The following is a 56,002-nucleotide window of genomic DNA, read 5'->3' on the forward strand; positions in this document are numbered from 1 at the left end:
GGCTTAGGCTGAACGCTACCAAGAATTGGACGCCCCGATCCTCGCTCTCCCTCGAACTTGAGCTCGCGCTCAGAGCATGGGTCAATCGATCTGAGGCGTCCGGGACGAATTTTGCAACATACAAGGGTCAGCGGGCCTCCAACCCCGCCGTGCAACTTTTACCAGCCACGGCATAAACGCCAACACCCCCCATGTAACTCCGGACATGGGAAAACCGTTTCCCCCGAAACGGCAAGCCACGGCGCCATCACGCGTCTGGCATGCAATTCGCTGAAGGCATTCCCACAGAGAACCGGATTCGCCGCCGTCGCACGGTGCGGCGGGCAACCGGAAATGGGGAGCGGTGCCGTGCATTCCCCTTTTTCCGTCCCGCCGCAGCGCGTCGCGCTCGCGCCTGCCTCGCGCCGTATCCTTGCGCCCGCGCCGAATCCGGTCATGCCTTCCAAGCCAACATCAGGAGCTGAAATGACCGCTGCGAAAGACGCCAGCCTGCAAGGCAAGACCTTTCTAGTGACCGGAGGAGGGCGCGGGCTGGGCGCCGCGATCTGCCAGAACCTGTCGGCGGCCGGCGCGAACCTGGTGGTCGCCGATGTCGACGAAGGGCTGGCCCGCACCTGCGCCGAACAGCTCGACGCCAGCGGCGAGCGGGCCTATTCGCTGTCCTTCGACGTCGCCGAGCCGGTCGCGGTGCGCTCTGCCTTCGAGCAGGTGCGCGAACGCAGCGGCCGGCTCGACGGCATCGTCAACAACGCCGCCATCGACATCACGCTGCCGGTCGACGAGGTCGAGACCGAACGCTGGCACCGCGTGCTGATGGTCAATCTGTACGGCCCGTATCTGATGTCGCATGCCGTGGTGCCGATGCTCAAGGCGCAGGGCGGCGGCCATATCGTCAATATCGCGTCCACCGCGTCCAAACGCGCCTGGCCGAATGCCTCGGCCTACCACGCCACCAAATGGGGTCTGCTGGGCTTCTCGCACGCGCTGCACGCGGAACTGCGGCCGCACGGCATCAAGGTCTCGGCCATCGTCGCCGGCGGCATGCGTACCCCCTTCCTGCTCGACCGCTTCGCCGATATCGACCAGTCCACCCTGCAGGACCCGGCCAATGTCGCGCGCGCGGTGCGCTTCGTGCTGACCCAGCCCGAAGAGACCGTGATCCCCGAGGTCATGGTGCTGCCGATGAAGGAAACATCGTGGCCGTGATCGACGACCCCGGCGCCGGCGCGGTGGCGGGCGCCGCCGGTCCGGCTGCGGCAGGCAGTGGATTCCCCGGCGCGGTCTTGCTGGACAAGGACGGCACGGTGCTGCAGGACGTGCCGTACAACGTCGACCCCGACAGGATGCGGCTCGCGCCCGGCGCCGCGCGGGCGCTGCGGCGGCTCGGCCGGCTTGGCGTGCCGTTGGTGGTGGTGTCGAACCAGCCCGGCCTCGCGCTCGGCCGCTTCGAACCCGAGGCGCTTGCGCCGATGCGCCAGCGCCTGGGCGAACTGTTCGCGACCCACGGCGCCAGGCTGTCGGGCTTCTTCTTCTGTCCGCATCATCCGGAAGGCGTGGTGCCGCGCTTCACGCGCACCTGCCTGTGCCGCAAGCCGTTGCCGGGACTGCTGCGCCATGCCGCGGCGCTGCTGCGCTTTGACTTGCGCCGCTCCTGGATGATCGGCGACATCCTCGACGACATCGAGGCGGGCCAGCGCGCCGGCTGCCACACCATCCTGGTCGATTGCGGCAACGAGACCGAATGGGTGCGCGGCCCGTACCGCACGCCCGAGCATGTCGTCGCCGATCTGGACCAGGCCGCCCGCATCGTGGTCCGCCACCTGGGCGGCACGGTGCGGCACGCCGAACGTTGCCGGGTGGAGGCCTCATGACGATGACGGCATGGCGCGACGCCAAACGCATCCTGTGCGTGCGGCTGGACAATATGGGCGATGTGTTGATGACCACGCCCGCGATGCAGGCGCTGAAGGACAGCGACCCGTCCCGTCATCTGACCTTGCTGACCTCGAGCGGCGCCGCGGCGCTGGCCAGCCACCTGCCGATGATCGATACGCTGCTGACCTGGGATGCGCCCTGGGTGAAAGGCAACGGCACCGGCAACCGCACCGCCAGCAGCGTGCTGCCGTGGGCCCAGCGGCTGCAGGCCGCGCGCTTCGACGCGGCGGTGATCTTCACCGTCTACAGCCAGAACCCGTTGCCGGCCGCGCTGCTCTGCACGATGGCCGGCATTCCGCTGCGGCTCGCGCATTGCCGCGAGAACCCGTACGAACTGCTCAGCGACTGGGTGCCGGAGACCGAACCGCAAGCGCAGGTCCGTCACGAGACCCAACGCCAGCTCGATCTGGTCGCCACGGTCGGCGCGGTGCCGGCGGACTCGCGGCTGCGCTTCCGCGTGCAGCCGCACGATCGGCGCGCGGTGCAGCGGCTGCTGCAACGCTGGCAGGGGGAGGGCGAGGGCCAGGGTGAGGGAGCACGTGCCGCGCCCCCTCGCTGCGTGGTGATGCACCCCGGCGCCACCGCCGAGTCGCGCCGCTGGCCGGCGCCGCGCTTTGCCGAGGTCGCGCGCACGCTGGCCGAACAGGATGGCGCGCTGGTGCTGCTGACCGGGGGCGTCGGCGAGCAGCCGCTGGTCAACAGCGTACGCAGCGCCGCGGACCACCCGCACGTGGTCGGCATCGCTGGCGAGCTGACGCTGGGCCAGATGGGCGCGCTGATCGAGCATGCCGATCTGCTGATCTCGAACAACAGCGGGCCGGTGCATTTGTCGGCTGCGCTCGGCACGCCGGTGGTCGATCTCTACGCGCTGACCAATCCGCAGCACACGCCGTGGCAGGTGCCGCACCGCACGCTGTATGCCGACGTGCCGTGCCGCTATTGCTACAAGAGCGTCTGCCCGCAGCAGCACCACCGTTGCCTGACCGATGTCGACGTGGCGCAGGTCGTCGCCGCGGCGCGCGAACTGCTGGCCGGCGTGCCGGCTGTCGAGGATGCGCTGCCGCCGCTGATTGTGCCGGCCCCCGTCATGCCCCCGTTGCCGCCGGTGCGCGCCAGTGGCGCGGTGCTGGCCACCTGAATCCGACAGAAGGAATCGCGCTGAGGAGCCGCCATGTACACGCTTGGAATCAACGCCGCCTATCACGACACCTCCGCCTGCCTGGTGCGAGACGGCGAGGTCATTGCCGCGGCGGAAGACGAACGGTTCACGCACATCAAGCACGGCAAGCGGCCGGTGCCTTTCACGGCCTGGGAGCTGCCCTACCATGCGATCGACTACTGCCTGAAGGAGGCCGGCATCACGCTGGCCGACATCGACCATGTCGCCTATTCCTTCGATCCGGCGGTGATGCTGGGCGAGCGGCGCGACGACGAAACGGTGACGCTGCCGCTCGAGCCGTCGCGCCATGCGAAGCCGGGCGTGGCCGATTCCCCGTGGGATCCGCTGTTCCTGTCCTATGTCGTCAACGCGCCGCGGCAGCTGATTTCGGGCGTGCCGCACCATCTGCAGAAGCGCTTCGCCACCGTGCGCAGCAGTGCCGAGGCGCCGTACCGCTGGCACTACGTCGAGCACCATATGGCGCACGAGGCCAGCGCCTTCCTGGCAGCGCCGTTCGATCGCTGCGCGGTGCTGACGATGGACGGCCGCGGCGAGCGTGCGACCACCAGCTATGGCGTGTTCGACGGGCGCGACTACCGTCGCATCAAGCAGATCGATCTGCCCGATTCGCTGGGGCTGCTCTATGAACGCGTGACGCGGCACCTTGGCTTCCTGCATTCGTCGGACGAGTACAAGGTGATGGCGCTGGCCTCGTATGGCGAGCCGACCCGTGCGGACGTGTTCCGCGCGATGGTGCACGGCGACCGCGAGGGCGGCTACCGCATCGACCAGGTCGATCTGGAAGCGGTGCTGGGGCCGCCGCGCGTGCGGGGCAGCGAATTCACGCGCGAGCATTTCAATATCGCCCGCTCGCTGCAGCTGGTGCTGGAGGAGACCGTGCTGGGGATGACGGCGTGGCTCGCCGCCGAAACCGGCGAGCGCAAGCTGGCGATGGCCGGTGGCGTCGCGCTCAATTGCGTGATGAACGCGCGGGTGCGCGACCAGGGCGCCTTCGACGAAGTGTGGGTGCAGCCGGCCGCCGGCGATGCCGGCACCGCGCTCGGCGCGGCGCTGTGGATCGACTGGCAGCAGCGCGGCAAGCCGGCGCGCCGCTGGGCGATGGAGCACGCCTATTACGGCCCGGCCTTCGACGAGCAGGAGATCGCTGCCTTCCTGGACCAGGCCAAGCTGCCGTACCGCAGGCTGGACGACGTCGCGGGCGAGACCGCCGAGCTGCTCGCGCAGAACAAGATCATCGGCTGGTTCCAGGGCCGCATGGAGTTCGGCCCGCGTGCGCTGGGCGGCCGCTCGATCCTGGCCTCCCCGATCGATCCGTCGATGCAGCAGAAGCTGAACCTGATCAAGGACCGCGAAGACTTCCGGCCGGTGGCACCCGTGGTGATGGAGGAGCGCGCCGCCGAATGGTTTACCGCGGCCTGTCCCGGCAACTGGCGCGCGCCGTTCATGCTGTTCGTCTTCAACGTCAAGTCGGGACGCGAGGATCGCATTCCGGCGGTCTGCCACGTCGATGGCACCGCCCGCGTGCAGACCGTGCGGCGGGAGCAGAACCCTGCCTACTACGACGTGCTGGCGGCATTCGAGCAGCGCACCGGCGTGCCGATCCTGGTCAATACCTCGTTCAACACGCGGGGCGAGCCGATCGTCTGCACACCGCGCGATGCGGTCGAATGCTTCTGGACCTCGCCGCTCGATGCGCTGGTGATCGGTCCGTTCCTGCTGGAAAAGCCTGTGCGGGAGGGCGCCCATGCCGCTGCATGACCCCGCGGACGAAGCGATCGGCAACGACGAGACCGCGAACATCGAGCCGCTGGTCTCGGTCGTGATCCCGACCTACCGCCGCCCGGACCTGCTGCACCGCTGCCTGCGCGCGATCGGGGTGCAGCAGTTCGGCGCCGGCACGTTCGAGGTGATCGTCGCCGATGACGGTTGCCAGCCCGAGGTCGAGCGTCTGGTCAGCGAGCTCGCGGGCGTGTGGCCGCGCTGCACGCTGCGCTATCTGGCGGTGCCGGACACGCAAGGGCCGGCCGCCGCGCGCAATGCCGGCTGGCGCATCGCCCGTGCGTCGGTGATCGCGTTCACCGACGACGACACCATCCCCGATCCCGGCTGGCTGCGCGAAGGCTGCCGCGCCCTGTCGACCTCGCCGCAATGCTGCGCGATGACGGGCAAGGTGGTGGTGCCGCTGCCGGCGCGCCCGACCGACCATCAGCGCGATACCGGTGGCCTTGCCACCGCGGAATTCGTCACCGCCAACTGCTTCGTCCGCAAGGAGGCGCTGCTGAAGGTCGGCGGCTTCGACGAACGCTTTACGCGCGCCTGGCGCGAGGATTCCGATCTGCAGTTCCGCCTGCTGCAGCAGGTCGGTCCGATCGGCAACGCACCCGGCGCGATGGTGGTGCATCCGGTGCGGCCGGCGCCGTGGGGCAGCAGCATCGCTGCGCAATCCAAGGTGTTCTTCGACGCGCTGCTGTACAAGAAGCATCCCCGCTGGTATCGCGAGCGCATCCGCCCGATTCCGCCGTGGCACTACTACGTGTCGATGCTCGGCTTGCTGGTGGCGTTGATCGCCGCGCTGGCCGGTCATGCGCCGCTCGCATGGACCGGCTTCGGCGTCTGGCTTGCGCTGACGGCCTGGTTCTGCATCCGCCGGCTGCGCGGCGCCGCGCTGACACCTTCGCATGTCGCCGAGATGATCGCGACTTCGATTCTGATTCCCCCGCTTTCCCTGTACTGGCGCCTGCGCGGCGCCCTTGCCTTCAAGGTTGGTTTCCTATGATCAGATTCGCGGAGCGTCCGCGCCGGATCGCCGTATTCCGAGCGCTGCAACTGGGTGACATGCTGTGCGCGGTGCCGGCCTTGCGCGCACTGCGCAAGGCCGAGCCCGATGCAACCATCACCCTGATCGGCCTGCCGTGGGCCGCCTCGTTCGTCGAGCGCTTCTCGCATCTGGTCGACGATCTGATGGTGTTTCCAGGGGCGCCGGGGATGCCGGAGCAGCCGATCCGCGCGGAGGAGACCGAAGCCTTCTACCGGCAGGCGCGCGAGCGCCAGTTCGATCTGGCGATCCAGCTGCATGGCAGCGGGCTGGTGACCAACGCGATCGTGCGGCAATTGGGCGCCCGCCAGATGGCCGGATTTCGGCCGGTGCCGGCGGCGCCGACCGCGGGCCGCTCCGAACGCAAATGGATGCCCGGCGCGCTGTCGTACGGTGCGCGTCCGCTCAACGAGCTGTTGATCGACTGGCCGGGCGGCAACGAGATCGAGCGGCTGCTGGCGCTGACCAGCCGGCTCGGCTATCCGTCCGATGGCACCCAGCTCGAATTTCCGCTGCGGCCCGCGGACAACGCGGCGTGGCAGCGGCTGGCGCTGATGTACGACCTGATGCCCGGCAATTTCATCTGCATCCATCCCGGTGCGCGCATGCATTCGCGCCGCTGGCCGGTCGAGCGTTTCGCCGCGGTGGCGGAGCAACTGCGCCAGCACTGGAAGATCGTGGTGACCGGTACTCCGGACGAGGCCGATCTGGCGGCGCAGTTGTGCGGCGCGCTCGGCTCGCCGGTGATCAACCTGTGCGGCAAGACCGATCTTGGCGCGATGGCCGCGGTCGTGAAGCACGCGCGGCTGCTGTTGTGCAACGACACCGGCGCCTCGCATATCGCCGCGGCGATGCGCACGCCCAGCGTGGTGGTCTCGTGCGGCAGCGACAGCGCGCGCTGGGCGCCGCTGGATACCACGCGCCATCGCGTGCTGGCCGACTATCCGGCGTGCCGTCCGTGCATGCATCAGGATTGCCCGGTGGGCCATCTCTGTGCCGAGGGCGTGGAGGTCGACGACGTGGTGGCGGCCGCGATGGCGATGATCGGGCAGTCGCGCGAGACGCAGGAGGTCAGCCATGCCTGAACGGCTGCGCATCCTGACCTGGCACGTTCACGGCAACTACCTGTACTACCTGTCGCAGATCCCGCACGACCTGTATCTGGTGACCAAGCCGGGTTCGCCGCCCGGCTACGCCGGCGCGGTCGGCGCGCTGCCGTGGGGCGACAACGTGCACGAGGTCGCCTACGACGATGTGCCGAAGTCCGAGTTCGATTGCGTGCTGTACCAGCACCAACGCCATTGGGACAGCGATCGCGAAACGCTGCTGACCGAGGCGCAGCGGCGGCTGCCGACGATCTTTCTGGAACACGATCCGCCGCAGCAGCATCCGACCGCGACCGTGCATCCGGTGCAGGACCCGAACGTGATGCTGGTCCACGTGACGCCGTTCAATGCGCTGATGTGGGACAGCGGCGTGACGCCGCACTGCGTGATCGAGCACGGCGTGCTGGTCGATCCGTCGGTGCGTTACAGCGGGGAGGCACCGCGCGGCATCAGCGTGGTCAACAATCTGACCAAACGGGGCCGCCGGCTGGGCGCAGATATCTTTGCGCAGGCGCGCGAGCAGGTGCCGCTCGATCTGGTCGGCATGGCGGCCGAGGAGGCCGGCGGGCTGGGCGAGGTGCCCAATCCCGAGCTGGCGGCCTTTATTGCGCGCTACCGGTTCTTCTTCAATCCGATCCGCTATACGAGCCTGGGCTTGGCCGTGGTCGAGGCGATGATGATCGGCATGCCGGTGGTCGGAATGGCGACGACCGAGATGTCGACGGCCATCCGCAACGAATACAACGGCTATGTCGATACGCGGCTCGATCGGCTGGTCGAGGTGATGCGACGGCTGATCGACGATCCGGGCCTGGCCAGGGAATGGGGCGAGCAGGCGCGCGCGAGCGCCAGGGAGCGCTTCGGGATTGGGCGCTTTGTGGAGGATTGGTGTGGGGTGTTGAGGCAGGTGGCGCAGTAAGGTTGGGATAGTGGGGCGTTGTCGCGGAGCGTACGCCCACTTGCCCTCTCCCCGGCCCTCTCCCGCAAGCGGGAGAGGGAGAACACAGTCGGTTCACCAAGAGCACGCTGGTTTGCTGCTCTTCCCAGCAAGCGGGAGAGGGAGAACACAGTCGGTTCACCGAGAGCCCGCTGGTTTGCTGCTTCCCAGCAAGCGGGAGGGGGTGAACACCATCGGCCTTCGCAAGCCTGCGGGTTCGCTCCCCTCTCCCGCTTGCGGGAGAGGGGCTGGGGGAGAGGGCAGGCGGCGCTGGCTAACCGCCGCCGCACCATCACCGCATCTGCGCCGACCCCAGATAACGCCGCAACCGCTGCACCGTCGGCGGAATCACCGTGCGCTCGCGCAGAACCCACGGCAGCCCACGCGCGGTATCGACGCATCCCGCCAGTCCGCCTTCACGCAGCAGCGCCGGTACCATGCGCACGCTCTCGCGCAGCGCCGCGCCGGCGGGCAGACGCAGCCAGGCCGACCAGATCGCATTGCGCGCCAGCAAGCGGCGGCGCATCTTGTGCGCGCGTATCGGGCAGGGCTGGTGGTAGGCGATCAGGTCGGGGCAATAGACCAGATGCCAGCCCAGCGCCGCCAGGTCCAGCGCCAGCAGCGTTTCCTCTCCACCGATGAACAGCCGCGGATGGTAGCCGCCGGCGCGGCGGTACGCATCCACGCGAAACACCGTCGCGCCGGCCAGCAGGCCGAGAATCGCCTTGCCCGGCAGCCCCGCCGAAGGCAGCGGACTGTCGGCCATGATGCGGCTGATCGGATCGGTCTGCGGCTCGCCGTCGTCGCGCACCACCTTCAGATGCGCCGTCAGTGCGGCGACGTCCGGGTGCCGGTCCAGCGTGTCGGCGGCCAGTTTCAATGCGCCGGGGTGCCACCAGGTATCGTCGTCGCAGAACGCGACATAGGGCGTGCGCGCCCAATCGACGCCGACATTGCGCGCCGCCGCGCCGAGGTTTGCGGGTAGCCGCAGCAAGGCCGCCTGCGGGAAGTCCTGGCGCACCATGTCCGCGGTGCCATCGGTCGAGCCGTTGTCGACGACGGCGAGCGCGGGCCGTTCCGGCAGCGCGCACAGGCGCGTCAGCGTGGCGCGCAGCCATTCGCGTCGGTTGTAGGTCAACACCACCACGCTGACGCGCGCTTCGGTGTTCGTCCACGCCCGCGCCGTCGCCTGCGCTTGCCGGTCCCGAGCCAGCGCAGGCGCCGTCATGCCATCCGCTGCGTTCACACGCTGCCCTCGCTGGTGCAGGCGGTCTGGGCCTCGGTCGCATCGCCGGCGCTGGCCTCCCACTGCCAATAGCGCTCCGGCGCGCTCAGATCGCTGATGGTATTGGAGTCGAACATGGCCAGCTGGCTGGCGTAGGCGTTGCAGGCGCGGGCCTTGGTGGCGGTGTGTTCGCCGATGGCCAGGTCCACCGGCGTGGACACGGTGCCGGCCGCATGCCAGCGCGCCAGCAGCTTGTGCAGCATGCCGGGCTTGCGCCGGTAGATCGCCTCTTCGTAATAGAGCCAGGGCGGGCCGCCGTGATCGCGTTCGCGCCACAGCCGCGCGCATGCCTCGTGTACCAGCGTGTGGTCGGAATGGTAGAGACCGCACGGCGCCACCACCGCGCAGGCGTTATGCAGCGAGATCACCTTCGACAGCTGGGCGGCGATCTCGCCTACGGTGTGAGGCCGGTTGTACTGGCTGTCGAAGAAATCGAGCCAGACCGGTTGCGCGTCGAGGAGGGCCAGCCCGGCGCGGTCTTCCTCGCGCCGCGCCAGCATCGCCTGCGCGGCGCTGGAGAAGCCGGCGCGCCGGTCCCAATCCGGCGCCGGCATGTCGACCGGCGGCACGCCGGCGAAGACGGTGACGACCACGGAGCCGGGACAAGCCGCCAGCAGATTGCCGCAGCTGAATACGGCGTCGTCCAGGTGCGGCGATATGACCACCAGGGGGACGGAGACCGACAGGGACATGGTTCAATCCGGTTCGGTTTGCGGGTCCGCGATGGTGCAAGGATCGCGCCAATCGGTGGCGCGCACGGCCGTGGTATTCCGGTGTGCAAAGCTGTCGGCGGCCCAGTAGATCTTGCACGAGGGCAGATCGCCGAGCTCGCGATAGAGCCCGCTGCGCGCCGCATGCAGCGCCTCGGCGCGGCGGCGATGCCATTCCAGCCGGTAGACCAGGAAGGTGATATTGCCGCTCATCGCGTCGCTCCCCTCGGGCCGGGCCTCGCGCCGCGCCGCTGCGGGATCGCGGCCACGCCGGCGGCCGCCTGCACCGCCTGTGCCGCTGCCACCAGACCATCGGCCTGCGGCGCCGCGGTGCCGCTGACCGTGCCGCTGACCGTGTCGTTCATCGTGTCGTTGACCGCGGGCGCCGGCATGCCGGCACCGCGCGCCAGCCGCTCGGCGAAGTAGGCCACCGTGCGGCGCAGCCCCTCGTCCAGATCGATGCGCGGCGCCCACTGCAGCTGCAGGCCCGCCTGCGTGATATCGGGGCAACGCTGGCGCGGATCGTCCTCGGGCAGCGGGCGCATCACGATCGGCGCCGACGAGCCGGTCGCCGCCAGCACCTTGCGGGCGATCTCGAGCATCGACAGTTCGCAAGGGTTGCCGAGGTTGATCGGCGTGCTGTGGTCGCCGGGCGCTTCCATCAACCGGATCAGTCCTTCGATCAGATCGTCGACATAGCAGAACGAGCGCGTCTGCGAGCCATCGCCATAGACCGTCAGCGGCTGGCCCGACAGGGCCTGGGTGATGAAGTTGGACACCACGCGGCCATCGGCCGGATGCATGCGGGGCCCGTAGGTATTGAAGATGCGCGCGATACGCACGTCGACGCCGTGCTGGCGGTGGTAGTCCATGAACAGCGTCTCCGCGCAGCGCTTGCCTTCGTCGTAGCACGAGCGCGGACCGATCGGATTGACGTGGCCCCAGTACGACTCCTGCTGCGGATGGCAGTCCGGGTCGCCGTAGACCTCGCTCGTCGACGCCTGCAGGATGCGCGCCTTCACGCGCTTGGCCAGTCCCAGCATGTTGATCGCGCCGTGCACGCTCGTCTTGGTGGTCTGCACCGGATCGCTCTGGTAGTGGACCGGCGAGGCGGGGCAGGCGAGGTTGTAGATCTGGTCGACCTCGACATAGAGCGGAAAGGTCACGTCGTGACGCATCAGCTCGAAATTCGGCTCGCGCAGCAGGTGCGCGATGTTGTCCTTGCTGCCGGTATAGAAGTTGTCCACGCACAGCACGTCGTGCCCGGCCTGAACCAGTCGGTCGCACAGATGCGAGCCGAGAAAGCCCGCGCCTCCGGTGACCAGCACGCGGCGTCGATTGGCTTCTTTCATGAGGGGCTCCGTTCAGGCCGCCACTTGCGGCGTTTGCGCGGTTTCGTCGACGGTGACGCCGGCAAGCCGCGCGTACACCGCTTCCATGCGCGCGGCGACACCGGCCCAGGTGAAGTGTGCGTGCGCGCGGCGGCGGCCGGATGCACCCATGCGCTCGGCCAGCGTCGGATCGCAGGCGAGGCGCGCCAGCCGCGCGGCCAGCGCGGGCGGATCGTTGGGCGGCACCAGATAGCCGGTGCGGCCGTTCAGCACGGTGCTGCGGATGCCGCCGACCGCGGCGCCGATCACCGGCACGCCGCAGGCCATCGCCTCGACCGGCGTGATGCCGAACGGCTCGTACCACGGCGTGGTGACGAACACATCGGCCGCGCTGTAGAACAGCCGCAACTGGTCGCGGCCGCGGCGGCCGACGAAGGTGACCGCGTCGACCACGCCTTCCTCGGCGGCGATCTTTTGCAGCCGGCCGATCTCTGGCGTGGCGGCGGGGCTGGGCTGATCGGAGTTGCCGCCTACGACATAGAGCCGCGCACGCAGGCCGAACGCACGCCGCAGTTCGCCCATCGCGCGCACCACATTGTCGATGCCCTTGCGCGGCACCATGCGGCCGAGCTGCAGCACCGAGAATTCGTGTGACGGCCACCCGAGCGCGCGGCGCGCCTCGAGCCGCGGCACCGGCGAGAATTCGTCGCCATCGAAGCCGCAGGGCACCGTTTCGATGGCGCCGGGATCGGCGCCGTACAGGCGGATCAGATCGTGCCGATCCTGCGGGCACTCGGCGATCACGCAGTCCGACTCGCGTACCAGCCGCTCCTCGATCTCGAAGCGGCAATCGGGAAAGCCATCGGCGCTGCCCTGGTGCTGGCGCCTGACTTTGCCGAGCGCATGGAAGGTCATCACCAGCGGAATATCAAGCTTTTGCTTGACTCGCAGCGCAGCCAGACCCGACATGAAGAAGTTCGCGTGCATCACCATATAGCCGACGCGATCGCGCGCCATGAATTCGGCCATATAGGTGCCGAAGTCATCCATGTAAGGCAGCAGCTGTTCCTTGGGCACGTGGACCGCCGGGCCCGCGGGAACATGAATGACACGCACATTGGGGGCGAACGCCACGACCTCGGGCAGCAGGCCCTTGTCGCGACGTGTGAACACGTCGACCGGATAGCCGCGCTTGCCAAGATGGCGCGCCAGCTGCGCCACGTAGATATTCTGTCCGCCGCTATCCACGCTGCCCGGTCCGGCCAGTGGGGAAGCGTGCTCGCTGATCAACGCGATCCTTTGCATGGTGGGCTCCCAGGGGAGCGAGCTGCCAGCCGTCACAGCCGCGATCCGCTCGCTTGTAGAGCCAGCGTGATTGCAGCTTGCATGCCAGCATGCGACTTCTCAGGCTGTTGATGCGTTGCCGATGGCGAGAGCCGTTATAACGCTTCTCGTTCGGTTCCGATGGCGCACAAAAAATCTGCCGGCGCGCGCGCCGCAGCGCGCAGGACGGTATGACGAAATTGCAGCGTTTTGTAATACGCGCCCGCAGTACGCGCCAGCGTCGCCCGTTCGAGCGTGGCGTCGGTGCCAGGTGCGCGAGAGTCGGCGCATACCGGGTGTCGAATCGCGTGGTGCGATCGGGAACGCTACTTGCGAGAGGCCCAGAGCCGCCGGCCGCGAGGCCCGTGCCGGCGGCCACAGGCGTCGCTATCTCGACCCGATCGATTCGCGCAGCGCGATGAAGAGACGAAGCGACGTCATTCATGGAGACGCGGGCCGCTGGAGTAGCAAGCAGATGAGAATGACGCTGAAGAAAATCGGGTCCCAGGTCATCGTGATCACCGGCGCCACCAGCGGTGTCGGCCTGCTGGCCGCCCGCAAGGCCGCCGCGCGCGGCGCGAAACTGGTCCTTGCCGCACGCAGCGAAGAAGCGCTGCACCAGCTTGCCGAACAATTGCGCGAGGGCGGATCCGAAGTGATCACCGTACCGACCGACGTCGGCGATCTCGAGGCGGTCAAGGCGCTGGCGCAAGCGGCGATCGAGCGCTTCGGCGGCTTCGACACCTGGGTCAACAACGCCGGCGTGACGATCTACGGCCGCTACAACGAAGTCCCGGTGGACGACCAGCGCAAGCTGTTCGATACCAACTACTGGGGTGTGGTGCACGGCTCGCTGGTCGCGGCCGCGCATCTGCGCGAACGGGGCGGCGCCATCATCAATATGGGCAGCGAAGCCTCCGACGTGCCATTGCCGCTGCAGAGCGCCTATGCGGCGTCCAAGCATGCGATCAAGGGCTTTACGGATTCGCTGCGGCTCGAGCTCGAGCAGGAACGGGCGCCGGTGTCGGTGACGCTGATCAAGCCGGCGGCGCTCGATACGCCGTTCGCGAGCCACGCGAAGAACTATCTGGACGTCGAGCCGGAGCTGGCCCCGCCGGTCTACGATCCGGAGATGGCGGCCGAGGCGATCCTGTTCGCCGCCGAGCATCCCCGCCGCGACATGTTCGTCGGCGCGGCCTCCAAGGCAATGTCGTCGGCTGCTTACCATATGCCCGCGCTGTACGACCGCGTGATGCGGCGCTTCCTCGGAAGGGCGCAGTGCACCGCCCGTCCGGCCGGTCCGCGCGAGAACAATGCACTGTTCCAGGCCACCAATGACCTGGTCGAGCGCGAGGGCCGCCGGCACGTAGTGCGGACTTGTCCCTATACCGCCAGCACGCGCCATCCGGTGATGACGGGCGCGATGGTGGTCGGCGCCTCTCTGGCGCTGGCGGCCGCCCTGGGCATGCGGCGCACGCGCATGCGATGAGCGGGGACGATGGCCGAGGCCGCCACGCTGATCCTGATGTTTGCCCTCGTCCCGCTATGGCTGGTGGCGGGACTGGGCGACTGGGCCTGCCATCGTCGCGAACGGATCGAACGCAACGCCGGCACCTACGAATCGGCCCTGCACCTGCTGATGCTGATCGAGGTTGGGGTGCCGGTGCTGCTTGCGCTGTTCTTCGAGGTCAATGCGCTGGTGCTGGCGATCATGATCGTCGCCGTGCTCGTGCATGCGGCCACCGCCTGGTGGGATGTCCACTACACGTATGGGCGAAGGATCATCGGGCCGACCGAGCAGCACATGCACGGTCTGCTGGAGGTGTTGCCGTTGTCCGCGCTCGCGCTGGTAGCGGTCGCGCACTGGCCGCAGGCGCTGGCGCTGTTCGGCCTGGGCGATCAGGCCGCCGATTTCTCGCTGACGCCGAAGCAGCCGCCGCTGCCCGGCTGGTATCTGGCCGTGGCGCTGGTCGCGACGGCGCTATGCGGCGTGTTGCCTTTCGTGGAAGAGTTTCTCCGCTGCCGCCGCTGGCGGCGACAGCATGGCGTCGATCCCGAGCCGGACACGGCGGAACGGGAAGGCCGATTGGGTGATCAGCCGACTCGGCGCCAGCTTCGCACGACCAGATAGACCCCATAGGCGGCAGCCAGCGCGAACACGATGCCGACCACCACGGCGTTGTCGCTGCCGCCCGCGCTGGGCAGGCGCGCCAGCCAGCCTTCTCCACCCAGCCAGATCACGGCCTCGTGCGCACCGGCAACCACCAGCAGCGTCATCGCGAGCGCGTCCAGCACGCGCATCCAGGCGGGCCGCGTGATGGGTGGTGCGATGGGTGGCGTGACCGGATCGGCCGATGTACGGCGCAGATCGGCCGGGGTGGTCTGCGGGTTCTGCGGATTAGGCGAGTTCGGCGAGTTCGGCGGATTCGTTTGCATCGACTTTGCCTGTTGCCTCGGCGGGCTAACGGTGCGGCGTGGGCCGGGTGGCGACGGGCCGCGAGGGCGAACGGCGCGTTGTCGCCGGGTAATGCTCGCGCGTCAATTGTTCGAGCACGCGCAGCAGGTCCGCCGCCTCGTGGTAGTAGCGAATCAGCAACGGCCGCAGCATCGGATCCTCCAGCTCGCTGCGCAGCAGCGCACCGCAGGCCGCGACCGAACGGCCCGCCCGACGGCAGGCCAGCTGCAGCGGCGTATCGCCCGGCCGTTCTCGGTGCGCGGCGCCGTCGCTGTGCGGCGACGGCGCGGCCGGACTGACCGCCCGGTGCGACAGATCGGCGGCCGCGCGCCGCTGCAGGTTGGCGCGGTGGATCAGCAGCGCGCGCAATTGCGGATCGGCGGCGCCTACCGACGCGGCTTCGAGCGCCTGTCCGCAGAGCGCGGCCAGTTCGCCCAATGCCGCCAGCATGGCGGTCGGGTCGTCTGGGGACGGAATGGTCGATTTCACGGTAGGCGGGCGGTTGGGCAAACGGGCTTGGGCAAACACGGCGATCTCGCTTGGCAAGAGGGCCGAGGTCGTGCGGATTCGTTCCGGATGCGGCGTGCGGGACCGGGCCGGGAATGGCTGCGTGCTGATGCCGGCGTGCTCTAGTGTTTTAGGACGTTTTTGGCGATCGGTTCAGATGTTTTCCACCGGTGGCTCACTTTCTTCGGGATTGCCGCCCGGGCGCTTGACCGAGGGAGGCTCGCCGTTTTCATCGGGCAGGTCGCGCCCGGCCGCGGGGTCGGACTCGCGCGCCGGGGAACTGCCGCTGTCGCGCTGGCCGTCGTGGCCGCCGGCATCCGGCGCGCTCTGCGCCGGGGTGGGGCTCGAGCCCTGGTCCTTGCGCTGGCCCACGGGATCGCTGGTTTGCCGCCCGGTGTCGCCGCCGTTGGCCGATTCGCCGTCAGGCGATGCGTTTCCGGGCCGAGGTTCTGTTGCCATGCGTCCACTCCGTCGAAGGCAAGTTGCACTTCCGATGCAAGGAGCACTAACCATGCCAGTCGATCCCAGGCCGCGGCAGGCCCCGCGGCGGGGCAATCTGCTGGGGGCGAGCCGGGTTTCCGGCCGGTTTTACATGGACGTTGTAATTCATTGGGCCCGCGCGCGCCGCATCTATCGTTTTTGACGCTCCCGCTGTTGCAGCCGCGTTGCCGCTCACTAAGCTGGCTCGCACCCGGCCGAACGGCGACGTCACGCCGCGCCCGGCGCCCGCCATGGACACGTCCGATTCCGCTGCCGAAGCCACCCAGCTCGACCCCTCGTCGAATTTTCCGTTGCGCCGGCGCGTCACCGCGCTACTGCTGGCCAGCACCGTGCTGCTGCCGCTGTGCCTGCTCGCCGGCTGGGGCTGGCTGGCGCTGCGCGATGCGTTTGCCGATGCCGAGCGCCAGTGCGCGCTGCTGGCGCGGGTGGTGCAGGAGCACGCCAGCAAGGTGATGGAGAGCAACCGGCTGGCCGACCAGCGCCTGCGCGATCTGACCGTGCAATGGAGCAACGCGGACATTCGGCACCACGAACTCGAACTGCATCGCCGCATGGCGCGCATGGGCCGCCGTCTGCCGCAGGCGTTCGCGCTGGCGATCTTTGGCGACGACGGCACGCTGCTGGTCAGCAGCCTGCTCTACCCGGCGCCGGCGCTCAATATCGCCGGACGCGAGGACTATCGCGCGATCATGGTCGAGCGCGAGCCCTTGCACCTGTCGGCGGTGCTGATCGGCGGCGTGATTCCCGAGCCGGTGTTCAAGGCCAGCATGCCGCGCATGCACGGCCATCAGCTGGCCGGCATCGTTTCGATCTCGTTGCGGCCGGCCTATTTCGCCGACTTCTACCGGCAATTGCTGGAGCACACCGACGGCTACCGCGCGGCGCTGGTGCGCAGCGACGGCGCGGTGCTGACTGCGTATCCATGGCCGGACCCGGACGCCGCGCGCTTCGCGGCCACGGTCAGCCGCCGGGGCGACAGCGATGGACCGCAGCGGGTCGAGCGGGCCGACGGCCATGCGTGGCTCGTGACGGTCCATCCGGTCGGCGACGGCGTCGCCAGCGCCATGGTCAGCGTGCCGTATCGCGCGGTCTATCGCGCCTGGTGGCGGCGCATGGCGCCCGCCGCGCTGGCGGCTGCGGTGGTCTCCGCGGTGCTGTGTCTGTCGTTGTGGAGCGCGCTGCGGCGCATTCGCGCCGAGGAGGCGGCGCGGCGCCGCTGGCGCGAGGAATGCGCGCGGCGCGAGCAGCTGGAAAAGCGCTACCGCCAGTCGCGCAAGTTCGAGGCGATGGGGCAGTTGATCGGCTCGGTCGCGCACGATTTCCGCAATGTGCTGGCGGTGATTTCGGCCTATACCGACGTGCTGCTGTTGCGCCCCGGTGTGGCCGGCAATGCGGAGCGGGCCGACCGCACCGGCCGCACCGACCGCGTCGACCGCGTCGATCGCATCGATCGCACCAACAGGACCGCGCTGGCCGGCATCCGCAAGAGCCTGGCCAGCGGCGCACTGCTGGCGGACCGCCTGCTCGGCGTGGTACGGCGGCGCGAGCATCGCAGCGAGGTCATCGCGCTGCACGAGGAGTTGCTGCAATGCGATCCGCTGATCCGCGCGACGCTCGGCCCGGGCATCGCGTTGCGATATGCGGTCAGTCCCGATTGCCTGCCGGTTGTCGCCGACCGCTGCGAGCTGGCCTTGGCGCTGTTGAACCTCGCGGCCAACGCGCGCGATGCCATGCCGGAGGGTGGCGTGGTCGAAATTGGCGCCGCCAATCTGGGGGCGGCCTATGGCGGGACGGCGACGCTGCCGCCGGGGCTGACGCCGCGACCGGGGAAACGCAACGGTACCGATCGTGGCGATCGAACCGAAGGCGATCGGTCGGAGGATCTGGCCGAAGATCTTGCCGCGGAGTCTTCCGGTGGCAAGGGGACGATGCGCGGCGTCTACGTACGGCTCTGGGTCAGCGACAGCGGCATCGGCATGCCGGCCCATGTCGCAGACCGCGCGCTGGAACCGCTGTTTACCACCAAGCCGGACGGCGTCGGCACCGGCCTGGGTTTGAGCCAGGTCAGCGATTTCTGTCGCGACGCGGGCGGGGCGGTCACGGTGCGCTCGGCTCCTGGCCAGGGAACCACGGTGACGCTGTTCCTGCCGGCTTGCCCGCCGCCCCCGCGCGCGTGAACTGGGGCGGGTCCAGCGGTTTGCCGGTGCCCAATACCCTCTCCCCCGGCCCCTCTCCCGCAAGCGGGAGAGGGGAGAAGGCCAGCGGGAGACGGGACAAGGCAAGCGGGAGAGGGGAGAAGGCAAGCGAGCGATCGCGCTGGCGATACCGTGCTCCCTCTCCCGCTTGCGGGAGAGGGATGGGGAGAGGGCAAGGGGCGCGTCCGTTGGCTCAGCGGTTTGGTCAGCGCTCGCGCTGCTGCGCCAGTGCGTGATAGCGGGCGATCTGCGCCAGCGCGAATTCGGCGGCGGCCTCGCGGACTTCGTTGCGGCCGCCGCGCAGGCGCACCGTCTCGGAGAACGCCACGGTGCGGCCGTTGCCGCGTCCGGTCTCCCTGAAGATCCAGGCAAAGCATTGCGTGCCGGGCGGCGTGCCGTCGTCCCCCTGGCCATCGGCAATGCCGGTATTGGCGATCGCCAGATTGGCATCGGTCAGGGCCAGCACGCCGCGCGCCATAGCCAGCGATACCTCTTCGCTGGTCAGGCCATACCGGCGGATCGTTTCCGGCGACACGCCGAGCACGCGATGCTTGATCGCCGGCGCATAGGCGACCACCGCGCAGCGCAACGCGTCGCCGCAGCCGGGCACATCGGCAATGCGCGCCGCGATCAGTCCGGCAGTGCACGACTCCGCGGTGGCCAGACGCAGGCCATGCCGCAACAGAAAGCGTGCGGCCTCCTCATGGGCATTCATCTCGTTTTCCTCCCGACTTCCTCCCGGATTCACGACTGCGCATGTGCAGATTCCATGCCATCGGCACGGCTGTCATTTCTGCACGCTTTGCCACGTGGCGTGCGGCGGACATCGGGAAAGTGTGTAAAAAGCGGCTCGCGCATGAAATTCCGCACGCCGGGGGCATGCCCGCAGCGCGCCCGGGCGACGGCCGCACGGGGCGATGCGCGCCCACATCGCCGGCGGTATGGATATTGCGTCTTGGCTCCAGGCCGCGGGTCGCCCAGCGCTCGGCGCCCGGTCCGCGGCATCCGATGCAAACCGGAGCACAAGGAGTCGAGGCATGCAGCAATCCACCAGCAATCCGCGAGAACGCAGTGTCACCGGGGCACCGTTTGCCGCGCCGGGGACCCGCACCGACCGGTCTGGCGACGAGGTGCGCAGCCGCAGTGCCGATCCCGGTCAGAGCAGTTACGGCGGCTTCAAGAACGAGAACCCGAGCTACCAGCGGCAGGGCGACGCCGGCCGAGAGTCCGGCCAGCGCGCCGGCAGCCGCATCAGCTATTCGGACGATCGCATTCTGGATCGGGTCTGCGAGCGTCTGTGGCGCGCCGGGCTCGATGTCAGCGAGGTATCGGTCCGCGTCGAAGGCGGCCACGTCACGCTCGAAGGTCAGGTCGGCAGCCGCACGGCGCGCCGGCAGATCGAAGAGTGTGTCGATGCCTGCCAGGGCGTGTCCGATATCGAGAACCGGATCCGGGTCGCGCCGGATCGCAGCGAGTCGCAGGCCTGATGGCGGCGGCGGACTGATTTGAAACAGGGCGCGGCAACGCCTGTACGGCGATGCGCCGATACGCCGATACGCCCACAGAGCAATTCCCCACCACGATAAAAGGAGTTTCGAATGGACAAGTCCAAGATTCCGAGCGCACAACGTGCCGCGCTGAGCCTGCTGCTCGACGACCATCGCAACGTCAAGAAGCTGTTCAAATCGTTCGAGAGCGCGAAGGAGCGTTCCGAGAAGGAGCAGATCGCGCAGCAGACCTGCCACGAGCTGACCGTGCACGCGCAGATCGAGGAAGAGATCTTCTATCCCGGCTTGCGCGGGGTCCACGAGAAGCTCGACGAGATGCTCGACGAAGCGAAGGTCGAGCACCAGGTCGCCAAGGACCTGATTGCGGCGATCGAGGGCGATCTGAGCGGCGAGATGCTGGAGGCCAACTACAAGGTGCTGTCCGAATACGTCAGCCACCACGTCCAGGAAGAGGAGAACGAACTCTTCAAGATGGTCATCAGCAAGAACGTCGAACTGGGCGAGATGGCCGAGCAGATGACCGCCCGCAAGGAAGAACTGATGGGGGCGATGGCCTGAACGTCAGCCTGACTGCTGACTGTGGTCGTTCCCGCGTTCGCGGGAACGACGACGCAATGCAATTCGGCGCGATTTACGGCGCGCCTCTTGCACCGCGCGGCTCACACCGCGCGTCTCACACCTTGTGATGGATCGGGCCGGGCGCCGGCGGCAACGGCGCGCCGCGCTCTCCGCGTTCGCCAGGCTCCGGCGTGTTGATGGCATCTGCCGCCTCGGTGCCCGCGATCGGGCTGGCCGGTTCGCTGGCGTCGGCCGCTTGCAGATCGTTGTAGACCCCCAGGATGCCGGGCCCGATGGCGGCCGCCTTGGCGATGCGCTCGGCGGTCGCCAGATCGGCCACGCGTCCGCGCAGCCGGATGCGCTTGTCCTCGATGCCTACCTCGATACCTTCCGGCATGGCGCCGCCGAACTCTTCGGCGATATGGTCCCGGGCCTGCCGCAGCAGGTCGTCGTCCTGCGCGGCCGTATCGGCGCCGGTCGGCGGGGCGGGTTGGGACGGGTTGGAGTTGGCCATGGGCGTGCTCGCTGAATCAGGACAGAGAAAAAGAGGACAGAGAAAAAGGACGCGCGCCGCTGCGGCAGCGCGCCCGACGAATCGGGTAGTACGGCCGCGCCATCATCGCTGCGCGATGCCGCTGCGCCAGGTCACGGTGCGGGTTGCCATCGACTTGCCCTGCGACAGGCGTTCTTCCAGCATCGGCAGCGTACGTTTGGCGAAGGCACGCAGCGCCGGGTCCTTGCCGATCTCGGCCTGCCGCTGGAACAGCGCCAGCGCCTGGCGATTGGCGTCGACCGCGACGATCTGCACGAACATCCGATCGAACTCGGCACCCTTGAGCGAACGCAGCTTGGTGACCTCCGGCGCTTCCGGCAGCCGCTGTTCGGGCTGCACGCCCTTGCTTTGCGCGATGCGCGCCAGTTCCGCCGCGAGGGCGCGATAGTCGCGCGCCGCGCTGCGGGCGTAGGCCAGCAGCGTGGGATCGGCGGAGACCTCGAGCGCCATGCTGGCGGTCTCGACGCCCATTGCGGCGGTCAGGATCGCTTCGTCGATAAAGCGCAGGTCGTCGGTCGACAGCGAGGTCGCCGGCGGCCTCGACGCTCCGGTGGGCGGCGTCGCCAGCGGCGAAGTTGCGGCCGGTTGCGCCGGCGCGGGTCCGGCGGCAAGCGCGGTGGCCAACGCGACGGCGGCCAGCAGGAGCTGGGCCGCCATGCGAGGGGTGGATGCGATTGTCGTCATCGCGAATCTCCATCGACGGACGCCGCCGGCCATCGGACGCCGGTGACGTGCATCAGCTCTCGGACTTGTGGTCCGGTTTGCCCTTCTGCGGCGTCGATGCCATGTCGTGCAGTTCCTTCTGGCTCATCGACTGGTACATCGACTTCGACGCGCCCTTGAGCTCGCCGACCTTCTTGTCGCCACGTTTTGCCGACAGCGCCGCGCCGGCCGCCATTTGCTGCGATTTCGATTTGGCTGGCATCTGGTCCTCCATTGCGTTCAGTGGTTAATGGGCTGGTGCAATCTTGCAAGCCTTGTAAATCCCGGTCGTTGCCGCGGCCTGCGGACCGGCCGCAGGCAAGCGGCATTCGACCTCAGCGGGACGGCTGCGCGGGTTGCGAAACGCCCTGGAGCGCCTCGCCTGTCCCGCCGGTATCGCCGGTCTTCACCGCCAGATCGCCGAGCGACACCATGCCGACCAGACGATGATCCTTGTCGATCACGGCAAGGCGGCGGACCTGATGGGCCGCCATCTTTTCGCGCGCGGTATCGATCGACTCGTCCTCGCTGCACCATTGCACGTCCTGCGACATCGCCTGGGTCACCTTGGTGCTGGCCGGGTCGGCGCCCGCGGCGGTGCAGCGCACGGTGATGTCGCGGTCGGTCACCATGCCGGTCAGCCGGCGCCCGTCGCAAACGGGCAGCGCGCCGACGTCGAGCTGGGCCATCAGCTCGGCCGCGCGCTTGATCGTGTCGTCCTCGGTCAGAAAGGCTGGCTGTGCGGTCATCACATCGCGTAGCACGCCGCCTGACCGCCGGGCGTCGTCACCTTGTGTCTGCGTTGCCATCGTCTGTCTCCTTGCGGATAGTTGGCACCGCGTGCGCTTCGCACGCGCCCTGCAGTTTCGCAAGATGCGTTCCAGATCGCCTGCCGGATGACGGCGCCGTGACACCGTCGCGCGCGACCGATCGCCGCGACGGTACGGTTCTTGCGCGGCCCCATGGATACGGGCGCGCATCGCGCCGGACCACCTGCAGGAGATCGATATGCGAAACGAATCCATGCGACGCAATCGGCCAGCGCAATCCTGGCCGGGCTACGATCAACGTGACGATGGCTGGAGCGACAACCGCTCCGAACGCTGGGCCCAGGACGACTGGCAGGCGGAGTCGGAGGGCAACGATTGGGAGTCGCGTTGGCGGCGCGCGCAGATGACGCCCTACCAGCTGAGCGAAGGCGGGCCGCCGCGCGGCGCGTTCCAGGATGACGATACCTATGGCACCGGCTATGGCCGCGAAGCCGGCCGCGAAGACCAGCAGGGCCGGCAGTACAGCAGCAGTGGCAGCAGCGGCTATGGCGAGGGACGCTACAGCGGCGAGCAATACACCAGCGGTCAGCCAGGCCGCGGTCAATACGGCCGCGCTCAAGGTGGCAGCCAGTATGGGCGGAGCCAGTACGGGCGCGAGTATGGCGGTGGCGGGTACGGCGGCGAGTCCCGCTATGGCTCCGAATATGGGTCGGAGTACGGTGGCCAGTATGGTGGTCAATACGGGCGCCAACCTGGCGGCTACGGCGCCGGATACGGCCGCGGCCAGCAACGCGGCGATTGGCGCGGCCGGGGCGAATCGTCGACCCGCCGCAACGAATATCGCACCGACCCCTGGCAGTCGGGCTATTCCGGCGCCGCGGCGCTGGAGACGGGCACCGGGCCTTCGTATGCCACCGGCACGCGCGGCGACGAGTGGAGCGAGGAAGACGAGCGCTACGGTGGCACAACCACATGGCGCGGCGGCCAGCGATCGGGCATGCGCAATCGCGACCAGGACTGGCTGCGCGAAGCCGAACGCAGCAGCGGCTACAGCAACATGGGAACGTCGACCTACGGCTGGGACCGCTTCGACGACGACTGGCCCGGCCGCAACTATGCCGTGCCGGAACACCGCTATGGTGGCGACTATCGCGAGGAATGGTCGGGCCACGAGGCGGGCCGCCAGTCCGCTGGCGAGCTCAGCTATGGCGGGGGCTACGGCGGCTATGGCAGCGATGGCGGTTACCGGCGCAGCGAGCGCTACGAGCGTGACGAACGTGACGACGATCGCGAGGAGCACGGTCCGCTGTACAACATCGGCCGGCGCATCGGCGAGGCAGTCAGCGAATTCTTCGGCACCGACGATCGGCCGCAACGCCGGGTCGGCCCGAAGGGCTACCGCCGCAGCGACGAGCGCATCCGCGAGGCGGTGTGCGAACGGCTGGCCTATGCCGAGGGCCTCGATGTCAGCGAGGTGACGGTCGACGTCAACGGCGGCATCGTCAAGCTCGGCGGCACCGTGCGCGACCGCAGGGAAAAGTACGACATCGAGGACCTGGTCGACAATGTCTTCGGCGTGACCGACGTGGAGAACGACATCCGCGTGCGCCGCGACAGCGGCGAAGCCCCGGCGAAGATGGACGACCTGAAGGGCTGGACGCCGGACTGAGCGGCGCGAATTGGCTGAGAAGGGGCGGCCAAGGGAAGGGGCGGCCAAGGGAAGGGGCGGCGACGGGGCGGAGACCGGCGCGAGGCAGCAGCCTCGTTCGCCCGCCGCCCGCGTCCAACGTGCGCCACCGCACGCGTGTCAGACAGCCGCCGATGGCGCCGCGCTACCCCTTGGGCAATACTGCGCCCACAACAGGGAGGGCGCCATGACCGCCAACGAGGGTTTCATCGCCGCCAACCGGCCGGCGGCACAGCCCGATGCCGGCGCACCGGCATCGGACCGGACCAATGCCGTAAAAGCACGCGCGCCATGGTGGCAGCCGGGCGTCTATTGCAGCGCGCCGGCCGTATTTCTATGGATTGCTTCGCGCCTGCCGGAAGAGATGCTGGCCCAGCTGTTCCGCGGCGCATCGATGCCGCTGGTGCTCAATCAGCTCGGCGACGCGCTGTTTTTCTGCGGTTGGGTCATCAGCGCGATTCTGCTGTGGGGCAGCCGCCGCCAGCCGCCGGCGGCCTGACCCCCATTCCATTTTGCCTTCGCCAGACTACGAGGCCGTACCGGCCTCGTCGCGTCTGAGCACGCGCAGCCGCAGCACGCCGGGCAGCGCGGCCAGCTCGCGCTCCAGCTCGGCGGAGGGCGCCTTGTCCAGATCGGTGACGACATAGCCGGTGGTGCCGCGCGTTTCCAGATGCTGGCCGGCGATATTGATGCCTTCGCGCGCGAGCAGCGTGTTCAACGCGGCCAGCGCGCCGGGCGCGTTGCCATGGACGTTCAATAGCCGCGCCGGGCAATCGACGGGCCCCGGATCGACCTCGGGGAAGTTCACTGCGCCGATGGTCGCGCCGGTGGTCAGGTAATTGACCAGCTTGGCGGCCACCTCGACGCCGATGTTTTCCTGCGCTTCCTCGGTGCTGCCGCCGATATGCGGGGTCAGCAGGACGTTGGGCAGATTCTGCAGCTCGCTGACGAACGCATCCTTGTTGTTCTTGGGCTCGCTCGGGAACACGTCGATCGCGGCGCCGCCCAGCCGCCCCTCGCGCAGCGCGTCGGCCAGCGCGGGAATATCGACCACGCTGCCGCGCGAGGCGTTGATCAGCATCGCACCGCGCTTGAAGGCGGCCAGCACGGCGGCGTCGATCATGTTGCGCGTGCGCGGCGTCGCCGGTACGTGCAGCGTCACCACGTCGGCATGCGCGACGGCGTCGGCCAGCGAGCCGGCCGCCTTGGCCGAGCCCAGCGACAGGCGCGGCTGCACGTCGTAGTAGACCACCCGCATGCCCATCGCCTCGGCCAGCACGCCGACCTGCGAACCGATATTGCCGTAGCCGACGATGGCCAGCGTCTTGCCGCGCGCCTCGAAGGCGCCGGCCGCGCCCTTGGCCCATTTGCCGGCATGCGCCAGCGTGTTCTTCTCGGGAATCCGGCGCAGCAGCATCACCGCTTCGCTGACGACCAGCTCCGCTACCGAACGGGTATTCGAGAAGGGCGCATTGAAGACCGGAATGCCGGCCGCGGTCGCGGCGGCCAGATCGACCTGCGAGGTGCCGATGCAGAAGCAGCCGATCGACAGCAGCCTGGTGGCGTGGCCGATGTCCTCGGCGTGCAGATGCGTTGCGGAGCGAATGCCGACCAGCTCGTTGGCGGCCAGCACTTCGCGCAGTTCGCCGCCGGCGAGAGCCCCGGCGCGGCGCTCGACCTGCAGTCCGGCCTCGGTCAGCCTTTCGCTGGCGCTTTGATGAATGTTCTCGAGCAGCATTACCTTGGTCATCGCGGCCTCATGTGGCGGTCGTGGTGGGCCCGACGGTGTCGGTGCAGCGCTCTATCTTGCCTCAACTTCGACAGGGCAGTGAGGTAGGCGACGATTTGCGGCGCGCCGGCCGGGCCGGCATCGGACCGCGTTCGGCGGCCTTGGCGTGCTCTGGCGATTTGGACGGCTGCGACGGCTTGGACGATCTGGCCGACGCCCCCAGCATGGCATGCGCGCGGATCAGCGGCGTTTCGTCTTCGCTCGTGTCGTCGCGCTGCGCATGGCGGCGATCGCTGAATTCATTCAGGTGGACCTGCATCCGCTGCAGCAGCGTCGACAGCATCGCGCGTTCCTCGGTGCTGAACGGGCCGACCGATACCGAATGCAGGGCCTTGATCGACTGCGCGATGCGCTGCACGCGCGCACGCCCGGCATCGGGGACCACAGGCTGCGCCTCGGGCAGGGCGGGACCGCAGGTCATGCCGGCACCATCGACGAAGGCGATCCAGTGATCGCGATGCAGTTCGGCCAGCAAATGCTCGCCCATCTCGATGTCGATCAGGATCGCGCCCAGATACGGGCGATGCCGGACATAGTCGCCGCGCGCGATCGCACGCAGCAGGATCCATTTGACATAGGTCAGGCCGGAGGCCGACAGCGTCGTGTCGAGCGCGCGCTGCCAGGCCTTCATCGCCTCGACCAGGGCCACGATCGTCGGTTCTCCTGCATCACCGCGGTGCAGCGTCATCCATGTCTCCGTGTCATGTTTTTGAACGGCGTAACGTACACGAAAACCATGGCAGTTCGAGGACAACTAAGGGAAATCGAGAACAAGGAATCGCCCCGATATGACGGCTGCGACGCAGCCCGCGGCGATGCCTCACGCCGCTGCCATTGCCGCCTCGCGTTGACCGACCGGCCGGTCGTCGATTGGCCAGTGCAGCACGGTCGCGCCGAGCCCGACCACGATCGCGCCCATCCACACCAGATCGTAGGAACCGGTCCGATCGAACAGATAGCCGCCGAGCCAGACGCCGAGGAAGGAGCCGAGCTGATGGCCAAGAAACACGAAGCCGAACAGCGTGGCCACATAGCGGGTGCCGAACACCTGCGAGACCAGGCCGCTGGTCAGCGGCACCGTGCCGAGCCAGACGAAGCCCATCACCGCGGCGAACACGAAGACGCTGACGGTGGACAGCGGCACCAGCAGGAACAGCGCGATCGCCGCGGTGCGCAGCAGATAGATGCCGGCAAGCGCGCGATGCCGCCGCACATGGTTGCCGAGCAGACCGCACAGATAGGTGCCGGCGATATTGGCCAGCGCGATGATCGCCAGCGCGATCACCGCGTCGCGCGCGGACAGCCCGCGGTCGAGCAGATAGGCCGGCAGATGCGAGGCGATGAAGGCGAGCTGGAAGCCGCAGGCCAGAAAGCCGATATTCAGCAGCCAGAAGCCGCGATGCCCGCACGCCTGACGGATCGCGGCGCGCATCGATTGCCGGTTGCCGTCCGCACCAGCGTGCGCCGCGTTCGCTGCCTCGGCGGCCTGCGCGCCGCGCTCGCGCAGCGGCCATACCAGCGGCAGGGCCGCCAGCGCGCAGGCGGCCATCGCCCACAGCGCGGCACCCCAGCCCATCCGCTCGACCCCGGCCTGTACCGCCGGCACCAGCAGGAACTGACCCAGGCCGCCGAAGGAACCCGCCACGCCCAGCGCCCAGCCGCGCCGCTCGGCGCTGACCAGCCGGCTCAGCGCGGCGAATACCACGCCGAAGGTCGTGCCCGACAGCGCCAGGCCGAGGCAGATGCCGGCGCTCCAGACGAAGGCGGCGCTGGTGGTTGCCTGCGTCATGGTGTAGAGCCCCAGCGCATACAGCAGCAGGCCGGCCAGCATCACGCGCGCGGAGCCGAAGCGGTCGGCGATCATGCCGGCGAAGGGCTGCGCCAGCCCCCATACGAGGTTCTGCACCGCCATGGCGAAGCCGAACGCCTCGCGCGTCCAGCCGCGCTCCATCGTGATCGGCAGCAGGAACAGGCCCTGCACATGGCGCATGCCGAGCGCGAGGCCGAGGATCAGGCCGCCGGCTACCACCAGCACCAGGGGATCGGTGGCGGACAGCCGGGGAGTGGGCGGCGCGGCGCCGAGGGAAGCACGGGAACGGGACATGGTCGTGACGGCCTTCGAATGAGCAGTTAGCATGCGGTGAAGTCACCGGATTCCATTAAGCCGGCTGCATGCGGGCAGCTCAATTGATTTGTTCGTCCGTTCGCATGCGCAACAGGAATGCGAGCGCCCTACGGGAAAGAACGCCATGCAGAACCTCGTCAGCTTGCCGTCGCTCGATCTGCTCAAGGGCTTTGTCGCCGTCGGCCGGCGCATGAGCATCACGCTGGCGGCCGAAGACCTGTGCCTGACCCAGTCCGCGGTCAGCCGGCAGATCAGCGCGCTGGAGGCGCAACTGGGCGTGCCGCTGCTGGTGCGCCGGCATCGCGCCATCGCGCTGACCGGCGCCGGCGAGCGGCTGTTTCGCAGCGCCAACGCCGCGGTCCAGCAGATTCAGGACGTGGTCGGCGAACTGCGTGTCCAGGTGGCCCAGCGTCCCGTCACGCTGACCGCCAGCGTCGGCGTCACCGGACTATGGCTGCTGCGGCGGCTGGGGCGGCTGCAGCAGGCGCACCCGGGGCTGGAATTGCGGCTGTCGGCCAGCAACCGGATCGCGGACCTGCGCACCGAGCAGATCGATCTGGCGATCCGCTACTGCGCCGCCGACCATGCGCCGCCGGGCGCGATCGCGCTGTTCGGCGAGACCATCGTGCCGGTGGCCCATCCCGCGCTGGGCGTCGCGGCGATCGACAGTGTGCAGGCGCTGCAGGGCCTCAATCTGCTCGAGCTCGACGACGACACCAATCCGCGGCTGCGCTGGCGCCACTGGCTGGAGGAACGCGGGTGGCAGGGCGCCCGGCCGCGCGCGATGACGCAGTTCAATCAATACGATCAGGTGATCCATGCCGCGCTGGCGGGGCAGGGCGTCGCGCTGGGGCGGCTGGAGCTGATCCGCGATCTGCTCGACGACCGGCAACTGGGCGTGGTGGCCGCGCCGCCTCCGCCGTCCGTTGCTGGCGACAGCTTCGGCTACTGGCTGATCCAGGCGGAGGAGCGCCCGCGTCCGGATGTGCTGAAGGTGGTGGCGTGGATTCGGGCCGAGGCGGCGGGGCATCGGATCGGCGGTTGACTTTCCCGAGTCCGGCAGTAGGTCTCTCTTGAGTACGGTCAAAATACTGTATAAACATACAGTATCCGAAAGCCGAGTTTCTCTGCGCTTTGAAGGGCACAGGAAGCGCGCATATAGCCCACATAAGCGCACAGAGAGACCTTGAGACCCCAATGATTGCGTCATCGCCTGCCATCACGTCACCGCCTTCCTTCCCGGAACCGCCCCCCGATCGCCAGCGCGCGCTGGCCGAACTGGAGCGGCGCCATCCCGACCTGTGGCGGGCCGGCCAGCTCGGCCGCGCCGCCTCGCTGCCGGTATGGCCGACCGGCTACGACGCGCTGTCGGCACAGCTGCCCGGCGGCGGCTGGCCGGTTGGCGCGGTGACCGAGTTGCTGGTGCCGGACCACGGCGTCGGCGAAGTGCGCCTGTTGCGGCCGGCCCTGCAATCGCTGACCGAAGCCGGGCGCCGGCTGATCTGGATCGGCGCGCCGCATGCCGTCAATGCGCCGGCGCTGGCGGCCTGGGGTTTGCCGGCGCGCCAGGTGTATTGGGTGCGGGCGGGCGAGGGAGTCGCCGGGAGCGCTGCCGAAGGCACCAGAAAGGCGGTTGGCCGTGCCGGTGCCCGGGGCGGCCGCCCCGCCGCCCAGGCCGCGCAACAGGCCGACCTGCTGTGGGCCGCCGAGCAGGTGCTGCGCAGCCAGGCCTTTGGCGGCGTGCTGGTGTGGCTGCCCTCGGCCCGCCCCGAGGCGGTGCGGCGCCTGCAGGTACTGGCCCAGGCCAGCGAGGCGGTGGTCTGGGTCTGCCGTCCCGCCGCGGCCCTGCGCGAATCGTCGCCGGCGGTGCTGCGGCTGCTGCTGTCGCCGCTGCCCGGCAATGCGCTGTCGATCGTCTTTCACAAGCGGCGCGGACCGGTGCGCGATACCCCGCTGATCCTGCCGCTCGGCACGATGCCGGCGGTGCCGGCGGGGCGCTCGGCGGTGTCCGAAACTGCCAACGAAACTGCGCCGGAATCCGTCAACGAAGCCGCCAACGAACCCCTCCACGAGTCTCACCATGCCGTTCTGGATCGCGGTGCATCTGCCGCGCCTGCCGCTGGACGCGCTGCACCCCATCTGGCCTGACAGCGGGCCCGGCAGCGCCGGCAGCCACGCCGGCATGCTCAGCCATGCGGTGCCGACGGTGGTGCTGGAGCAGGAGCGGGTGGTGCTGGCCAACCGGCCGGCGATGGCGCTGGGCGTGTCCGCCGGCATGCGGCGCGGCGGCGTGCAGGCGCTGTCGGCGGAGATCGTGCATCTGGAGCGCGACCCGGCTGCCGAGGCGCAACTGCTGACCGCGGCCGCGCTGGCCCTGCTGCGCTTCACGCCGCAGGTCACGCTGGACGAGGAACTCGGCCCCGCCACCGTGGCGCTCGACGTGACCGCCAGCCTGCGCCTGTTCGGCGGCCATCGCGCGCTGTGCCGCGCGGTGCGCGCCTGCGTGCGCAGCCTCGGCACCTTCGCCCAGATCGGTTGCGGTACCACCGCCCATGGCGCCGCCTGGCTCGCCGCGATGCCGCTGCGGCTGGGACGCCGCGGCCAGGTGCTGCGTCCCGCGCGGCGCGCGGTGCGGGCAGAGCGGATGGCCCGGCTGCTGGACCGGCTGCCGGTCGAGATGCTGGCGAGCCTGGCCGATCCGCGCTGGCTCGACGGCATCGGCTGCCGCACCGTCGGCGAAGTCCGCTGGCTGCCGCGGGCGGGATTGCAGCGCCGGCTCGGCACGGAACTGCTGGCGCGGCTCGATCAGGCCTATGGCGAGACGCCGGCGCGCCTGAGCTGGTTCACGGCGCCGCCGACCTTCGCCGAGCGGATGGAACTGCCGGGGCGGACCGAGTCGGCCGCCGGCGTGCTGGCCGGCGCCCAGCGGCTGCTGCAGGCGGTGGCCGGCTGGCTGACGGCGCATCAGGCCGGCGTCACGCGCTTCGTGCTGCGGCTCGAACACGAGCGCCAGCGGCGCGACGCCGCCATCGCCGCCACGCCAGTGACGGTCAGCCTGGCCCAGCCCAGCCGCGATCCCGTGCATCTGTCCAGGCTGCTGCAGGAAAAGCTCGACCGGCTGCAGTTCGAGGCGCCGGTCGTCGGCCTGATGCTGAAGGTCGACACCGTGGCCGAATGCCTGCCGCAGAGCGACACGCTGTTTCCCGAGCCGGGCGGCGGCCAGGCCGAACTCGGCCGCGTGCTCGATACCCTGGTGGCGCGGCTGGGCCGCGAGAACGTATTGCAGCCGCATCCGCTGGCCGACCATCGGCCCGAATGCGCCAATCGATGGCGGCCGGTCGACGAAGCCGGCACGAGCCGCGTCAACGTTTCGCCGCGGGCTTCGACGGGGGCTTCGATGGCTTCGGCCGATGGGGCTGCCTTGCCCGACCGGCCGCTGTGGCTGCTGGAACCGCCGCTGCGCCTGCCGGTGCGCCGGCATCGCCCCTGCCACGGCAGCCCGCTGACCCTGCTGTCCCGACCCGAACGCATCGAGTCAGGCTGGTGGGACGGCGCCCTCGCCACGCGCGACTACTTCATCGCCGAACGCAGCGACGGCCTGCGCTGCTGGGTCTACCGCGAACGGCCGGGGCGCGAGGGAGAGGAGGAGGGGGAGTACCGGTGGTTTTTGCAGGGGTTGTTTGGATAACGTCACCCGCCGGTTGAACTTTGTTTGACGTGCTCGCATAGTAGCCGCCGTAGCGGCGTGGCGGTTTAAACGACAAACGCTCGGCTCAGAGTCCCCTGCGACAAACTGCGTCGTAATCGTAAGCGTGCTTTGAGTACGTCAGGGCTGGGTACCGGACCTCTTCGATAGCCTCCTTTCGGGAGGCTATTTTTCTAGGGATGAAAATGACCGTAACCCTGAGGGCTTTCGGCGCGAGATACGCAAGGAGCCGTTTCGGCGAGGTTTTGGCTGAAGCGTTGAATCGCCCGGTCGGAATTACGCGGCGTGGCCATCTGACGGCCTATGTGGTATCGAAGGGCGATTTCGAAGCGCTCGTGAACCATATCCACGACCTTGAAGACCAGCTTTGGCTTGCCAAAGCCCAGATCGCCCACCATGACGGATACGCCGAGTGCGAAGAAGTCCGGGTGTTCCTGAATGGCAGGTAGAAACGGGTCACATTGCAATCATCTTGCGTTCCCCGTTCGCGATACTGTATAAACATACAGTATCAAACCAAGGCATTCCCTCGCAGTGCTGTGTCCCAAGCTCCACCCCAGCCCCCGTTCTCCATGTCGTCGCTCCCGCCAGCGCTCGCGTCGCTGCTGCTTGGCAGCCTGCCCGACTACGCGGAGTTGCACTGCATTTCCAACTTCACCTTCCTGACCGGTGCTTCCCATCCCGAGGAACTGATCGAGCGCGCGCTGGCGCTGGGTTATCGCGGGCTGGCCTTGACCGACGAGGCCTCGGTGGCGGGCACGGCGCGGGCGCATCACGCGTTGAAGACCCTGCGCGAGCGGACCCGCGAGGCGGTGGAGCGCAGTGCGGCGCGGCTGGCCAGAATGGCTGCCGGTGCCTCACCCGATGAAGCGGACGACGATGACGAGGACGACGATGACGACAACGAAATGTGGCTCGCGGCGCCATCGTCAGGCCCGGGGGCAGCCGCTGCCGTGGCCGATTCGCCGGCAGGCGGGGCGGTCCAGCCGGAGTTCCTGCGCCGGCATGCGCGCCTGCTGGCCCGGGCCGAGGCGGCCGAAGCCTTCCGGCTGCTGATCGGCAGCCGCATGACGCTGCAGCCGGGCGAGAGCGACCTGGGTCTGCGGCCGAGCGAAGTTCCGTCCGAAGTCCCGTCCGAAGTCCCCTCCGGTATCCGGCTGATCCTGCTGGCGCAGGACCGCGAAGGGTTCGGCAATCTGTGCGAACTGATCACGCTCGGCCGCCGGCGCGCGGACAAGGGCAGCTATCAGCTGTACCAGCACGACATCAGCGATCCCGGTTCGGACGTGGCGCATCTGCGCGGCATGCCGCATTGCCTGGCGCTGCTGCTGCCGGACTATTGCGCCGATCCCGAGACGCTGCGCGCGCAGGCGCAGTGGTGCCGCGCGACCTTCGGCGAGCGCGTGTGGATCGCGCTGGAACTGCTGCAGGAACATGCGGATGCGCTGCATCGCGAGCGCCTCGAGGCGGTGGCCGCGGAAACCGGCGTGCCGCTGGTGGCTGCGGGCGCGGTGCAGATGCATGTGCGCTCGCGCAAGCCGCTGGCCGATGTGCTGACGGCGATCCGGCTGGGGCAGCCGCTGGGCGCCTGCGGCACCGCGCTGGCGCCCAATGCCGAGCGTCATCTGCGCATGCGGCAGCGGTTGTCGCGGCTCTATCCGCGCGAGGCGCTGGCGCAGACGGTGAAGATCGCCCAGGCTTGCGACTTTTCGCTCGATGCGCTGCGCTACGAATATCCCGAGGAACTGGTGCCGCAGGGCTACACGCCGATCTCGTACCTGCGCCAGGAGACCATGGCCGGCGCCGCGCAGCGCTATCCCGAGGGCGTCCCCGCCACGGTGCGGCAGCGGCTCGAGGACGAGTTCGCGCTGATCGAGGAAAAGGGCTACGAGCATTTCTTCCTGACGGTCTACGACATCGTCCGCTTCGCCCGCGGCAAGGGCATCCTGTGCCAGGGCCGCGGCTCGGCCGCCAATTCGGTGGTCTGCTACTGCCTGTACATCACCGAGGTCAGCCCCGAGCAGACCAATCTGCTGTTCGGCCGCTTCATTTCGCGCGAGCGCGACGAGCCGCCCGATATCGACGTCGACTTCGAGCACCAGCGGCGCGAGGAGGTGATCCAGTACATCTACGAGACCTACGGCCGCCATCGCGCGGCGCTGGCCGCGACGCTGATCACCTATCGCGCCCGCAGCGCACTGCGCGACGTGGGCCGCGCGCTCGGCATCGACCCCGGCGTGGTCGAGCAGGTGGTCAAGGGGCAGGCGTGGTGGGAGAGCGGGCACACCTTCGTCGAACGCATTGCGCGCTACGGGCTCGACCCGGATTCGCCGGCGGTGCGCCAGTGGGCCAGCCTGGTGACGCAGCTGCGCGGCTTTCCGCGCCATCTGTCGCAGCATGTCGGCGGTTTCGTGATCGCACGCGACAAGCTGTCGCGGCTGGTGCCGATCGAGAACGCGGCGATGGAGAACCGCAGCGTGATCCAGTGGGACAAGGACGATCTCGAATCGCTGGGCCTGCTGAAGGTCGATGTGCTGGCGCTGGGCATGCTGACCGCGATCCGCCGCGCGCTGGCGATGATTCCGAATCCGAATCCCGCGCATCCGCAGCTGCCTTGCCGCATGGAGGACATTCCGCAGGACGACGAGGACACCTACGAGATGCTGTGCAAGGCCGACACCATCGGCGTGTTCCAGGTCGAGTCGCGCGCGCAGCAGTCGATGCTGCCGCGGCTGCAGCCGCGCAAATATTACGACCTGGTGGTCGAGGTGGCCATCGTGCGGCCGGGGCCGATCCAGGGCGGCATGATCCATCCCTATCTGAAGCGGCGCGAGATGGTCCGCCGCACCGGCAAGCTGCCGACCTATCACAACGAGGTGATCCGCCGCGTGCTGGGGCGCACGCTGGGCGTGCCGATCTTCCAGGAGCAGGTGATGCAGCTGGCCATCGACGCGGCCGGCTTCACGCCGGGCCAGGCCGACCAGTTGCGCCGCTCGATGGCCGCGTGGCGGCGCAAGGGCGATCTGAAGCGCCACCAGGACGCGCTGATCAAGGCGCTGACGCGCAACGGCTATCCGGAGGCGTTCGCGCAGGCGATCTGCAAGCAGATCGAAGGCTTCGGCGAATACGGCTTTCCGGAGAGCCATGCCGCCAGCTTCGCCAAGCTGGTCTATGTCAGTGCCTGGATCAAGCGCCATCATCCCGCGGCCTTCCTCTGCGCCTTGCTGAACAGCCAGCCGATGGGCTTCTATTCGCCGTCGCAGCTGGTGCAGGACGCGCGCCGTCATCGCGTCAGGTCGTTGCCGCCCGACGTGACGATCAGCGGCTGGGAAAGCGTGTTGGAGAACGACGCGGTGCGGCTCGGCCTGAACCGCGTCAAGGGCATGCGCGAGGCCGCCGCGCTGCGGATCGAACGGGCACGCCTGGAGCGGCCCTTCGCCAGCGTCGAGGACCTCGTGCTGCGCGCCGGACTCGATCGGCATGATATCGACGTGCTGGCCGCCGCCGATGCGCTGCGCTCGCTGGCCGGCCATCGCCGCCAGGCCCGCTGGCAGGCCCGCGCCGCGGCGGTGCAGGCCGCGCATCGCGATCTGCTGCACAGCGCGCCGCCGGCCGAGGGCACGCTCGCGCTGCCGGCGCCGAAGCTGGGGCAGGAACTGGTGGACGATTACGCCAGCCTGGGGCTGTCGCTGAAGGCCCATCCGCTGACGCTGCTGCGCCGGCGGCTGGCGGCGATGGGCTATGCCACCGCGCGCGATCTGGCCCGGCTACCCAATGGGCGGCGGGTGCAGGCTTGCGGCATCGTTACCGTGCGCCAGCGGCCCGGCACCGCCAGCGGCACGATCTTCTCGTCGATCGAGGACGAGACCGGTTCGATCAACGTGATCCTGTGGCCGGACCTGGTCGACCGGCAGCGCAAGGAAGTGCTGGGCGCGGCCTTGCTCGGCGTGGTCGGCACCTGGCAGCGGCAGGGCGAGGTCCGGCATCTGATCGCGCAGGAACTGGTCGATCTGAGTCCGCTGCTGGGACGGCTGGTGGCGGGCAGCCGGGATTTTCACTGACGCTTCACCGATTTCCCTGCGCGGGCTCAAACGCCGGCCCCAGCGGCCGCAGCCGCAATCCCGCCGGCAACTTCTTCCACGGCAGATCGGCCGGGTCCGCCAGCAGCGGACCGGGCGCCTTGGCCACCAGCACGGCCTCGGCGATCGGCTGGAAGTCGGCGCGGAAATGCACCGAGCTCTTGTTGACCAGGATCTTCATGCGCTCCGGCTCGACCCCGGCCATCCGGTACAGATTGCGGTCCAGCATCTGGGCCTTGCCCGCGCTGACCACCACCTGCACGCCGCCGATCGTCAGCCGCGCTGCCGGACCGACGTCGACGTCCATGCCGTTCATCATCGGACCGTCGAAGCGGCAGCGGCCATCGGACAGCTGCGCGACGCGGAACGTCGCCTCGAAGGGCGCGTCGCCCGGCACGCCCGACTGGCCGCCGAGCGCGATCGTGATGTCGCTGCCGACGCCGGCGGCATGCGCGGCGCGCACCGCGTCGGGATCGACGATCAGCCCGATCGCGGCATCGCTCGCCCCGGCGCGCACCAGCGCGCGCAGCATGCCGGTCGTGTTCGAGTCGCCGCCGGCGCCGGGGTTGTCCTGCGTGTCCGCGATCACCACCGGACGGCTCGCCTGTTGCGACAGTCGCATCGCTTCCTGCACGGCCTCGTCGGGCGTCAGGAAGGGCACCGCCCAGTCCGCCTCGCGCGCGACGACGGCGTCGGTCAATGCGGCCACCGCCTGATCGATACGCGCCGCGTCGTCGCCATAGCCCCACACCACGCCGCCGCATTCGTCGAAGTCCGCCGCCGGAAAGCCGGGCGCGAACGACAGCGACGCCACGCCGTCGAGTTCGCGTTCGAGCTCGCCCAGCAGCGCATAGATGCCGCTGGCCGGCTCGAGGAAGGTGCACTGGCCGTTGATCGGGATCAGGAAGGGCAGGCGCCGCGCCGCACGATGCAGCGGCCGGCCGGTGCCGACCTTGGTGCCGTTGCCGGTGGCGAGCAAACGCTGCAGCAATTGCGCCGCGCGCGCGCCGGTGTCCGCCATGTCGACGTGCGGATAGGTGCGGAAGGCGACCAGCGCATCGGCGCCGTCCAGCATGCGCTGCGTCACGTTGGCATGCAGGTCGAGGCTGGCGACGATCGGCACGCCGGCGCCCACCACGGCCCGCAAGCGCGCCAGCAATTCGCCTTCGCCGTCGTCGTGCTCGTCGGTCACCATCGCGCCGTGCAGGTCCAGATAGATCGCATCGGGCCGCTGCGCGCGCGCCGCGTCGACGATCTCGCCGGCGATGCGCTCGAACGCGTCGGTGGCGACATGCGCCGAGGGGCTGGCGCCGGCCCAGATCACGGGCAGCAATTCCGCCTCATCGCGCATCCGCTCGCCGATCGCCCGGATGAAACCGCCCGCCGGGATATTGACGTCGCGCAGCGCGAGCACGTCGGCGCCGCGCACCATCGCGGGAAAGCCTTCGCCGCGGACGAAGTTGTCGTAGTGGGCCTTCGACGGCGCGAAGGTATTGGTTTCGTGCTGGAAACCGGCGAGCAGGATGCGCATGGGTCGGTAGTCGGTCAAATCAAAAACGTGTGAATACGTGGAAACGGAGCGTCAGCGCACCGCAACCGGTGCGCGGTCCTTCGGCAGCCGGTTCAGCAGAATCGCCAGACCGCCCGCGGCCAGCAGCGCCACCATCGCCAGCAGCCCGCCTTCGAGCGAACCGGTCAGGTCCTTGACCGCGCCGATCAGCGTCGGGCTGACAAAGCCGCCCAGCAGGCCCAGGCTGTTGATCAGCGCGATGCCGCCTGCCGCCGCCGTGCCCTGCAGGTATTCGGAAGGGATCGCCCAGAACACCGTGTAGGCGGCCCACATCGCGGCCGTGGCGACGGTGATGCTGATCAGCGACAGCGTCAGGTTGTCCGCGGTGAAGGCCGCGACCGCCAGCGTGGCGGCGCCGACGAAGGCCAGCGTCGCGCTGTGCCAGCGCCGTTCCTGACGGCGGTCGGAACTGCGCGCCGCCAGGAACATCAGGATCGCCGCAGCCACGTAGGGCAGCGCCGAATACATGCCGATCGCCATCGTGCTGGTCACGCCGGCACCCTTCAGGATCGTCGGCAGCCAGAAGCTGACCGCATAGATGCCGCTGATCAGGCAGAAGTAGCCGAACGCCAGCGCATAGATGCGCGGATCGCGCAGCACCGTGGCAAAGCTGTGATGGCCGCCGCCGGCACGCGCGGCGCCGATGTCATGCGCCAGCAGCCGGCGCTCGTGGTCGCTGAGCCAGCGCGCCTGCGCCGGCGTGTCGTCGAGGAAGAAGTAGGCCACCACGCCGAGCAGCACGCATGGCAGGCCCTCGATCAGGAACATCCATTGCCAGCCGGCCAGGCCGTGCGCGCCGGCCAGCGCGGTCATGATCCAGGTCGACACCGGACCGCCCGCCATGCCGCCGATCGGGCCGGCCAGCATCACGATCGCCATCACGCGCGCCATGCGGGCGCCGCCGTACCAGTAGGTCAGATAGAAGATCATGCCGGGCGCGAAGCCCGCCTCGAACACGCCCAGCAGAAAGCGCAGCGCATAGAAGCTGTGCGCGTCGCGCACGAACAGCATGCACGCCGAGGTGGCGCCCCACAGCACCATGATCCGGCTGATGGTCTTGCGCGCGCCGATGCGCGCCAGCAGCAGATTGCTCGGCACCTCGAACATCACGTAGCCGAGGAAGAAGATGCCGGCGCCCAGGCCGTAGACCGCGTCGCTGATGCCGACGTCCTGCTGCATCTGCAGCTTGGCAAAGCCGATGTTGACGCGGTCCAGATAGGCGAACACATAGCAGAGCAGCAGGAAGGGCAGCACGCGCAGGCTGATCTTGCGATAGATCGGCGCGAGCGCGTCGGGCGTTGCGGCCATCGTGTCCGATGGATTCCACGAGGTGGTGGTCTGTTGCATCGATGTCTCCGGGTGCCACAGGCACGGTGCGGGGTTGGCAGGACGGGCGCTTGTTCTGATCGGGCTGCTGTCGTTGTGCTGTCGTTGTCCCGTTGCGGCCGGCGCCGTGGGTATGGGAAGCGCCGGCCTTCGCGCATTGTTGCCAACGCGGCCGTTGAGGAACAATAGCCATCGCTGTACGATTCCGTTGCTTTCTGGTCAACGCTGGGGCGCGCCACGGCGGCCCGGCAGCCAGCCCCCTGCGAGGAAACGCCGTGCCCCTGTCCCCCGATCCGAACCGCGACGGCGTCCTGCCGGCCGGACTCAGCGAACGCCGGCTGCGCTATTTCTATGCCGCCGTTGCCGCCGGCTCGATCCGCGCCGCCGCCGACAAGCTCGACGTCGAACCGTCGGTGATCAGCCGGCAGATCCAGCAGCTCGAGGGCGAACTCGGCGCGACGCTGCTCGAGCGCCGCGGCCGCGGCGTGATGCCGACCGAGGCGGCCCAGCTGGTGCTCGACCACTACCGCGAACGGCTCGCCGGCGAGGAAACCTTGCTCGCGCGGCTGCAGGAGTTGAACGGACTGCAGCGCGGGCAGATCCAGATCGTCGCCGGCGAGGGCTTCATCGACGAGCTGATCCACGCGGTGCTCAACGAGTTCTGCCAGCGCTATCCGAAGATCAACGTCACGCTCGAGCTGATGAACGTCAACGAGGTGGTGCGGGCCGTGGCGGAAGATCGCGCCCACGTGGGCCTGGCCTATGCGCCGCCGCCGGAGCCGACGCTGCGCGTGCTGACCGCGCGGCGCCAGCCGGTCTGCGTGATCGCGCGCCCGGACCATCCGCTCGCGCGGCGCGGCAAGGCGCTGACCGTCGCCGACATCCTGCCGTATCCGGTCGGCCTGATGACGCCGGGCTTCGGCCTGCGCCAGCTGATCCAGCTGGTCGAGCTGACCGAGAAGGTCCGCTTCACGGCGGCGCTGACCACCAACTCGATCGCGGCGCTGAAGCACTACGCGAGCACGGGCCTGGGCGTGACCTTCCTGCCGGCACTGGCGGTGGCGCGCGAGCTGGGCGACCAGCTGGTCGCGCTGCCGGTGCGCAACGCGGTGCTGGAAGCCGCCGACGCCCAACTGATCGTGCGCGACAAGCGGCCGCGTTCGGCGGCGGTCAAGCGGCTGCTCGACTATCTGGCCGAGATGACGGTGCTGCGCGCGGAGGGACGGGACAGTGGCCGGGCGCGCAGGGCGAGCGGGGCAGGCGGGGCAGGCAGGAGTGCCGAAATCGCTTGAGATCGGCCCCCTCTCCCACTTGTGGGAGAGGGTTGGGGAGAGGGAACGGGCGGCGCGCTGGCGATAAGGCCTGCGCTGGCTGCCCTCTCCCCCGGCCCCTCTCCCGCAAGCGGGAGAGGGGAGCAACAACTGCTACCGGGATGCGCATAAAAGCCAACATGACGAGACAGAAGTGGACATTGTCCATTTGTGTGCTATGGTTGTGAACGCTGTACACAACTGCGCAAAACGCCAGCGCGTCAACGCTCCCCAAGCAGAAAACACAAACAAAAACCAAGAACCGCAAAAGGACACGCCATGCAGCACACCCTCGATGACCGCAAGCGCTGGCTGGCGCTGATGGTCCTATGCCTCGGCGAGCTGATGATCGTGCTCGACACGACCATCGTGAACGTCGCCCTGCCGTCGATCCGCAACGAGCTGGGTTTCACCGAGACCGCGCTGGTCTGGGTCGTCAACGCCTATATGCTGACCTTCGGCGGCTTCCTGTTGCTCGGCGGGCGGCTCGGCGATCTGTTCGGCCACCGCCGGCTGTTCCTGCTCGGCATCACGCTATTTACGCTCGCTTCGCTGGCCTGCGGCGTCGCGCAATCGCAGGGCCTGCTGGTCGCCGCGCGCGCGGTGCAAGGCATCGGCGGGGCGGTGGTGTCCGCGGTCGCGCTGTCGCTGATCATGGATCTGTTCTCGACGCCGTCCGACCGGGCGAAGGCCATGGGCGTCTATGGCTTCGTCTGCGCCGGCGGCGGCAGCATCGGCGTGCTGCTCGGCGGCCTGCTGACGAGCGCCTTGAGCTGGCACTGGATCTTCCTGGTCAATCTGCCGATCGGCGTCGCGGTCTACGCGCTGTGCCTGGCGCTGATTCCGAACCTGCCGGGTTCGGCCAATGGACAGCGGCTCGATGTCGGCGGCGCGGTGACGATCACGGTCTCGCTGATGCTGGCGGTCTACGCCGTGGTCAATGGCAACGAGGTCGGCTGGCTGGCCACGCAGACCGTGTCGATGCTCGGCATCGCGGTGGCGCTGCTGCTGGTGTTCCTGCTGATCGAGTCGCGCGTCGCGCATCCGCTGATGCCGCTCGGCCTGTTCCGGCTGCGCAATGTCGCGGTCTCCAATGTGGTCGGCGTGCTGTGGGCCGCGGCGATGTTCGCCTGGTTCTTCATCTCGGCGCTGTACCTGCAGCTGGTGCTGGGCTACAGCCCGATGCAGGTCGGCCTGGCGTTCCTGCCGGCCAATCTGATCATGGCCGCGTTCTCGCTCGGCCTGTCGGCCCGGCTGGTGATGCGTTACGGCGTGCGCGCGCCGCTGGCCGTCGGGCTGCTGCTGGCGGCGCTGGGCCTGCTGCTGTTCGCGCGCGCGCCGGTCGGCGGCAGCTTCGCCGTCGACGTGCTGCCCGGCATGCTGCTGCTCGGGCTGGGCGCGGGCATCGCGTTCAATCCGGTGCTGCTGGCCGCGATGAGCGACGTCAAGCCGAGCGATTCCGGCCTGGCGTCGGGCGTCGTCAATACCTCGTTCATGATGGGCGGCGCGCTCGGGCTGGCGGTGCTCGCCAGTCTGGCGGCGGGCCGGACCGCGGGCGTGGCCGCAGCCGGCGGCGCACCCGCCGAAGCACTGAATGCCGGGTATCACATCGCGTTCCTGGTCGGCGCGGTGTTCGCGCTCATCGCTGCCGTGCTGGGCGGCATGCTGCTGCGCACGCGCACCGCGCCGGTGTCGGTGACACCGGAGGGCGCAGAGGCCGCGGCCGACGTGGCATCCAGCACGGGCATGGCCGCGCCCCATGGCGGCCATGCAGCCTGATGGTTACCGCGCTGAAATTCGCCGAGCCGCCGCCGCCGCGCACGACCTATCGCCACGGCGATCTGCGTCGCGCGCTGATCGACGCCGGCATCGCGCTGGCAAGCGACGGCGGCCCGGACGCGGTGGTGCTGCGCGAAGCCACGCGCCGCGCCGGGGTGGTTCCCAATGCCGCCTACCGGCATTTCGCCAACCGCCAGGCGTTGTTCGAAGCGGTACGCGCGGCGGCGCTGGCCGCGCTGGCGGTCGCGATGGAGACCGAGCTGGCCGCCGCGGCCGCGCAGGTCGACGACCACGATCCGGTCGCGAAGGCCCGCGCCAACCTGCGCGCGATCGGCGCCGGCTATCTGAAGTTCGCGCAGACACAGACGGGTTTGTTCCGCACCGCCTTCGCCACGCCGACCGCGGTGGAAGACGACGGTGATCCCGCCAAGGCCGGCCCCAGTGGCCTGAATCCCTTCCAGCTGCTCGGCGCCGCGCTCGATGGCCTGGTCGCGGCCGGCGTGCTGCCCGCCGAGCGACGCCCCGGGACCGAGTATCTGGCCTGGTCGGCGGTGCATGGGCTGGCCCTGCTGATCATCGACGGCCCGCTGCGTCATGCCGACGAAGCGCAGCGGATCGCGCTGGGCCAGCGCGTGCTGGCGATGGTGGAGAAGGGGCTGTAGGGCTTTGTCGGGGCGGCAGGGCTGGTTGGGGCGACACCGCCCACGCCTCGTTTCACACTTGCATGCCGATGCGGCAACACATCGCTGCACGTACATTCCCCGCACGTTTTCAGTAGTCCGCGTCCGAGATGCCGGCAAAGATGGCGCCTGCCTTTCACTCGACAAGGACCCAGCATGTTGACCGCAATGAAATCGTGGCTTATCGGCACGCCGCAGCCGCTGTACCTGTCCGCCACACCGCCTGCCGGGCGCCTGCCGCTTGCCGATCAGCAGAACGACGAGGTATCGATCGCGTTCGTCCACGCCGATATCAACGCGCCGTCCACGGCCGAGCGTGGGCAGGGGCGGGCCGTTGTCGAGATCTACCGAGCCTGGCAGAGCCCCGCGGAATACCTGGGAGATTGGCTGGCAGCCCAGGCGGATGTTGTCCGGCAGGTCAGGCAGACCACCGCGGATAACGGCCGCCTCAGTGCAAGCGTGTGTGCGACCCCTCGCCATGGCCTGCGGCCCGTACCGACCGGATCGCACGATGACGGCGAAGCGCTGCGGCCGCGCCATCGACGGAATCCCCCGAACCGACAGGCCAACCCCGCCCGGCCTCGCGGTCCGGAAGTGTCCCGAGTCCCAAACACCGAGCGGCTCGACCGATACGTCGCCACGCCCGTGCGCGTTGACGGCCCATCGCGCTGCCCCGCTGCCCCTCCGGCCGTGGAAGTGAACGCCTGCAAGCCTGCGAGCCGGACTGAACGGGCCGCTCGTTTTGTCGCTCAGGTCCGTGCACTGGGAGTGGAACCCCGCGTGCAGAACGACGTCGTGCATATATCCCGTTGTCTGACCGAGTTTGGCTACGAAGAGCCGACCGGCGCCCGCGAAGACGTCGGCATAGCGGCGTTGGCGGGCGTCGAGTCCCTGGGGCTGTCGCGCTCGATTCAGGACATGGGGCGAGGGTGGTGACGCGTGACGAACGTCAGCCTGGCCTGAAGAAAAAAGGGACGCGGCCAGTCCGCGTCCCGGCACCCATCAGCCTGCCGCGGCGACCTTCACCGGCCGGCCCGTGAACGGATAGCTCGGATCGGTGTAGCCCGGCGTGGACGGGTGTCCCGGTGCCACCAGCGCATCGACCATCGCTTCTTCCTGGGGCGACAGCGTCGCACCGATCGCGCCGAAATAATCCTCGAACTGCGCCAGCGTGCGCGGGCCGGCGATCACCGAGCCGATCAGCGGATTGGCCAGTACCCACGCGGTGGCGAACTGGCCGGCGGTCAGGCCGCGGCCTTCGGCGTGAGCCTTCAACTGCTGGGCGATGACGAGCGACTCCTCGCGGAACTCGGTCTGCATCATGCGGCGGTCGGCGCGTCCCGCGCGGGTGCCGGCCTCGGGCGGCTGGCCCGGCAGGTACTTGCCGGTCAGCACGCCGCGCGCGACCGGGCTGTAGGGCACCACGCCCAGTCCGTAGTATTCGCAGGCCGGCAGGATCTCGACCTCGGGCATCCGGTTCAGCAGGTTGTAGTAGGGCTGGCAGGCGACCGGCCGCGGCACGCCCAGCTGGTCGCACAGCCGCGCAATCTCGGCAATGCGCCAGCCACGGAAGTTCGATACCGCCCAGTAGCGGATCTTGCCGTCGCGCACCAGATCGCCCATCGCGCGCACCGCCTCCTCGAGGTTTTCGTCGGCGTAGTCGCGGTGCAGGTAGAGGATGTCGATATAGTCGGTCGCCAGCCGGCGCAGGCTGTCCTCGACCTCGCGCAGCACCCAGACTCGCGAATAGTGGCCGCGGTTCGGCGTCGATGCCATCGCATTGCCCAGCTTGGTGGCGAGGATCCATTCCTGCCGATCGGCTTCGATCAGCCGGCCCACCATCCGCTCCGAGCCCCCCTTGCTGTAGACGTCCGCGGTGTCGATGAAATTGACGCCATGGTCGCGCGCGCTGGCGACGATGCGGCCGGCCTCGGCCTCGTCGGTCTGATCGGCGAACATCATGGTGCCCAGGCACAGCGCGGACACCTGCAGATTGCTGCGGCCCAGGCGGCGGTATTCCATCTTGAATTCGGACATGGCGATTCCTTGGAGATCGGGTCGAACGTAAACGGGGGAAGGGAACACGGAACGGCGACGAACCGGCGACGAACCGGCGACGGATCAGGGAACCATCGCCGGAAAGCCGCAGGGGCACCGGAGTGCCCCTGCAGACGGCGGATCGGACGACCCGGCCATGATACCCCTGTCGTGACTTGCTGGTGGCTTGCCGGTGTCTTGCTGGTGCCTTGTGGGGGACCTACTGATACAACACCCTCGGCAGCCACAGCCCGATGTCCGGGAACATATACAGCAGCACCAGCGCCACCACCTGGATCGCCATGAACGGCAGCATGCCGCCGAAGATCTGGTTCAGCGTGACATGCGGCGGCGCCACGCCCTTCAGATAGAAGGCGGCCATCGCCACGGGCGGCGACAGGAAGGCGGTCTGCAGGTTCAGCGCCACCAGCAGGCCGAAGAACAGCGGATCGATGCCGAAGTTGTCCAGCAGCGGCACGAAGATCGGCATGAAGATGATGATGATCTCGGTCCATTCGAGCGGCCAGCCCAGCAGGAAGATGATCACCTGGGCCAGGATCATGAACTGCAGCGGCGTCAGGTCCAGCGACATCACCCATTGCTCGACCAGCGCCTGGCCGCCCAGCAGCGCGAACGCGGCCGAGAAGATCGACGAGCCGACGAACAGCCAGCAGACCATCGCGCTGGTCTTGGCCGTCAGGAACACCGACTCCTTGACCACGCCGTAGTTGAGTTGCCCGTAGGCCGCCGCCAGCAGCGTGCCGCCGAGCGCGCCGACGGCCGCCGCCTCGGTCGGCGTGGCGAGGCCAAACACGATCGAGCCCAGCACCGCCAGGATCAGCACGGCGAGCGGGAAGAACGAGGACAGCAGCTGCTTGAAAATCTCCATCCGCGCGAAGTCGAAGCGCCAGTAAAAGTAGGCCGTCGCCACGCAGACCAAGGCCAGCGAAATCCAGAACCAGTTTGGCGCCTGTGGCGCGGTCGCCGGGGGATTGGTCGTGTCGGCGCCGGGCGGGCTCGGCGCCGCCGCGCCGGGTGTCGGGGCGGCACCGGGGGCTGTGTCCGACCGCGGCGGTTCGGCGGCCGGCGGTGCCGGTGTCGCGGCCGCCGCCGGCGCGCTCTCCTCGCTCGGCGGCGGCGCCAGCGTATCGAGACTCGCCGCATCGTCGCTGCTCTGCGCGCCCAGTTCCATCAGTGTCGAATCGACCGCCGCCGGCGGCGCCGCGGTGACGCCGGCATAGATCGATCCCATCAGCAGCGCCACCACCAGCGCCGGCAGGACCGCAATGCCGAACTGGCGCATCAGCTGGCCGGTAGGGATGGCGGCGTTGCGCTTGCCCTTGAGCGCGGTCAGCAGCGCCGGCAGGGCCCGCGTGCCGATGGTGTCGCGCAGCCGCTGCTGCAGCGGCGGCAGCGGGACCTCGCGCTCGGCCAGCGGCAACGGCGGTGCCATCCGCGGCCGCAGCTTGGCCAGGATGATCACGTAGAGCAGGTAGAGGCCGGTCAGCATCAGGCCGGGAAAGAAGGCGCCCGCATACAGCTGCACCACCGACACGCCGGCGGTCGCGCCATAGACGATCAGCAGCACCGACGGCGGAATCAGGATACCAAGGCAGCCGCCCGCGGTGACCGCGCCCGCGGACAGCGACGCGCTATAACCGGCGCGCAGCATCGCCGGCAGCGCCAGCAGCCCCATCAGCGTGACCACCGCGCCGACGATGCCGGTCGCCGTCGCGAACACCGCGCAGGTGATCACCGTGGCGACGGCCAGCGAGCCCGGCAGCCACGCCAGCGCCAGATGCAGGCTGCGGAACAGCCGCTCGATCAGATTGGCGCGCTCGACCAGGTAGCCCATGAAGACGAACAGCGGCACCGAGATCAGCACGTCGTTGGTCATCACCGCGTAGGTCCGCTGCACCATCAGGTCCAGCGTCTGCTGCACGGCGATGTTCGGATCGGCATGGCGATAGGCGAGCCAGGCGAACAGCACGCCCATGCCCATCAGCGTGAAGGCGGTGGGAAAGCCGAGCATGATCGCGGCGACGATCAGCGCCAGCATCAGCAGGCCGAGATGGCCGTTGGTCCATTGCGAAGGCGACGGCATCAGGATGAAGACCGCCGCGACGATCAGCACCATCAGCGTGGCGCCGAACCACAGTTCCTTTCTCATCGCGGCGCTCCGTCGGTTTCGCGCGCTGGCTTGTCTTCGCGAGGGGCGCGTTCGTTGCGCTCGCCGGGTGCATCGAGGCGATCGTGCGGATCGCGGACGCCCAGTTCGGCGTCACGCTCATCGCGTGTTTCGCGCGCTGCGCCACCCTCGGCCACCGCCGGCGTCGCCACCGTACCGGCCGCGGCGTCGGCGCTGACCATCTGCTTGAGCTTGTCCACGTCGACTTCCTCGACATCGCCCTCGCGCATCGGCCAATGGCCGCGCTTCAGGCAGATCACGCAGCGGACCGTCTCGGCCACGCCCTGCAGCAGCAGCAGGGCGCCGGCGACCGGAATCACCGCCTTGAACGGATAGATCGGCGGACCGTCGGCGGCGATCGACGAATGCTCGTTCTGCGCCAGCGACACCTCGAAGAAGTCGATGCCGGCCCAGGCCAGTGCGATCACGCCGGGAAAGAAGAAGGCCAGATACAACACCAGGTCGATGCTGGCCTGGGCGCGCGGCGGCAGGAAGCCGTAGAGGATGTCGCCGCGCACGTGCCCGCGCTTGGCCAGCGTATAGGCGCCGGCCAGCATGAACAGCGCGCCGTACAGCATGTTGCTGGCGTCGAACACCCACGCATGCGGTGTCGACAGGACATAGCGCGAGAACACCTCGTAGCTGATCATCAACGTCAACGCGACGATCAGCCACGAGGCGGCCTGACCGATCAGGGTGCTGATCCTGTCGATCGCAAGCAGCAGGGTTTGCACGATCGTGCCCCGCCGGTCAGCTGCGCTTGCTGAAGTAGTGCGTGGCGGCCATCCGGTAATCGACATTGGTGTCGTTCTGCCAGCGGGTGCTGCGCATCGCGAACGCCTTCATCGAGTCGTTGACCTTCTTGAACATCGGGTTTTCCTTTTCCTTGCGCGCGACCACCTCGTCCCAGATCTTCAGCTGCGCCTGCAGCACCGAATTGGGCGTCGCGTAGAACTTCACGCCCTGCTGCTGCAGCGCCTGATAGTCCTTCGAGTAGCGGTCGATCGCCTTCATCGACATGTCGGCCGAGGCCGCGTCCACGGCGTTGGCGATCAGCGCGCGCAGCTTGGGCGGCAGCGCGTCGTAGCGCTTCTTGTTGAACAGGATCTCGAACTGCTCGGAGCACTGGTGGAAGCTGCGCAGCATGCAGACCTTGGACACGTCCTGAAAGCCCAGCGCCCGGTCCGAACTGGCGTTGTTGAACTCGGCAGCATCGAGCAGGCCGCGGTCCAGCGCCGGCACGATCTCGGCCCCGGGCAGCGCGTTGACCGCCGCACCGAGCCCCGTGAAGATGTCGATCGACAGGCCGACCGTGCGGAACTTCAGGCCCTTGAAGTCCTCCGGCTTGGTGATCGGCTTCTTGAACCAGCCCAGCGGCTGCGTCGGCATCGGTCCGTACAGGAAGGACACCACGTCCAGGTTCAGGCTGCGATAGATCTCCTGCTGCAGCTCCTTGCCGCCGCCGTACTTGTGCCAGGCCAGCAGCATGTTCGGATCCATCCCCCAGGCCGGGCCCGATCCCCACAACGCCAGCGCCGAGTTCTTGCCATACCAGTAGGCGATCACGCCATGGCCGCCGTCGAGCGTGCCCTTGCTGACCGCGTCGATCAGATCGAAGGCCTTGACCACCGCGCCGGCCGGCAGCAGTTCGATCTTCAGCTCGCCGCCCGACATGTCGTTGACCTTGGCGACGAAATCGCCGGCGAACTCGTGAAAGATGTCCTTGCTGGGCCAGGTGCTTTGCCAGCGCATCGTGATCGGACCCTGGGCCTTGACGATCGCCGGAAATCCCAGCGCCGTTGCACCGACCGCAGCCCCCGCCCCGCCCAGAAATCCCCGTCGCGATACCGCACCGCGCTTGTTTTTCGCTGCCATGCTGTCTTCCCCCTTGCTGCTGTTGACGACACCGGAGGCAGCGCCGCGAGTGCGCCAGCCTCGAACCGTTGATGCGACGTCTGGAATTGCGATGCGGTGGCCGGCCCGCGGCGGCTGCCGATTCAGGGGGCGGCGTGCAAGTGGTTTGTAATTGACTTCATGTTAGGAATTGCAACCAAGCGCAACAATGTAGGGATTACCCGTGACGCATCGGCCTTGTCATCCGGCGTCTTTCGTAGGGCTTTCGCATGGGTTTTCCATGTCTACCGCTTGTCTACACCATGTCTGCTGCATGTGTGCTGCATGTCCGAGGTCGCGCCCTCGATCGCCGTTTTTCCGCGTCGCCAGCGGGCCGATCCGCATGACCTTTCGGCCACTTCGGTGGTCAAAGCGGCTACAGTAGCAAGGACCCGCCATCGCGCCATTTTCGCCAGGAGGCACGCATGCCCGAACCCGCCAACCCCAAGGTGCAATTTCCCGGTCACGACGGCCAGCCTCTCGCGGGCCGGCTCGATCTGCCGTCCGGCCCGGTCAAGGCCTACGCGCTGTTCGCGCATTGCTTCACCTGCGGCAAGGATGTGGTGGCGGCCAGCCGCATCGCGCAGGCGCTGACCCAGCATGGCATCGCGGTGCTGCGCTTCGATTTCACCGGGCTGGGCGGCAGCGGCGGCGACTTCGCCAATACCAATTTCTCCTCCAATGTGGCCGATCTGCTCGCAGCCGCCGACTACATGCGCCAGCATCTGCAGGCGCCGGCGCTGCTGATCGGCCATAGCCTCGGCGGCGCCGCCGTGCTGGCCGCGGCGGGCGACATCTCCGAGGCCAGGGCGGTGGCGACCATCGCCGCGCCGAGCGATCCGTCGCATGTGGTCGGCCTGCTGCGCGAGCACGCCGAGACGATCGCGCAGCAGGGCGAGGCCGAGGTGCAGCTGGCCGGCCGTCCCTTCCGCATCCGCAAGCAGTTCCTCGACGACGTCGCCGAGCAGACGCTGCTGACGCGGGTGTCGCAGCTGCGGCGCGCGCTGCTGGTCATGCATTCGCCGCTCGACGACACGGTAGGCATCGACAATGCGACCCAGCTGTTCATCGCCGCACGCCACCCGAAGAGCTTCGTCTCGCTGGACCATGCCGACCACCTGCTGACGCGGCGCGAGGACGCGACCTATGTCGCCAACACCATCGCCGCCTGGAGCCAGCGCTATCTCGGCATCGACGCGGCCACGCTGCCGGCCGCGGCGGTCGAGGAGGGGCTGGTGCGGGTCGAGGAGAACCATGCGGGCAAGTTCCAGCAGCAGGTCACCGTCGGCAAGCACCGGCTGCTGGCCGACGAGCCGGTCTCGTTCGGCGGCCTGAATGGCGGACCGGCGCCCTACGATCTGCTGCTGGCGGCGCTGGGCGCCTGCACGTCGATGACGATCCGGATGGTGGCCGAGCGCAAGGGCTGGCCGCTCGAACACGTCAGCGTGTCACTGAGGCACGAGAAGATTCATGCCGCGGACTGCGCCGAGTGCGATACGCGGGACGGCAAGGTCGACTGGATCGAGCGCGAGGTCACGCTGCGCGGGCCGCTCGATGCGCAGCAGCGCGAGGCCTTGCTGGCCATCGCGGACAAGTGCCCGGTGCACCGAACCTTGCATTCGGAAGTGGTGGTGCGCACGCGCGCCGCGCCGGCGGAAGGGGCCGGGGACCCGGCCGCGGGCCTCGGCCCAGAGGGCGGCAGCCCTGCCGGCACGGCGCCTGGCGGCTGACCGGGCCTGCACTGCCGGCCGAGTCGGTCCCGGCGGGGCGTGCCGCCGCCATCCGAAGCCATTGACATTTTGTGGAGATCGCCTGTGCAAACCGATGCAAATCCGAACAACAAGGCCCCGTACAACAAGGCCAACGCCGCCGCTGGCGGCAGCGGCGCCGCCATCCCGGCCACGCTGATTCCCGGCGACGGCATCGGCCCGGAAATCATGGATGCCACCCTGCAGGTGCTCGACGCGCTGGGCGCGCCGTTTGCCTGGGAAACGCAGCAGGCCGGCATGGCCGCGCTCGAGGCCAGCGGCGACCCGCTGCCCGAGGCCACCCTGGACAGCATCCGCCGCACCGGCCTGGCGCTGAAGGGGCCGCTGACCACGCCGGTGGGCGGGGGCTTTCGTTCGGTCAATGTCCGGCTGCGCGAGCTGTTCCAGCTCTACGCCAACGTGCGGCCTGCACGCACGCTGATTCCGGGCCGCTACGAGAATATCGACCTCGTGCTGGTGCGCGAGAACGTCGGCGGCTTCTATGTCGCGCACGACTACTACATCGCGGTCGGCGACGATCCGCGCGCGGTGGCGGTGTCCACCGGCACCAATACGCGCGCCGATTGCCTGCGCATCGCCCGCTTCGCCTTCGAATACGCGCTGCGCAACGGCCGCAAGAAGGTCACCGTGGTGCACAAGGCCAATATCCTGAAGGCGCTGACCGGCATCTTCCTGGAGGCGGCGCGCGAGGTGGCGGCCGACTACGCGGGACGGGTCGAGATCGAAGACCGCATCGTCGACGCCTGCGCGATGCAGCTGGTGCTGGACCCGTGGAAGTTCGACGTGCTGCTGTGCACGAACCTGTTCGGCGACATCCTGTCGGACCAGATCGCCGGACTGGTCGGCGGGCTGGGCCTCGCGCCCGGGGCGAATATCGGCGAGCACGCCGCGGTCTTCGAGGCCGTGCACGGCTCGGCGCCGGACATCGCCGGCAAGGGCGTGGCCAATCCGGTGGCGCTGATGCTGGCCGCCGGCCTGATGCTCGAGCACGTCGGCCGGCAGGACCTGGCACAGCGGCTGCGCACCGCGATCGACCGGACGCTGAACGAGGACAACATCCGTACCGGCGATCTGAAGGGCAAGGCCAGCACGCGCGAGTTTGCCGACGCGGTGGTGCGGCGGCTCGGCTAAGCGATGCTGCCGTCCCCGGGAATGCGGGGACCCGGCGACTCGCGCAGTACCGCATTGACAAAAAAAGCGCCGTTCTATACGGTGCACGGTCGCCGTGCGCCCCGCCGAATTCATCTGCCGAATCCCGTCGCGGCATTCCTCGCCGACCCGCTCCCTCGCCACCGATGCCCCGTAAAGCCGCCCAGGTTTCCGAAGCCGACAAGCATGCCGCCGAGGGCGGCGCGGTGGCGGTGGATCGCGCGCTGTTCCTGCTGCGCGCGTTTCGGCTCGGCGATACCGCGCTGACGCTGGCCGAGCTGGCGCAGCGCTCGGGCCTCTACAAAAGTACGCTGCTGCGGCTGCTGGCCTCGCTCGAGCACGCGCGGCTGGTGGTGCGCCATGCCGACGGCCGCTATGGCCTCGGCCCCGAGGTCGCCCGCCTGCATGCGGTCTATGCCGCGTCGTTCTCGCTGGAAACGGCGGTGATGCCGGTGCTGCGCCAGCTGGTGCAGGACACCCGCGAGAGCGCCGCCTTCCATGTCGAGCAGGGCGAGCATCGGCTGTGCCTCTATCGCGTCGATTCGCCGCAACCGGTGCGTGACCATGCCCGCGCCGGCGATCTGCTGCCGCGCAACCGCGGCGCCGGCGGACGCGTGCTGCGCGCGTTCGCCGGCGCGCGCGGCCAGCTGTACGACGCCATCCGGCGGGACGGCGTGGCGACGCTGGTCGGCGACCGCGTGCCGGATATCGCCGGCGTGTCGGCGCCGGTGTTCGGCCCCGGCGGCGAGTTGCGCGGCGCGCTGACGCTGACCTGTCCGGCCTCGCGATATCGGCCGGATTTCCGCGCGGACGTGCTGCGCGCCGCCCGCACGCTGACCGAAACGCTGGGCGGCAGTTTCCCGTTCGACGACTGAGTCGGCGCCTGTTCGCGGGCGGCACGGGCCATGCCACCGCTGCCCCATGCCCGACTCAAGGGGGATGCCCGGCGCCGGTGCGCCGGCTATCATCAAAGGTTTTGGGACGAGCGGCCGTGCCGCCGGGGCATATGCAACGCGGCATTTTCCGAGGGATACCGTGCAGCTAGACCAGCACAGCATTGTGATCGTCATGATGGTGGTGTTTTCCAGCACGCTGCTGATCTCGACGGGCCTTGTGTTCGCGCTGATCCGCACCGATGCCGGCCGCCTATGGGCCGGCGGCCACCTGGTGCTGTCCGCCGGCGGTCTGGCGCTGACGCTCAATGCCGCCACGGCGCATCTGGTCGAAGTGGGCGCGGTGGCGGTGATGGTCTATCTGGCCGGCAAGCTGACGATCTACTGCGGCGTGCGCGTGCATCAGGGTTTGCCCGGATTTACCCGCATGCAGGGCGCGGCCGTGGTGGTCACCGTCGCCGCCGCGCTCGATGCGCTGACCGGAACGCATCCGGTGCTGCAACTGCATCGCGTCGCCTATGCCGCGTTGGTGCTGCTGTCGCTGACGACCATCCTGGTGCTGCTGCGCTCGCGCGTGCGCCATAGCGAAATCGGGCTGCCGCTGGTGCTGCTGGCCAGCGCCGTCCAGCTGTGCGCCCAGCTCTATGGCGCGGCCGCGGCGTGGCAGGGCGACGGCGCGATTTCCCCGTCGCCGTTCAACGCCACCAATACCACCGAAAACGCGGTGCTGGTGCTGGCGCCGCTGGTGGCGACGCTGCTCGGGCTGTTCGGCTTCACGGTGATGGCGCTGGAGCAGGTCATCGCCAACAAGGAGCGCGGCGCCCGCATCGACGGCCTGACCGGCCTGCTCAACCGTGCCGCGCTCGATGCCGCCGCCAGCCGGCTGATCGTGTCCGCGCTGCGCAACCGGCAGGCGGTCGCCTGTCTGGTCATCGACGTCGATCACTTCAAGCAGGTCAACGACCGCAGCGGGCATCGCGCCGGCGATGCCGTGCTGCAGGCGATTGCCGAAGCGCTCGACAATTCGCGCCGCGCCTCCGATGTGGCGGGCCGCTACGGCGGCGAGGAGTTCTGCGTGCTGTGCCCCCATACCGACGAGCATCAGGCCAGCGCGCTGGCCCGGCGGATCCTGCGCAAGGTCCGCGCGATTCCGCTGCCGGGTCCGGCCGGCAAGTTCGCCAGCGTCAGCATCGGCGTGGCGCAGCTGCGCGACGACGGCTCGGACTCGACGGGCCTGTGGCAGCAGCTGTTCGGCAATGCCGACCGCGCGCTGTACGAAGCGAAGCGGCGCGGGCGGGATCGCTACGTGCTGGCGTCCACGCTGGAGCGCGAGGAGGCGATGGCCGCGGCCGGCGCCGCCGACAGGCACGCGGCAGCGGCGGATTCCGATCTGGCGGCCGCCTCCGACTTCGAGTCCGAATTCGAGGCTGAATCCGAGTCCGATGCCACGCTGGCGGCCGGTCTTCCCGGCGACGCACGCTGACACGCCAGCGTCGGCCCTGGCCCGCGCACCGGGGCCTTTCACCTCATCCCGTTCACCCCATCCCTTTCACCCCATCGTCAGTCCGCGACCGCATCCGGCACGTCGCGCGGCGGGTGCCCGTCATAGGTCCAGATGAACTCGCGCGGCATCGGCCCCTTGTTGCGGCCGCCTTGCTCGGTCTGCTCCCAGGCGTGCGCCAGGATGCCTACCGAGCGCGACAGGCAGAACAGCCCGCGCGCCAGCGGCGGCGGGAAACCCAGCTCGGCATAGATCACCGCGGTGGCGCCGTCGATATTCATCGGCACCGGCCGCGAGCGTCCCGCACCGAGCTCGACCTCCACCGCCCGCGCGATCGCGGCGAACCGTCCGGTCACGACGCCATCGGCCGCGGCCTGGTCGACCAGTTGCAGCAGCCGCGGCGCGCGCGGATCGACCGGATGGAAGCGATGGCCGAAGCCCGACACATATTTGCCGTGCAGCTCGCGCCAGGCCTGCAGACCCGCGCGTACCGCCTCGGGCAGCGCCAGTCCCGCGTCGGCGCGGGCGGCGATATCCAGATAGAGTGCGACCGCCTGCTCGCCGGCGCCGCCATGCACGTCGCCGAGCAGATTGACGGCCGACGCCATCGCATTGTTCAGGCCCACGCCGCAGGTCGCGGCCATGCGGGCCACCGCGATGCTGGGCGCCTGCGGGCCGTGATCGACCGCGGACATCAATGCCGCGTCGAGCAGGGCGCCCTGGCGCGGGGGCGGCAGTTCGCCGCGCAGCATCAGCCAGATCATCTGGGCGAACGTGGTACGCCCGATCAGCTGCTCGATCGGATAGCCGCGATAGCGGATCACGCCCGGCTGCATGTCGATGATGGCGCTGTGCCACCAGTCTTCGGCGCGGCGCTGGCCGGCGTCGGGCTTGGAGGGGTCGAATGCCGTCATAGCGCCTGCTCCGCCTGCATGGTGTCGATCTGCTCGGCCGTGTAGCCGAGCTCCAGCAAAATGTCGCGCGTGTGCTGGCCCAGTTCGGGCGGCGGCGCGTCGACCGCTGGCGCGGCGCCGTCGAGCTTGAAGCCGGTGCGCAGCAGCCGCAGATCGCGTCCCACGCCCGGCGCATCGGGAAATTCCGCGACGATGCCGCGTGTGGCGACCTGCGGATGGGCCAGCGTCTGCGGCACCGTATAGACCGGCCCGGCCGGCACGCCGGCCTGGTTCAGCAGCGGCCACCAATGCGCGGTGGGCTGCCGCGTCAGCTCGGCCTCGAGCGCGTGCTGCAGCGCGCCGCGATGCTGCAGCCGGGCCTGCCGCTCGGCAAAGCGCGGGTCCGTGGCCAGTTCCGGCCGGCCGATCACGCGGCAGACCGCCTCGAACTGTTCCTGCTTGTTGGCGGCGATATTGATCAGCCCGTCGCCGGTGCGGAAGGTGCCGGACGGGCTCGCGGTCATGTTGTCGTTGCCCATCGGCGCCGGCTCGCGCCCGGCCACCAGATAGTTCGACACCACCCAGCCCATCGTCGCCAAGGTCGATTCGAGCATCGACACGTCGATCAGATAGCCCTCGGTGCGGTCGCGGTCGGCCAGCGCCGCCGCCACCGCCAGCGCTGCCGTCAGGCCGCCGACGGTGTCCGACACCGGATAGCCGACGCGATATGGCGCGGTATCGGCATCCCCGGTGATGCTCATCACGCCGGCCATGCCCTGGATGATCTGGTCGTAGGCCGGCAGGTCGGCCAGCGGGCCGTCCTGGCCGAAGCCGGAAATTGCGCAATAGATCAGCCGCGCATTGTCCTGCTTCAGCGTCTCGTAGCCGAGCCCGAGCCGCGCCATCACGCTCGGCCGGAAATTCTCGACCAGCACGTCCGACTCGCTGACCAGCCGGCGCAGCGCCTGCTTGCCGAGCGGATGCTTCAGGTTCAGCGTGATCGAGCGCTTGCCGGGGTTCTGCGCCAGGAAGGACACGCCCATCAGCCTGCGGTTCAGCTCGGCGTCGGCGCCGAGCTGGCGCGCCAGGTCGCCGGTGCCGGGCGTTTCCACCTTGATCACGTCCGCACCCAGATGGGCCAGCTGGTGGCAGCAGAAGGGGCCGGCCAGCACATTGGTCAGATCGAGCACACGGATGCCGCGCAGCGGTTTGCGCGGGTCGCGTTTCGGCTGGTCGGTATCGGGGGAGGCTGGATTC

At 68.9% G+C, this 56,002-nt stretch carries 50 protein-coding genes and 1 pseudogene (1 of these 51 cut by a window edge); 27 read left to right on the plus strand and 24 right to left on the minus strand.

The genetic code is table 11. The features are described 5' to 3' along the window. Positions 1-465: 465 nt before the first annotated feature. From J5T34_RS18910 to J5T34_RS18940, 7 genes are read left to right on the plus strand one after another with little or no spacing between them, the layout of a single operon-like run. A complete protein-coding gene (locus J5T34_RS18910; RefSeq protein ID WP_208581784.1) occupies positions 466-1,206 on the plus strand; it encodes an SDR family oxidoreductase in 741 nt (246 codons plus the stop codon). A gap of 23 nt (positions 1,207-1,229) precedes the next feature. After that, complete coding sequence (locus J5T34_RS18915; RefSeq protein ID WP_208582018.1) at positions 1,230-1,871, plus strand: D-glycero-alpha-D-manno-heptose-1,7-bisphosphate 7-phosphatase; 642 nt, start codon at positions 1,230-1,232, stop codon at positions 1,869-1,871. Continuing rightward, a complete protein-coding gene (locus J5T34_RS18920; protein ID WP_208581786.1) occupies positions 1,868-3,073 on the plus strand; it encodes a glycosyltransferase family 9 protein in 1,206 nt (401 codons plus the stop codon). The genes J5T34_RS18915 and J5T34_RS18920 overlap by 4 nt, the downstream gene beginning before the upstream one ends. Before the next feature lie 33 nt (positions 3,074-3,106). Continuing rightward, positions 3,107-4,873: a carbamoyltransferase family protein gene (locus J5T34_RS18925; RefSeq protein WP_208581788.1), complete on the plus strand. Its 1,767-nt coding sequence runs from the start codon at positions 3,107-3,109 to the stop codon at positions 4,871-4,873. Next, positions 4,860-5,891: a glycosyltransferase family 2 protein gene (locus J5T34_RS18930; protein ID WP_208581790.1), complete on the plus strand. Its 1,032-nt coding sequence runs from the start codon at positions 4,860-4,862 to the stop codon at positions 5,889-5,891. Before J5T34_RS18925 ends, J5T34_RS18930 begins: the two co-directional genes overlap by 14 nt. Next, complete coding sequence (locus tag J5T34_RS18935) at positions 5,888-7,015, plus strand: glycosyltransferase family 9 protein (protein WP_208581792.1); 1,128 nt, start codon at positions 5,888-5,890, stop codon at positions 7,013-7,015. Before J5T34_RS18930 ends, J5T34_RS18935 begins: the two co-directional genes overlap by 4 nt. After that, the gene (locus J5T34_RS18940; protein WP_208581794.1) at positions 7,008-7,955 is read left to right on the plus strand and encodes a glycosyltransferase family 4 protein; all 948 of its coding nucleotides are present in this window, start codon (positions 7,008-7,010) and stop codon (positions 7,953-7,955) included. The genes J5T34_RS18935 and J5T34_RS18940 overlap by 8 nt, the downstream gene beginning before the upstream one ends. A 310-nt stretch (positions 7,956-8,265) precedes the next feature. Here J5T34_RS18940 and J5T34_RS18945 read toward each other — a convergent pair whose 3' ends face one another. Genes J5T34_RS18945 through J5T34_RS18965 form a run of 5 tightly spaced genes read right to left on the minus strand, consistent with a single transcriptional unit; the run spans position 8,266 to position 12,604 of the window. Beyond that, positions 8,266-9,201: a glycosyltransferase family 2 protein gene (locus J5T34_RS18945; RefSeq protein WP_244259068.1), complete on the minus strand. Its 936-nt coding sequence runs from the start codon at positions 9,199-9,201 to the stop codon at positions 8,266-8,268. A gap of 14 nt (positions 9,202-9,215) precedes the next feature. Continuing rightward, positions 9,216-9,950, minus strand: a complete 735-nt coding sequence (locus tag J5T34_RS18950) for a PIG-L deacetylase family protein (RefSeq protein ID WP_208581796.1) — start codon at positions 9,948-9,950, stop codon at positions 9,216-9,218. 3 nt (positions 9,951-9,953) lie between these two features. Next, on the minus strand, positions 9,954-10,181 hold the full coding sequence (locus tag J5T34_RS18955; RefSeq protein WP_208581798.1) for a hypothetical protein: 228 nt from the start codon (positions 10,179-10,181) through the stop codon (positions 9,954-9,956). After that, on the minus strand, positions 10,178-11,320 hold the full coding sequence (locus tag J5T34_RS18960; RefSeq protein WP_208581800.1) for a UDP-glucuronic acid decarboxylase family protein: 1,143 nt from the start codon (positions 11,318-11,320) through the stop codon (positions 10,178-10,180). The genes J5T34_RS18955 and J5T34_RS18960 overlap by 4 nt, the downstream gene beginning before the upstream one ends. 12 nt (positions 11,321-11,332) lie before the next feature. Further along, positions 11,333-12,604 carry a glycosyltransferase family 4 protein gene (locus J5T34_RS18965; protein ID WP_208581803.1) on the minus strand — a complete coding sequence of 424 codons (1,272 nt, stop codon included), beginning with the start codon at positions 12,602-12,604 and terminating at the stop codon, positions 11,333-11,335. Positions 12,605-13,097: 493 nt separating this feature from the next. Here J5T34_RS18965 and J5T34_RS18970 point away from each other — a divergent pair, with 493 nt between their 5' ends. Both J5T34_RS18970 and J5T34_RS18975 read left to right on the plus strand, forming a co-directional pair. Beyond that, positions 13,098-14,111 (plus strand): SDR family oxidoreductase, encoded by a 1,014-nt coding sequence (locus J5T34_RS18970; protein ID WP_208581805.1) that lies wholly within the window; start codon positions 13,098-13,100, stop codon positions 14,109-14,111. A gap of 9 nt (positions 14,112-14,120) precedes the next feature. Continuing rightward, complete coding sequence (locus J5T34_RS18975) at positions 14,121-14,753, plus strand: diguanylate cyclase (protein WP_244259069.1); 633 nt, start codon at positions 14,121-14,123, stop codon at positions 14,751-14,753. Here the strand turns inward: J5T34_RS18975 and J5T34_RS18980 are convergent. From J5T34_RS18980 to J5T34_RS18990, 3 genes are all read right to left on the minus strand, one after another. Then, positions 14,717-15,058, minus strand: coding sequence for a hypothetical protein (locus tag J5T34_RS18980; RefSeq protein ID WP_208581807.1), 342 nt, complete (start codon positions 15,056-15,058; stop codon positions 14,717-14,719). The two genes, J5T34_RS18975 and J5T34_RS18980, sit on opposite strands and share 37 nt — an antisense overlap. Positions 15,059-15,083: 25 nt before the next feature. Further along, positions 15,084-15,566 carry a hypothetical protein gene (locus J5T34_RS18985; RefSeq protein ID WP_208581809.1) on the minus strand — a complete coding sequence of 161 codons (483 nt, stop codon included), beginning with the start codon at positions 15,564-15,566 and terminating at the stop codon, positions 15,084-15,086. A 171-nt stretch (positions 15,567-15,737) separates the two neighbouring features. After that, positions 15,738-16,043 (minus strand): hypothetical protein, encoded by a 306-nt coding sequence (locus J5T34_RS18990; RefSeq protein ID WP_208581811.1) that lies wholly within the window; start codon positions 16,041-16,043, stop codon positions 15,738-15,740. Positions 16,044-16,315: 272 nt separating this feature from the next. Between J5T34_RS18990 and J5T34_RS18995 the strand changes: the two genes are divergently transcribed. After that, entirely contained in the window at positions 16,316-18,262 is a 1,947-nt protein-coding gene (locus J5T34_RS18995) for an ATP-binding protein (protein ID WP_208581813.1), read from the plus strand. A 223-nt stretch (positions 18,263-18,485) separates the two neighbouring features. Here J5T34_RS18995 and J5T34_RS19000 read toward each other — a convergent pair whose 3' ends face one another. Then, entirely contained in the window at positions 18,486-18,995 is a 510-nt protein-coding gene (locus J5T34_RS19000) for a CinA family protein (RefSeq protein ID WP_174104825.1), read from the minus strand. A 322-nt stretch (positions 18,996-19,317) separates the two neighbouring features. Here J5T34_RS19000 and J5T34_RS19005 point away from each other — a divergent pair, with 322 nt between their 5' ends. Both J5T34_RS19005 and J5T34_RS19010 read left to right on the plus strand, forming a co-directional pair. Then, positions 19,318-19,767: a BON domain-containing protein gene (locus tag J5T34_RS19005; RefSeq protein ID WP_244259070.1), complete on the plus strand. Its 450-nt coding sequence runs from the start codon at positions 19,318-19,320 to the stop codon at positions 19,765-19,767. 111 nt (positions 19,768-19,878) lie between these two features. Beyond that, positions 19,879-20,346, plus strand: coding sequence for a hemerythrin domain-containing protein (locus tag J5T34_RS19010; protein WP_208581817.1), 468 nt, complete (start codon positions 19,879-19,881; stop codon positions 20,344-20,346). Between the two features lie 115 nt (positions 20,347-20,461). Here the strand turns inward: J5T34_RS19010 and J5T34_RS19015 are convergent, their stop codons facing one another. The 4 genes from J5T34_RS19015 to J5T34_RS19030 form a co-directional block, all read right to left on the minus strand. Further along, complete coding sequence (locus J5T34_RS19015; RefSeq protein ID WP_208581819.1) at positions 20,462-20,860, minus strand: BON domain-containing protein; 399 nt, start codon at positions 20,858-20,860, stop codon at positions 20,462-20,464. A 102-nt stretch (positions 20,861-20,962) separates the two neighbouring features. Continuing rightward, the gene (locus J5T34_RS19020) at positions 20,963-21,583 is read right to left on the minus strand and encodes a DUF4142 domain-containing protein (protein ID WP_208581821.1); all 621 of its coding nucleotides are present in this window, start codon (positions 21,581-21,583) and stop codon (positions 20,963-20,965) included. Positions 21,584-21,635: 52 nt separating this feature from the next. Further along, positions 21,636-21,824: a DUF3008 family protein gene (locus J5T34_RS19025; protein WP_208581823.1), complete on the minus strand. Its 189-nt coding sequence runs from the start codon at positions 21,822-21,824 to the stop codon at positions 21,636-21,638. Positions 21,825-21,936: 112 nt separating this feature from the next. After that, positions 21,937-22,350, minus strand: coding sequence for a CBS domain-containing protein (locus J5T34_RS19030; protein WP_244259071.1), 414 nt, complete (start codon positions 22,348-22,350; stop codon positions 21,937-21,939). A 259-nt stretch (positions 22,351-22,609) separates the two neighbouring features. On the opposite strand from J5T34_RS19030, the gene J5T34_RS23980 reads away from it, so the two are divergent. Next, positions 22,610-24,040 carry a BON domain-containing protein gene (locus J5T34_RS23980; protein WP_244259072.1) on the plus strand — a complete coding sequence of 477 codons (1,431 nt, stop codon included), beginning with the start codon at positions 22,610-22,612 and terminating at the stop codon, positions 24,038-24,040. A gap of 205 nt (positions 24,041-24,245) precedes the next feature. Beyond that, positions 24,246-24,557, plus strand: coding sequence for a hypothetical protein (locus J5T34_RS19040; RefSeq protein WP_208581827.1), 312 nt, complete (start codon positions 24,246-24,248; stop codon positions 24,555-24,557). Between the two features lie 27 nt (positions 24,558-24,584). Here the strand turns inward: J5T34_RS19040 and serA are convergent, their stop codons facing one another. The 3 genes from serA to J5T34_RS19055 all read right to left on the minus strand — a co-directional run bounded on the left by serA (position 24,585) and on the right by J5T34_RS19055 (position 27,951). Further along, positions 24,585-25,808, minus strand: coding sequence for a phosphoglycerate dehydrogenase (gene serA / locus J5T34_RS19045; protein WP_208581829.1), 1,224 nt, complete (start codon positions 25,806-25,808; stop codon positions 24,585-24,587). Positions 25,809-25,869: 61 nt separating this feature from the next. Further along, positions 25,870-26,535, minus strand: coding sequence for a MarR family transcriptional regulator (locus tag J5T34_RS19050; RefSeq protein ID WP_208581831.1), 666 nt, complete (start codon positions 26,533-26,535; stop codon positions 25,870-25,872). Between the two features lie 132 nt (positions 26,536-26,667). Next, entirely contained in the window at positions 26,668-27,951 is a 1,284-nt protein-coding gene (locus J5T34_RS19055) for an MFS transporter (protein WP_208581833.1), read from the minus strand. A gap of 145 nt (positions 27,952-28,096) precedes the next feature. Between J5T34_RS19055 and J5T34_RS19060 the strand changes: the two genes are divergently transcribed. From J5T34_RS19060 to J5T34_RS19080, 5 genes are all read left to right on the plus strand, one after another. Beyond that, on the plus strand, positions 28,097-29,017 hold the full coding sequence (locus J5T34_RS19060) for a LysR substrate-binding domain-containing protein (RefSeq protein WP_208581835.1): 921 nt from the start codon (positions 28,097-28,099) through the stop codon (positions 29,015-29,017). A gap of 152 nt (positions 29,018-29,169) precedes the next feature. Next, positions 29,170-30,120, plus strand: coding sequence for a damage-inducible protein (locus J5T34_RS19065; RefSeq protein WP_208581837.1), 951 nt, complete (start codon positions 29,170-29,172; stop codon positions 30,118-30,120). Continuing rightward, on the plus strand, positions 30,053-31,660 hold the full coding sequence (locus J5T34_RS19070; protein ID WP_208581839.1) for a Y-family DNA polymerase: 1,608 nt from the start codon (positions 30,053-30,055) through the stop codon (positions 31,658-31,660). The genes J5T34_RS19065 and J5T34_RS19070 overlap by 68 nt, the downstream gene beginning before the upstream one ends. Positions 31,661-31,857: 197 nt before the next feature. Then, positions 31,858-32,127, plus strand: a complete 270-nt coding sequence (locus tag J5T34_RS19075; RefSeq protein WP_208581841.1) for a type II toxin-antitoxin system Phd/YefM family antitoxin — start codon at positions 31,858-31,860, stop codon at positions 32,125-32,127. 123 nt (positions 32,128-32,250) lie between these two features. Beyond that, positions 32,251-35,739, plus strand: a complete 3,489-nt coding sequence (locus J5T34_RS19080; protein WP_208581843.1) for an error-prone DNA polymerase — start codon at positions 32,251-32,253, stop codon at positions 35,737-35,739. 4 nt (positions 35,740-35,743) lie between these two features. On the opposite strand, the gene J5T34_RS19085 is transcribed toward J5T34_RS19080, so the two are convergent. Together J5T34_RS19085 and J5T34_RS19090 are read right to left on the minus strand one after the other, a co-directional pair. Beyond that, the gene (locus J5T34_RS19085; RefSeq protein ID WP_208581845.1) at positions 35,744-37,288 is read right to left on the minus strand and encodes a M81 family metallopeptidase; all 1,545 of its coding nucleotides are present in this window, start codon (positions 37,286-37,288) and stop codon (positions 35,744-35,746) included. Between the two features lie 51 nt (positions 37,289-37,339). Continuing rightward, positions 37,340-38,674 carry an MFS transporter gene (locus J5T34_RS19090; protein ID WP_432207685.1) on the minus strand — a complete coding sequence of 445 codons (1,335 nt, stop codon included), beginning with the start codon at positions 38,672-38,674 and terminating at the stop codon, positions 37,340-37,342. Positions 38,675-38,928: 254 nt separating this feature from the next. Between J5T34_RS19090 and J5T34_RS19095 the strand changes: the two genes are divergently transcribed. From J5T34_RS19095 to J5T34_RS19110, 4 genes are all read left to right on the plus strand, one after another. Continuing rightward, entirely contained in the window at positions 38,929-39,945 is a 1,017-nt protein-coding gene (locus tag J5T34_RS19095) for a LysR family transcriptional regulator (protein WP_208581846.1), read from the plus strand. 297 nt (positions 39,946-40,242) lie between these two features. After that, positions 40,243-41,742: a DHA2 family efflux MFS transporter permease subunit gene (locus tag J5T34_RS19100; protein ID WP_208581848.1), complete on the plus strand. Its 1,500-nt coding sequence runs from the start codon at positions 40,243-40,245 to the stop codon at positions 41,740-41,742. Continuing rightward, positions 41,742-42,404 (plus strand): TetR/AcrR family transcriptional regulator, encoded by a 663-nt coding sequence (locus J5T34_RS19105; protein ID WP_208581850.1) that lies wholly within the window; start codon positions 41,742-41,744, stop codon positions 42,402-42,404. Before J5T34_RS19100 ends, J5T34_RS19105 begins: the two co-directional genes overlap by 1 nt. Before the next feature lie 174 nt (positions 42,405-42,578). Further along, positions 42,579-43,358, plus strand: a complete 780-nt coding sequence (locus tag J5T34_RS19110; RefSeq protein ID WP_208581852.1) for a hypothetical protein — start codon at positions 42,579-42,581, stop codon at positions 43,356-43,358. A gap of 66 nt (positions 43,359-43,424) precedes the next feature. Here the strand turns inward: J5T34_RS19110 and J5T34_RS19115 are convergent, their stop codons facing one another. The 4 genes and pseudogenes from J5T34_RS19115 to J5T34_RS19130 all read right to left on the minus strand — a co-directional run bounded on the left by J5T34_RS19115 (position 43,425) and on the right by J5T34_RS19130 (position 48,522). Continuing rightward, positions 43,425-44,459, minus strand: coding sequence for an aldo/keto reductase (locus J5T34_RS19115; protein WP_208581854.1), 1,035 nt, complete (start codon positions 44,457-44,459; stop codon positions 43,425-43,427). A gap of 220 nt (positions 44,460-44,679) precedes the next feature. Further along, a complete protein-coding gene (locus J5T34_RS19120) occupies positions 44,680-46,629 on the minus strand; it encodes a TRAP transporter large permease (RefSeq protein WP_208581856.1) in 1,950 nt (649 codons plus the stop codon). Positions 46,630-46,787: 158 nt separating this feature from the next. Further along, positions 46,788-47,381: pseudogene (locus J5T34_RS19125) on the minus strand (TRAP transporter small permease subunit); the annotation flags it as partial. A gap of 16 nt (positions 47,382-47,397) precedes the next feature. After that, complete coding sequence (locus tag J5T34_RS19130) at positions 47,398-48,522, minus strand: TRAP transporter substrate-binding protein (RefSeq protein WP_208581858.1); 1,125 nt, start codon at positions 48,520-48,522, stop codon at positions 47,398-47,400. A 443-nt stretch (positions 48,523-48,965) separates the two neighbouring features. Between J5T34_RS19130 and J5T34_RS19135 the strand changes: the two genes are divergently transcribed. The 4 genes from J5T34_RS19135 (at position 48,966) to J5T34_RS19150 (ending at position 53,834) form a co-directional block, all read left to right on the plus strand. Further along, on the plus strand, positions 48,966-50,270 hold the full coding sequence (locus J5T34_RS19135) for a bifunctional alpha/beta hydrolase/OsmC family protein (RefSeq protein WP_208581860.1): 1,305 nt from the start codon (positions 48,966-48,968) through the stop codon (positions 50,268-50,270). A 162-nt stretch (positions 50,271-50,432) separates the two neighbouring features. Next, the gene (locus tag J5T34_RS19140) at positions 50,433-51,440 is read left to right on the plus strand and encodes an isocitrate/isopropylmalate dehydrogenase family protein (protein WP_208582025.1); all 1,008 of its coding nucleotides are present in this window, start codon (positions 50,433-50,435) and stop codon (positions 51,438-51,440) included. 164 nt (positions 51,441-51,604) lie between these two features. Further along, the gene (locus J5T34_RS19145) at positions 51,605-52,333 is read left to right on the plus strand and encodes an IclR family transcriptional regulator (RefSeq protein WP_208581862.1); all 729 of its coding nucleotides are present in this window, start codon (positions 51,605-51,607) and stop codon (positions 52,331-52,333) included. A 160-nt stretch (positions 52,334-52,493) separates the two neighbouring features. Next, positions 52,494-53,834 (plus strand): GGDEF domain-containing protein, encoded by a 1,341-nt coding sequence (locus tag J5T34_RS19150; RefSeq protein WP_347880673.1) that lies wholly within the window; start codon positions 52,494-52,496, stop codon positions 53,832-53,834. A 77-nt stretch (positions 53,835-53,911) separates the two neighbouring features. On the opposite strand, the gene J5T34_RS19155 is transcribed toward J5T34_RS19150, so the two are convergent. Both J5T34_RS19155 and J5T34_RS19160 read right to left on the minus strand, forming a co-directional pair. Further along, positions 53,912-54,766 carry a citryl-CoA lyase gene (locus tag J5T34_RS19155; RefSeq protein WP_208581879.1) on the minus strand — a complete coding sequence of 285 codons (855 nt, stop codon included), beginning with the start codon at positions 54,764-54,766 and terminating at the stop codon, positions 53,912-53,914. After that, positions 54,763-56,002, minus strand: partial view of a CaiB/BaiF CoA transferase family protein gene (locus J5T34_RS19160; RefSeq protein WP_208581881.1) — the 3' portion only. It continues 2 nt past the right edge of the window; only the last 1,240 of its 1,242 coding nucleotides appear in the window; the start codon is cut by the window's right edge — 1 of its three bases falls inside, at position 56,002; it ends in the stop codon at positions 54,763-54,765. The genes J5T34_RS19155 and J5T34_RS19160 overlap by 4 nt, the downstream gene beginning before the upstream one ends.

Origin of the sequence: Cupriavidus gilardii (assembly GCF_017598945.1) — a bacterium.
Taxonomy (GTDB): domain Bacteria; phylum Pseudomonadota; class Gammaproteobacteria; order Burkholderiales; family Burkholderiaceae; genus Cupriavidus; species Cupriavidus gilardii_E.

What these genes read in the sequence shown, in the direction of transcription:
- J5T34_RS19015 (WP_208581819.1), bottom strand. Translation starts at nt 20,860, where the DNA reads ATGGCCAACTCCAACCCGTCCCAACCCGCCCCGCCGACCGGCGCCGAT.
- J5T34_RS19005 (WP_244259070.1), top strand. Translation starts at nt 19,318, where the DNA reads ATGCAGCAATCCACCAGCAATCCGCGAGAACGCAGTGTCACCGGGGCA.
- J5T34_RS18935 (WP_208581792.1), top strand. Translation starts at nt 5,888, where the DNA reads ATGATCAGATTCGCGGAGCGTCCGCGCCGGATCGCCGTATTCCGAGCG.
- J5T34_RS19075 (WP_208581841.1), top strand. Translation starts at nt 31,858, where the DNA reads ATGAAAATGACCGTAACCCTGAGGGCTTTCGGCGCGAGATACGCAAGG.
- J5T34_RS19010 (WP_208581817.1), top strand. Translation starts at nt 19,879, where the DNA reads ATGGACAAGTCCAAGATTCCGAGCGCACAACGTGCCGCGCTGAGCCTG.
- serA (WP_208581829.1), bottom strand. Translation starts at nt 25,808, where the DNA reads ATGACCAAGGTAATGCTGCTCGAGAACATTCATCAAAGCGCCAGCGAA.
- J5T34_RS19135 (WP_208581860.1), top strand. Translation starts at nt 48,966, where the DNA reads ATGCCCGAACCCGCCAACCCCAAGGTGCAATTTCCCGGTCACGACGGC.
- J5T34_RS18975 (WP_244259069.1), top strand. Translation starts at nt 14,121, where the DNA reads ATGGCCGAGGCCGCCACGCTGATCCTGATGTTTGCCCTCGTCCCGCTA.
- J5T34_RS19060 (WP_208581835.1), top strand. Translation starts at nt 28,097, where the DNA reads ATGCAGAACCTCGTCAGCTTGCCGTCGCTCGATCTGCTCAAGGGCTTT.
- J5T34_RS19065 (WP_208581837.1), top strand. Translation starts at nt 29,170, where the DNA reads ATGATTGCGTCATCGCCTGCCATCACGTCACCGCCTTCCTTCCCGGAA.
- J5T34_RS19020 (WP_208581821.1), bottom strand. Translation starts at nt 21,583, where the DNA reads ATGACGACAATCGCATCCACCCCTCGCATGGCGGCCCAGCTCCTGCTG.
- J5T34_RS19145 (WP_208581862.1), top strand. Translation starts at nt 51,605, where the DNA reads ATGCCCCGTAAAGCCGCCCAGGTTTCCGAAGCCGACAAGCATGCCGCC.
- J5T34_RS19120 (WP_208581856.1), bottom strand. Translation starts at nt 46,629, where the DNA reads ATGAGAAAGGAACTGTGGTTCGGCGCCACGCTGATGGTGCTGATCGTC.
- J5T34_RS19090 (WP_432207685.1), bottom strand. Translation starts at nt 38,674, where the DNA reads ATGCAACAGACCACCACCTCGTGGAATCCATCGGACACGATGGCCGCA.
- J5T34_RS18965 (WP_208581803.1), bottom strand. Translation starts at nt 12,604, where the DNA reads ATGCAAAGGATCGCGTTGATCAGCGAGCACGCTTCCCCACTGGCCGGA.
- J5T34_RS18940 (WP_208581794.1), top strand. Translation starts at nt 7,008, where the DNA reads ATGCCTGAACGGCTGCGCATCCTGACCTGGCACGTTCACGGCAACTAC.
- J5T34_RS18910 (WP_208581784.1), top strand. Translation starts at nt 466, where the DNA reads ATGACCGCTGCGAAAGACGCCAGCCTGCAAGGCAAGACCTTTCTAGTG.
- J5T34_RS18920 (WP_208581786.1), top strand. Translation starts at nt 1,868, where the DNA reads ATGACGATGACGGCATGGCGCGACGCCAAACGCATCCTGTGCGTGCGG.
- J5T34_RS18955 (WP_208581798.1), bottom strand. Translation starts at nt 10,181, where the DNA reads ATGAGCGGCAATATCACCTTCCTGGTCTACCGGCTGGAATGGCATCGC.
- J5T34_RS19070 (WP_208581839.1), top strand. Translation starts at nt 30,053, where the DNA reads ATGCCGTTCTGGATCGCGGTGCATCTGCCGCGCCTGCCGCTGGACGCG.
- J5T34_RS19080 (WP_208581843.1), top strand. Translation starts at nt 32,251, where the DNA reads ATGTCGTCGCTCCCGCCAGCGCTCGCGTCGCTGCTGCTTGGCAGCCTG.
- J5T34_RS18950 (WP_208581796.1), bottom strand. Translation starts at nt 9,950, where the DNA reads ATGTCCCTGTCGGTCTCCGTCCCCCTGGTGGTCATATCGCCGCACCTG.
- J5T34_RS19030 (WP_244259071.1), bottom strand. Translation starts at nt 22,350, where the DNA reads ATGACCGCACAGCCAGCCTTTCTGACCGAGGACGACACGATCAAGCGC.
- J5T34_RS18990 (WP_208581811.1), bottom strand. Translation starts at nt 16,043, where the DNA reads ATGGCAACAGAACCTCGGCCCGGAAACGCATCGCCTGACGGCGAATCG.
- J5T34_RS18995 (WP_208581813.1), top strand. Translation starts at nt 16,316, where the DNA reads ATGGACACGTCCGATTCCGCTGCCGAAGCCACCCAGCTCGACCCCTCG.
- J5T34_RS19050 (WP_208581831.1), bottom strand. Translation starts at nt 26,535, where the DNA reads ATGACGCTGCACCGCGGTGATGCAGGAGAACCGACGATCGTGGCCCTG.
- J5T34_RS18925 (WP_208581788.1), top strand. Translation starts at nt 3,107, where the DNA reads ATGTACACGCTTGGAATCAACGCCGCCTATCACGACACCTCCGCCTGC.
- J5T34_RS19055 (WP_208581833.1), bottom strand. Translation starts at nt 27,951, where the DNA reads ATGTCCCGTTCCCGTGCTTCCCTCGGCGCCGCGCCGCCCACTCCCCGG.
- J5T34_RS19025 (WP_208581823.1), bottom strand. Translation starts at nt 21,824, where the DNA reads ATGCCAGCCAAATCGAAATCGCAGCAAATGGCGGCCGGCGCGGCGCTG.
- J5T34_RS18980 (WP_208581807.1), bottom strand. Translation starts at nt 15,058, where the DNA reads ATGCAAACGAATCCGCCGAACTCGCCGAACTCGCCTAATCCGCAGAAC.
- J5T34_RS19110 (WP_208581852.1), top strand. Translation starts at nt 42,579, where the DNA reads ATGTTGACCGCAATGAAATCGTGGCTTATCGGCACGCCGCAGCCGCTG.
- J5T34_RS19115 (WP_208581854.1), bottom strand. Translation starts at nt 44,459, where the DNA reads ATGTCCGAATTCAAGATGGAATACCGCCGCCTGGGCCGCAGCAATCTG.
- J5T34_RS19085 (WP_208581845.1), bottom strand. Translation starts at nt 37,288, where the DNA reads ATGCGCATCCTGCTCGCCGGTTTCCAGCACGAAACCAATACCTTCGCG.
- J5T34_RS19130 (WP_208581858.1), bottom strand. Translation starts at nt 48,522, where the DNA reads ATGGCAGCGAAAAACAAGCGCGGTGCGGTATCGCGACGGGGATTTCTG.
- J5T34_RS19000 (WP_174104825.1), bottom strand. Translation starts at nt 18,995, where the DNA reads ATGAATGCCCATGAGGAGGCCGCACGCTTTCTGTTGCGGCATGGCCTG.
- J5T34_RS23980 (WP_244259072.1), top strand. Translation starts at nt 22,610, where the DNA reads ATGCGAAACGAATCCATGCGACGCAATCGGCCAGCGCAATCCTGGCCG.
- J5T34_RS19100 (WP_208581848.1), top strand. Translation starts at nt 40,243, where the DNA reads ATGCAGCACACCCTCGATGACCGCAAGCGCTGGCTGGCGCTGATGGTC.
- J5T34_RS19040 (WP_208581827.1), top strand. Translation starts at nt 24,246, where the DNA reads ATGACCGCCAACGAGGGTTTCATCGCCGCCAACCGGCCGGCGGCACAG.
- J5T34_RS18945 (WP_244259068.1), bottom strand. Translation starts at nt 9,201, where the DNA reads ATGACGGCGCCTGCGCTGGCTCGGGACCGGCAAGCGCAGGCGACGGCG.
- J5T34_RS19155 (WP_208581879.1), bottom strand. Translation starts at nt 54,766, where the DNA reads ATGACGGCATTCGACCCCTCCAAGCCCGACGCCGGCCAGCGCCGCGCC.
- J5T34_RS18970 (WP_208581805.1), top strand. Translation starts at nt 13,098, where the DNA reads ATGAGAATGACGCTGAAGAAAATCGGGTCCCAGGTCATCGTGATCACC.
- J5T34_RS18930 (WP_208581790.1), top strand. Translation starts at nt 4,860, where the DNA reads ATGCCGCTGCATGACCCCGCGGACGAAGCGATCGGCAACGACGAGACC.
- J5T34_RS19105 (WP_208581850.1), top strand. Translation starts at nt 41,742, where the DNA reads ATGGTTACCGCGCTGAAATTCGCCGAGCCGCCGCCGCCGCGCACGACC.
- J5T34_RS18960 (WP_208581800.1), bottom strand. Translation starts at nt 11,320, where the DNA reads ATGAAAGAAGCCAATCGACGCCGCGTGCTGGTCACCGGAGGCGCGGGC.